The organism is Poseidonocella sp. HB161398, from assembly GCF_005870025.1.
Lineage (GTDB): Bacteria > Pseudomonadota > Alphaproteobacteria > Rhodobacterales > Rhodobacteraceae > Mangrovicoccus.
On the sequence record NZ_VATA01000047.1, the window covers coordinates 1 to 48,670 of the forward strand.

Annotated in this window: 48 protein-coding genes, 2 tRNA genes and 4 pseudogenes; 24 read left to right on the forward strand and 30 right to left on the reverse strand. The window is 70.1% G+C overall.

Annotation, left to right across the window (positions count from 1 at the left end; translation table 11 throughout):
• Positions 1-255, reverse strand: a 255-nt coding sequence (locus FGX59_RS39830; protein ID WP_370296317.1) for an acetyl-coenzyme A synthetase N-terminal domain-containing protein, incomplete at its 3' end; no start/stop codon positions are given.
• Between the two features lie 205 nt (positions 256-460).
• On the opposite strand from FGX59_RS39830, the gene FGX59_RS26490 reads away from it, so the two are divergent.
• The 5 genes from FGX59_RS26490 to FGX59_RS26510 all read left to right on the forward strand — a co-directional run bounded on the left by FGX59_RS26490 (position 461) and on the right by FGX59_RS26510 (position 6,386).
• Positions 461-1,756: a helix-turn-helix domain-containing protein gene (locus FGX59_RS26490; RefSeq protein ID WP_138470139.1), complete on the forward strand. Its 1,296-nt coding sequence runs from the start codon at positions 461-463 to the stop codon at positions 1,754-1,756.
• A 67-nt stretch (positions 1,757-1,823) separates the two neighbouring features.
• Positions 1,824-2,192, forward strand: a complete 369-nt coding sequence (locus FGX59_RS26495; RefSeq protein ID WP_138470140.1) for a response regulator transcription factor — start codon at positions 1,824-1,826, stop codon at positions 2,190-2,192.
• Positions 2,189-2,470: a hypothetical protein gene (locus FGX59_RS26500; protein ID WP_138470141.1), complete on the forward strand. Its 282-nt coding sequence runs from the start codon at positions 2,189-2,191 to the stop codon at positions 2,468-2,470. The genes FGX59_RS26495 and FGX59_RS26500 overlap by 4 nt, the downstream gene beginning before the upstream one ends.
• Positions 2,460-5,141 carry an ATP-binding protein gene (locus FGX59_RS26505; RefSeq protein ID WP_138470142.1) on the forward strand — a complete coding sequence of 894 codons (2,682 nt, stop codon included), beginning with the start codon at positions 2,460-2,462 and terminating at the stop codon, positions 5,139-5,141. Before FGX59_RS26500 ends, FGX59_RS26505 begins: the two co-directional genes overlap by 11 nt.
• Positions 5,142-5,216: 75 nt before the next feature.
• Positions 5,217-6,386, forward strand: a complete 1,170-nt coding sequence (locus FGX59_RS26510; RefSeq protein ID WP_138470143.1) for a FliM/FliN family flagellar motor switch protein — start codon at positions 5,217-5,219, stop codon at positions 6,384-6,386.
• A gap of 40 nt (positions 6,387-6,426) precedes the next feature.
• Here FGX59_RS26510 and FGX59_RS26515 read toward each other — a convergent pair whose 3' ends face one another.
• From FGX59_RS26515 to FGX59_RS26525, 3 genes are read right to left on the reverse strand one after another with little or no spacing between them, the layout of a single operon-like run.
• Entirely contained in the window at positions 6,427-6,855 is a 429-nt protein-coding gene (locus tag FGX59_RS26515) for a TIGR01244 family sulfur transferase (protein ID WP_138470144.1), read from the reverse strand.
• Positions 6,856-6,865: 10 nt separating this feature from the next.
• Positions 6,866-7,300 carry a YeeE/YedE family protein gene (locus tag FGX59_RS26520; protein WP_138470145.1) on the reverse strand — a complete coding sequence of 145 codons (435 nt, stop codon included), beginning with the start codon at positions 7,298-7,300 and terminating at the stop codon, positions 6,866-6,868.
• Positions 7,300-7,728: a YeeE/YedE family protein gene (locus FGX59_RS26525; RefSeq protein ID WP_138470146.1), complete on the reverse strand. Its 429-nt coding sequence runs from the start codon at positions 7,726-7,728 to the stop codon at positions 7,300-7,302. Before FGX59_RS26525 ends, FGX59_RS26520 begins: the two co-directional genes overlap by 1 nt.
• Positions 7,729-7,952: 224 nt before the next feature.
• Between FGX59_RS26525 and FGX59_RS26530 the strand changes: the two genes are divergently transcribed.
• The 3 genes from FGX59_RS26530 to FGX59_RS26540 all read left to right on the forward strand — a co-directional run bounded on the left by FGX59_RS26530 (position 7,953) and on the right by FGX59_RS26540 (position 9,338).
• Positions 7,953-8,171, forward strand: a complete 219-nt coding sequence (locus FGX59_RS26530) for a hypothetical protein (RefSeq protein ID WP_138470147.1) — start codon at positions 7,953-7,955, stop codon at positions 8,169-8,171.
• 97 nt (positions 8,172-8,268) lie between these two features.
• Complete coding sequence (hisF, locus tag FGX59_RS26535; protein WP_138470148.1) at positions 8,269-9,030, forward strand: imidazole glycerol phosphate synthase subunit HisF; 762 nt, start codon at positions 8,269-8,271, stop codon at positions 9,028-9,030.
• Positions 9,027-9,338, forward strand: a complete 312-nt coding sequence (locus tag FGX59_RS26540) for a phosphoribosyl-ATP diphosphatase (RefSeq protein WP_138470149.1) — start codon at positions 9,027-9,029, stop codon at positions 9,336-9,338. Before hisF ends, FGX59_RS26540 begins: the two co-directional genes overlap by 4 nt.
• 19 nt (positions 9,339-9,357) lie before the next feature.
• Here the strand turns inward: FGX59_RS26540 and FGX59_RS26545 are convergent, their stop codons facing one another.
• On the reverse strand, positions 9,358-9,789 hold the full coding sequence (locus FGX59_RS26545) for a CoA-binding protein (protein WP_138470150.1): 432 nt from the start codon (positions 9,787-9,789) through the stop codon (positions 9,358-9,360).
• A 512-nt stretch (positions 9,790-10,301) separates the two neighbouring features.
• Positions 10,302-11,081 (reverse strand): 23S rRNA (guanosine(2251)-2'-O)-methyltransferase RlmB, encoded by a 780-nt coding sequence (gene rlmB, locus FGX59_RS26550; protein WP_138470151.1) that lies wholly within the window; start codon positions 11,079-11,081, stop codon positions 10,302-10,304.
• 125 nt (positions 11,082-11,206) lie between these two features.
• Here rlmB and FGX59_RS37805 point away from each other — a divergent pair.
• The 4 genes from FGX59_RS37805 to FGX59_RS26565 all read left to right on the forward strand — a co-directional run bounded on the left by FGX59_RS37805 (position 11,207) and on the right by FGX59_RS26565 (position 14,015).
• Positions 11,207-11,290, forward strand: a tRNA-Tyr gene (locus tag FGX59_RS37805).
• A 160-nt stretch (positions 11,291-11,450) separates the two neighbouring features.
• A complete protein-coding gene (locus tag FGX59_RS26555) occupies positions 11,451-12,707 on the forward strand; it encodes a malonyl-CoA decarboxylase (RefSeq protein ID WP_138470152.1) in 1,257 nt (418 codons plus the stop codon).
• A 47-nt stretch (positions 12,708-12,754) separates the two neighbouring features.
• Positions 12,755-13,624, forward strand: coding sequence for a MipA/OmpV family protein (locus FGX59_RS26560; protein ID WP_138470153.1), 870 nt, complete (start codon positions 12,755-12,757; stop codon positions 13,622-13,624).
• 190 nt (positions 13,625-13,814) lie between these two features.
• Positions 13,815-14,015, forward strand: coding sequence for a hypothetical protein (locus tag FGX59_RS26565; RefSeq protein WP_138470154.1), 201 nt, complete (start codon positions 13,815-13,817; stop codon positions 14,013-14,015).
• Positions 14,016-14,072: 57 nt separating this feature from the next.
• Here FGX59_RS26565 and FGX59_RS26570 read toward each other — a convergent pair whose 3' ends face one another.
• From FGX59_RS26570 to gltX, 9 genes are all read right to left on the reverse strand, one after another.
• Complete coding sequence (locus FGX59_RS26570) at positions 14,073-14,642, reverse strand: membrane integrity-associated transporter subunit PqiC (RefSeq protein ID WP_138470155.1); 570 nt, start codon at positions 14,640-14,642, stop codon at positions 14,073-14,075.
• Positions 14,643-14,645: 3 nt separating this feature from the next.
• Complete coding sequence (locus FGX59_RS26575; protein ID WP_138470156.1) at positions 14,646-17,399, reverse strand: PqiB family protein; 2,754 nt, start codon at positions 17,397-17,399, stop codon at positions 14,646-14,648.
• On the reverse strand, positions 17,392-18,024 hold the full coding sequence (locus FGX59_RS26580; protein WP_240722727.1) for a paraquat-inducible protein A: 633 nt from the start codon (positions 18,022-18,024) through the stop codon (positions 17,392-17,394). The genes FGX59_RS26575 and FGX59_RS26580 overlap by 8 nt, the downstream gene beginning before the upstream one ends.
• The gene (locus tag FGX59_RS26585) at positions 18,000-18,623 is read right to left on the reverse strand and encodes a paraquat-inducible protein A (protein ID WP_138470157.1); all 624 of its coding nucleotides are present in this window, start codon (positions 18,621-18,623) and stop codon (positions 18,000-18,002) included. Before FGX59_RS26585 ends, FGX59_RS26580 begins: the two co-directional genes overlap by 25 nt.
• 181 nt (positions 18,624-18,804) lie before the next feature.
• Positions 18,805-19,365: a pseudouridine synthase gene (locus FGX59_RS26590; protein ID WP_138470158.1), complete on the reverse strand. Its 561-nt coding sequence runs from the start codon at positions 19,363-19,365 to the stop codon at positions 18,805-18,807.
• A gap of 68 nt (positions 19,366-19,433) precedes the next feature.
• On the reverse strand, positions 19,434-20,744 hold the full coding sequence (locus FGX59_RS26595) for a polysaccharide lyase family 1 protein (protein WP_138470159.1): 1,311 nt from the start codon (positions 20,742-20,744) through the stop codon (positions 19,434-19,436).
• Positions 20,745-20,847: 103 nt separating this feature from the next.
• Complete coding sequence (locus FGX59_RS26600; protein WP_138470160.1) at positions 20,848-21,270, reverse strand: DUF4174 domain-containing protein; 423 nt, start codon at positions 21,268-21,270, stop codon at positions 20,848-20,850.
• A gap of 227 nt (positions 21,271-21,497) precedes the next feature.
• Positions 21,498-22,802 carry a citrate synthase gene (gene gltA / locus FGX59_RS26605; protein ID WP_138470161.1) on the reverse strand — a complete coding sequence of 435 codons (1,305 nt, stop codon included), beginning with the start codon at positions 22,800-22,802 and terminating at the stop codon, positions 21,498-21,500.
• Between the two features lie 73 nt (positions 22,803-22,875).
• A complete protein-coding gene (gene gltX / locus FGX59_RS26610; RefSeq protein ID WP_138470162.1) occupies positions 22,876-24,291 on the reverse strand; it encodes a glutamate--tRNA ligase in 1,416 nt (471 codons plus the stop codon).
• Between the two features lie 164 nt (positions 24,292-24,455).
• Here gltX and FGX59_RS26615 point away from each other — a divergent pair, with 164 nt between their 5' ends.
• Entirely contained in the window at positions 24,456-26,531 is a 2,076-nt protein-coding gene (locus FGX59_RS26615; protein WP_240722729.1) for a ComEC/Rec2 family competence protein, read from the forward strand.
• 1,085 nt (positions 26,532-27,616) lie between these two features.
• Here FGX59_RS26615 and lexA read toward each other — a convergent pair.
• The 6 genes from lexA to FGX59_RS26645 form a co-directional block, all read right to left on the reverse strand.
• A complete protein-coding gene (gene lexA, locus FGX59_RS26620) occupies positions 27,617-28,300 on the reverse strand; it encodes a transcriptional repressor LexA (protein WP_138470164.1) in 684 nt (227 codons plus the stop codon).
• A 79-nt stretch (positions 28,301-28,379) separates the two neighbouring features.
• On the reverse strand, positions 28,380-29,555 hold the full coding sequence (gene glp / locus FGX59_RS26625; RefSeq protein WP_138470165.1) for a gephyrin-like molybdotransferase Glp: 1,176 nt from the start codon (positions 29,553-29,555) through the stop codon (positions 28,380-28,382).
• Positions 29,552-30,025, reverse strand: coding sequence for a cyclic pyranopterin monophosphate synthase MoaC (moaC, locus tag FGX59_RS26630; protein WP_138470166.1), 474 nt, complete (start codon positions 30,023-30,025; stop codon positions 29,552-29,554). Before moaC ends, glp begins: the two co-directional genes overlap by 4 nt.
• Positions 30,025-30,840 carry an indole-3-glycerol phosphate synthase TrpC gene (gene trpC, locus FGX59_RS26635; protein WP_138470167.1) on the reverse strand — a complete coding sequence of 272 codons (816 nt, stop codon included), beginning with the start codon at positions 30,838-30,840 and terminating at the stop codon, positions 30,025-30,027. The genes moaC and trpC overlap by 1 nt, the downstream gene beginning before the upstream one ends.
• A complete protein-coding gene (gene trpD, locus FGX59_RS26640) occupies positions 30,837-31,859 on the reverse strand; it encodes an anthranilate phosphoribosyltransferase (protein ID WP_138470168.1) in 1,023 nt (340 codons plus the stop codon). Before trpD ends, trpC begins: the two co-directional genes overlap by 4 nt.
• Positions 31,856-32,437, reverse strand: a complete 582-nt coding sequence (locus FGX59_RS26645; protein WP_138470169.1) for an aminodeoxychorismate/anthranilate synthase component II — start codon at positions 32,435-32,437, stop codon at positions 31,856-31,858. Before FGX59_RS26645 ends, trpD begins: the two co-directional genes overlap by 4 nt.
• A 172-nt stretch (positions 32,438-32,609) precedes the next feature.
• On the opposite strand from FGX59_RS26645, the gene FGX59_RS26650 reads away from it, so the two are divergent.
• The 4 genes and pseudogenes from FGX59_RS26650 to FGX59_RS38920 form a co-directional block, all read left to right on the forward strand.
• On the forward strand, positions 32,610-34,145 hold the full coding sequence (locus FGX59_RS26650; protein WP_138470170.1) for a hypothetical protein: 1,536 nt from the start codon (positions 32,610-32,612) through the stop codon (positions 34,143-34,145).
• 536 nt (positions 34,146-34,681) lie between these two features.
• A pseudogene (locus tag FGX59_RS38915) lies at positions 34,682-34,877 on the forward strand (hypothetical protein); the annotation flags it as partial.
• 575 nt (positions 34,878-35,452) lie between these two features.
• Entirely contained in the window at positions 35,453-35,650 is a 198-nt protein-coding gene (locus tag FGX59_RS39835) for a transposase (RefSeq protein ID WP_138470171.1), read from the forward strand.
• A 341-nt stretch (positions 35,651-35,991) separates the two neighbouring features.
• Positions 35,992-36,258: pseudogene (locus FGX59_RS38920) on the forward strand (hypothetical protein); the annotation flags it as partial.
• Positions 36,259-37,011: 753 nt separating this feature from the next.
• On the opposite strand, the gene trpE reads toward FGX59_RS38920, so the two are convergent.
• Genes trpE through fabI form a run of 6 tightly spaced genes read right to left on the reverse strand, consistent with a single transcriptional unit; the run spans position 37,012 to position 43,604 of the window.
• On the reverse strand, positions 37,012-38,520 hold the full coding sequence (gene trpE, locus FGX59_RS26660) for an anthranilate synthase component I (protein WP_138470172.1): 1,509 nt from the start codon (positions 38,518-38,520) through the stop codon (positions 37,012-37,014).
• Positions 38,521-38,529: 9 nt separating this feature from the next.
• Positions 38,530-40,410: a peptidyl-prolyl cis-trans isomerase gene (locus FGX59_RS26665; protein WP_138470173.1), complete on the reverse strand. Its 1,881-nt coding sequence runs from the start codon at positions 40,408-40,410 to the stop codon at positions 38,530-38,532.
• Positions 40,411-40,461: 51 nt separating this feature from the next.
• Positions 40,462-41,655: an aminotransferase gene (locus tag FGX59_RS26670; protein ID WP_138470174.1), complete on the reverse strand. Its 1,194-nt coding sequence runs from the start codon at positions 41,653-41,655 to the stop codon at positions 40,462-40,464.
• Between the two features lie 5 nt (positions 41,656-41,660).
• Positions 41,661-42,158, reverse strand: coding sequence for a xanthine phosphoribosyltransferase (gene gpt, locus FGX59_RS26675; RefSeq protein ID WP_138470175.1), 498 nt, complete (start codon positions 42,156-42,158; stop codon positions 41,661-41,663).
• A 31-nt stretch (positions 42,159-42,189) separates the two neighbouring features.
• Positions 42,190-42,804, reverse strand: a complete 615-nt coding sequence (locus tag FGX59_RS26680) for a LysE family translocator (RefSeq protein ID WP_240722731.1) — start codon at positions 42,802-42,804, stop codon at positions 42,190-42,192.
• Positions 42,801-43,604 carry an enoyl-ACP reductase FabI gene (gene fabI, locus FGX59_RS26685; protein WP_138470176.1) on the reverse strand — a complete coding sequence of 268 codons (804 nt, stop codon included), beginning with the start codon at positions 43,602-43,604 and terminating at the stop codon, positions 42,801-42,803. The genes FGX59_RS26680 and fabI overlap by 4 nt, the downstream gene beginning before the upstream one ends.
• 126 nt (positions 43,605-43,730) lie before the next feature.
• Between fabI and pdxH the strand changes: the two genes are divergently transcribed.
• From pdxH to FGX59_RS26705, 4 genes are all read left to right on the forward strand, one after another.
• Entirely contained in the window at positions 43,731-44,336 is a 606-nt protein-coding gene (gene pdxH / locus FGX59_RS26690) for a pyridoxamine 5'-phosphate oxidase (RefSeq protein WP_138470177.1), read from the forward strand.
• Between the two features lie 130 nt (positions 44,337-44,466).
• On the forward strand, positions 44,467-45,060 hold the full coding sequence (locus FGX59_RS26695) for a cold-shock protein (protein ID WP_138470178.1): 594 nt from the start codon (positions 44,467-44,469) through the stop codon (positions 45,058-45,060).
• Between the two features lie 86 nt (positions 45,061-45,146).
• Complete coding sequence (locus FGX59_RS26700) at positions 45,147-45,533, forward strand: DUF192 domain-containing protein (RefSeq protein ID WP_240722734.1); 387 nt, start codon at positions 45,147-45,149, stop codon at positions 45,531-45,533.
• A 52-nt stretch (positions 45,534-45,585) separates the two neighbouring features.
• Positions 45,586-45,662: transfer RNA gene (locus tag FGX59_RS26705), tRNA-Pro, on the forward strand.
• Between the two features lie 209 nt (positions 45,663-45,871).
• On the opposite strand, the gene FGX59_RS38215 is transcribed toward FGX59_RS26705, so the two are convergent.
• Together FGX59_RS38215 and FGX59_RS26715 are read right to left on the reverse strand one after the other, a co-directional pair.
• A complete protein-coding gene (locus FGX59_RS38215) occupies positions 45,872-46,030 on the reverse strand; it encodes a hypothetical protein (RefSeq protein ID WP_206078441.1) in 159 nt (52 codons plus the stop codon).
• A pseudogene (locus FGX59_RS26715) lies at positions 46,030-46,437 on the reverse strand (transposase); the annotation flags it as partial. The pseudogene FGX59_RS26715 and the gene FGX59_RS38215, both read right to left, overlap by 1 nt.
• Before the next feature lie 131 nt (positions 46,438-46,568).
• On the opposite strand from FGX59_RS26715, the gene FGX59_RS26720 reads away from it, so the two are divergent.
• Positions 46,569-47,048: a hypothetical protein gene (locus FGX59_RS26720; RefSeq protein ID WP_138470179.1), complete on the forward strand. Its 480-nt coding sequence runs from the start codon at positions 46,569-46,571 to the stop codon at positions 47,046-47,048.
• 101 nt (positions 47,049-47,149) lie between these two features.
• Positions 47,150-47,968, forward strand: a complete 819-nt coding sequence (locus FGX59_RS26725; protein WP_138470180.1) for a DDE-type integrase/transposase/recombinase — start codon at positions 47,150-47,152, stop codon at positions 47,966-47,968.
• Here the strand turns inward: FGX59_RS26725 and FGX59_RS26730 are convergent.
• Positions 47,875-48,090: pseudogene (locus tag FGX59_RS26730) on the reverse strand (transposase domain-containing protein); the annotation flags it as partial. The gene FGX59_RS26725 and the pseudogene FGX59_RS26730 overlap by 94 nt on opposite strands.
• Before the next feature lie 303 nt (positions 48,091-48,393).
• Between FGX59_RS26730 and FGX59_RS37810 the strand changes: the two are divergent.
• Positions 48,394-48,555, forward strand: a complete 162-nt coding sequence (locus FGX59_RS37810; RefSeq protein ID WP_171060844.1) for a hypothetical protein — start codon at positions 48,394-48,396, stop codon at positions 48,553-48,555.
• The last annotated feature ends 115 nt before the right edge of the window (positions 48,556-48,670 follow it).

Genomic DNA, 48,670 nt, shown 5'->3' on the forward strand with positions numbered 1-48,670 from the left:
CCAGTCGAGCCTGTCGCGCGCAGCCTCGCCCCAGAACCCGTCGGGGTCCGCGATCGAGCGGGCATACATCTCCTGGTACTGCGCCTCGTTCACAAGCGCCGAGGCCTGCACCTCCGCAAGCGGGGGATAAACCCCCTCCGTCTTCTCCAGCATATGTCTCTCCCTAGTCTCCGGATCCGCGCGGCGGACCGGGTGTCCCTCGGTGCCGGGCAGCCCGGCAATCCTCGCGCGGACGGTCGGGCGCCGATCGGGCATTTGCAATGCGTCAATTGCGAAGACCGGCGCTAACACCGCGGCTCTCTGACCAAAGTACGAGACGGATCCGGCTTTTCAACCGGGGTGCGGTCATAAATCATAACCAAAGCGCGACGCGCTTGGCCTATCCAAGCGGCGGGGCGGCCGGCTAGACTGTCCTGCGCCGCGCGGGAGGGCAGGGCGGCAGAGGGCAGGGAGAATTCACATGCCGCGCAGTGCATTGACCGGCACGCGGATCCGCGAGCGGCGGACCTTGATCGGGCTGAAGCAGGCCGAACTGGCCCGCGCGGTGGAGATATCGCCCTCCTACCTGAACCTGATCGAGCACAACCGCCGCCGGATCGCGGGCAAGCTCCTGGCCGAAATCGCCCGCGAGCTGAAGGTCGAGGTGGCGCAGCTGACCCGCGGCGCGGAGGCGGAGCTGCTGGACCAGCTCGGCCAGGCGGCGGCCGACCTGCCGCAGGCCGGGGCCGAGCTCGACCGCAGCGACGAATTCACCGGCCGCTTTCCCGGCTGGGCGGCGCTGGTGCAGGCGCAGCACCGCCGCATCCAGGAATTGCAGGACCGCATCGAGGGGCTGAGCGACCGGCTGAGCCATGACCCGCGGCTGAGCTCGGCGATGCACGAGGTGCTGTCGAAGGCGACCGCGATCCGCTCGGCCGCCTCGATCCTGGTCGAGACCGAGGATATCGACGAGGCCTGGCGCCGCCGCTTCCACCGCAACCTCCATGGCGACAGCCTGGCGCTGGCGGAAAGCGCGCAGGCGCTGACCTCGTTCCTGGACAGCGAGGACGAGGCGCGCGCCGAGGCGGGCACGCCCTGGGAGGAGCTGGAGCTGTTCCTGGAAAGCCAGCGCTTCCACTTCCCCGCGCTCGAGGAGGGCGGGGCGGCGGCAGCGGTTCTGGCCGAGGCGACGGAGCTGTCGCCCCCGGCGCGGGCGCTGGCGCGGCACTATCTGGAACGCTACCGCCGCGAGGCGGGGATGATGCCGCTGGCGCAGGTGACCGCCGCGCTCGGGGCCGGGCTGCCCGATCCGGCGCGGATCGCCTCGGAGCTGGGCCTGCCGGTGGCGACCGTGCTGCGGCGGCTGGCCTCGGCGCCGCAGCTTCCGGGGCAGGATCCGGTCGGGCTGGTCTTCTGCGACGGCACCGGCGCGATCGCGATGCGGAAGCCCACCAACGGGTTCCTCGTGCCAAGGACGGGGCATGCCTGCCCGCTCTGGCCGGTCTACGAGGCGCTGGCGAGCCCCGGCCGCCCGGTGGCGCGGCGGCTGACCCACAGCTCCACCGCGGGCATGCCGGTCGCCGCCTTCGCCGTGGCCGAGCCGCACTGGCCCTATGGCGCGGAGGGGCCCTGCCTCAGCGAGGCCTGGATGATCCTGCTGCCCCAGCCCGAGACGCCGCGGCTGCGCGCGATGCCCGTCGGCAGCGCCTGCCGGGTCTGCGTGCTGGCCGATTGCCGGGCGCGCCAGGAGCCCTCGGTGATGGCGACGGGGCTTTGACTTGGAGGGCCAAAGCAGGGATAACTTGGCCGATAACAAGAACGGACCTGCCCGCGGAGGAGCGAGGATGGGACGACACGTCTTATTGATCGAGGACGAACCCAATATCACCGAAGCGATGCGCTTCATCCTGGCGCGGGACGGCTGGACGGTGTCGAGCCATGCCGACGGCGCGACGGCGGTGAACGCGGTCTCGCGGGCCAAGCCCGACGTGGTGGTTCTGGATGTCATGCTGCCCGGACGCTCGGGCTATGACATCCTGCGCGACCTGCGCGCCAATCCCGATACCGAGGCGCTGCCGGTCATGATGCTGACGGCGCGCGGCCAGGTGCGCGACCGCGAGCGGGCGGAGAGCTTCGGGGTCAGCCATTTCATGACCAAGCCCTTCTCCAACCGCGAGGTGCTCGACACGCTCAACAGCCTTCTGGGCCCATGAGCGCGCCGCGGCCGCCCCTGTTCCTGGAGCGCGAATCCTACCGGCACCGGCGGCTGGTCGATGCCTCGCGCATCGTGCCGGTCTTCGGCATGATCCTGTTCTTCGTGCCGCTTCTGTGGCCGCAGCCCGAAGAGGCCCCGTCCGCGCTGGCCGAGCGCGGCATCTACCTTTTCGTGGCCTGGGGCGGGCTGGTGGCGGCGACGGCGGCGATCTCGGTGCGGCTGCAGTCGCGGCTGCGCGACGAGGCGGGCCCGGCGGGGGAGACGGATGTCCTTTGACCTGCTGGTCTCGGTCTCGCTGGTCTATGTCGGCCTGCTGTTCGTCATCGCCTACTGGGCGGAGCGCCGCGCGCTGAAGGGCGGCGTGCGCTGGCTGCGCTCGCCCTTGGTCTACACGCTGTCGCTGTCGATCTACTGCACCGCCTGGACCTTCTACGGCGCGGTGGGCTATGCCAGCCGCTCGGGGCTCGAATTCCTGACGATCTATATCGGCCCGACGCTGGTGCTGATCGGCTGGTGGTGGTGCCTGCGGAAACTCGTGCGGATCGGCCGGTCGCAGCGGATCACCTCGATCGCCGACCTGATCTCCTCGCGCTACGGCAAGTCGGCGCTGCTCGGCGGCATGGTCACGGTGATCGCGGTGGTGGGCACGACGCCCTATCTGGCGCTGCAGCTGCAATCGGTGACGCTGAGCTTCGGGGTCTTCGCCGAAGGCACCCCCGGCAGCTTCCCGGTCCCCGACCAGCGCGCCACGGCGGTCTGGGTGGCGGTCGGCATGGCGGTCTTCGCGATCCTCTTCGGCACCCGCAATGTCGACGCGAACGAGCGCCATCACGGCGTGGTCACCGCCATCGCGCTCGAGGCGCTGGTCAAGCTCTTCGCGCTGCTCGCGGTGGGCATCTTCATCGTCTGGGGCGTGGCGGGGGGCATCGGCGCGGTGGCGGAGCGGATCAACGCCTCGCCCCTGGCCACGATCCCGCTCGACCGCAGCCGCTGGCTGGCGCTGATCTTCGTCTCGGGCGCGGCGATCCTGGTGCTGCCGCGGATGTTCCAGGTGCTGGTCGTCGAGAACGAGGACGAGCGGCACCTGGCCACCGCCTCCTGGGCCTTCCCGCTCTATCTCGCGGCGATGAGCGTCTTCGTCATCCCGATCGCCGCCGTCGGCATGTCCGAGCTGCCCTCCTGGGCCAATCCCGACCTCTTCGTCCTCACCCTGCCGCTGGCGCATGGCCATGACCTGCTGGCGCTTCTGGCCTTTCTCGGCGGCTTCTCCTCGGCAACCTCGATGGTGATCGTCGCGGCGATCGCGCTGGCGACGATGATCTCGAACCATATCGTGCTGCCGCTCTGGCTGTCCCTGCGCGCCGAGGCGCCGGGCAACCTGCGGCTGGTGCTGCTGACCTCGCGGCGGCTCTCCATCGCGGGCGTGCTGGCCCTGGGCTATGTCTACTATGTCTGGTCGGGCGGCGGGCGCGAGCTGGCGGCGATCGGCTTCGTCAGCTTCACCGGCGTCGTCCAGGTGATGCCCGCGGTGGTCGGCGGCATCTTCTGGCGCGGCGCGACCCGGATCGGGGCGGCGATCGGGGTCAGCCTCGGCGCGCTGGTCTGGGCCTATACGCTCTTCCTGCCGAGCTTCGGGCCCGACGTGATCCTTCCCGCGCGGGTCTTCGCCGAGGGGCCCTTCGGCCTCGGCTGGCTGCGCCCGCACGCGCTCTTCGGCATCGAGGGGCTCGATCCGGTCGTGCATGCGGTGATCTGGTCGATGGCGGTCAACTGCACCGGCTTCCTCCTGGGCTCGATCGCCAGCTTCCCGACGCCGCTGGAGCGGCTGCAGGGGGCGCAGTTCGTCAATGTCTTCGACTATTCCCGCGGTCCGCGCGGCTGGAGCCAGTCCAAGGCCGAGGCCGAGGATCTGCTGATCATGGCGCAGCGCATCCTCGGCCCGCTCGAGGCGCAGGACCTTTTCGCGGAGGAGGCGCGGATCCAGGGCAAGGCGGGCTTCCTGCCCGACACGACGCCGGATTTCCTCGACCGGCTGGAGCGCGAGCTGGCGGGCTCGGTCGGCGCCGCGACGGCCCATGCGATGATCGGCCAGATCGCCATCGGCACCACCGTCTCGGTCGAGGATCTGATGGCGGTGGCCGACGAGGCGGCGCAGATCATGGAGCATTCGATCCAGCTGCAGGCGAAATCCGAGGAGCTCTCGCGCACCGCGCGGCAGCTGCGGGAGGCCAACCAGAAGCTGACCGAGCTTTCGGTGCAGAAGGATTCCTTCCTCGGCCAGATCAGCCACGAGCTGCGCACCCCGATGACCTCGATCCGCGCCTTCTCCGAGATCCTGATGGACGGGGCGGGGATGGAGGCGGAGGAGCGGCAGCGATTCGCGACGATCATCCATGATGAGGCCGAGCGGCTGACCCGGCTGCTGGACGCGCTGCTGGATCTCAGCGTGCTGGAGCATGGCCAGGCCTCGCTGAATTGCGACACGGTGCGCCTGCGCGACGTGATCGCCCGGGCGCTGGCGGCGACCGGCTCGGTGCAGCCGGGGGCGGGGATGGCGATCCGGCGCGACACGCTGGACGAGGACATCCTGATCCATACCGATACCGACCGGCTGGCGCAGGTCTTCATCAACATCATCGCCAATGCCCGCAAGTACTGCGACGCGGCAGAGCCGCAGCTGCGGATCGTCGCGACTCGCCGCGGCGGGTCGGTCGCGATCGATTTCATCGACAATGGCAGCGGCATTCCGGTGCAGAGCCAGAGCGTCATCTTCGAGAAGTTCTGCCGCCTCTCCGACCAGTCGGCCGCCGGCAGCGCCGGGCTCGGACTCGCGATCTGCCGCGAAATCATGCAGAAGCTGGGCGGATCCATCGCGTATCTGCCCGGCCAGGGCGGCGCGGCCTTCCGGGTGACGCTTCCCGTGGGGATTTCCGAGCGCGCAGCGTGAATCGGCATCCCGGACTTCAAGCTTTGGTAACGGCGTTCGGGGCAGTTTGGCCGGGTTAGCAACCATTTTGCCCGCATGAGTTCAGAAACCCACGCCGCCATTCTTCGCAGCATGACCCGCGCCGGACGACCGCCGCCCGAATTCGGCGAGGTCAGCCCGGCCAAGGCGCTGCGCCTGGCGCTGGCCAAATCCGGGCAGGAGATCCTGGAACAGGCAGTGACCGGCTCGGGGATCGAAGAGCTGAAGGTCGGCATTCCCGCCATCCAGAAGGAGCTGCCCGAGAGTGCGCTGGTGCTCGACATGACCGGTCCCGGCGGCTGCCGCGGCCTGGTCGCGCTCGACCGCTCCTGCGTGGCCGCGATCACCGAGGCACTGACCACCGGGCGGATCAGCGGGGGCGAGCTGCCAGAGCGCAAGCCCAGCCGCACCGACGCGCTGCTCTGCCGCAAGTTCCTGGTGATGGTGATGACCGTCTTCGCGGCGCGGCTGGTCGGCCATCCGGATTCGGACTGGGCGACGGGTTTCGTACCGGACGAGCCGGTCTTCGACCTGCGCCGCCTGCCGGTGATCATGGAGGACGTGCCCTACCGGCTCCTGCGGATGGAGACCGATTTCGGCCTCGGCGCGCGGATCGGCCAGGTCTGCATCGTCGTGCCCTGGGCCGGGCCCGCCGCCGTACCGCCGCCGGCGGAGGCCCTGCCGCCCCCGGAAGAAGACGCCGCCGCCTGGTGCGAGGCGCTGGAGGCCGCGATCATGCCCGCGCGGGTCGAGCTCGCCGGCGTGCTCTGCCGCCGGGAAATAACGGTCCGGGACTACGAGGCGCTGGAGGCCGGCAGCCTGATCCGCATCCCGATGTCGTCGATCGCCAATGCCACGCTGGAAACCGCGACGGGACAGAAGATCTTCCGCGGCCGCCTCGGAGAGCTCGACGGCGACCGGGCGCTGAAGGTCGAATGGACGTTCGAGGATGGCGAGGAAGGCGAGACCCTGTCGGCCGCGCAGAACGATGAGGCGGACGAGATGGGGGGCATGGACCTGGCGGATGCGATGTCGAAGGTGCCGCCGGTCGATCTGTCGCTGCCCTCGCTCGAGGACGAGCCGGAGCCCGAGCTTCCGCCGCTGGATCTGGATGCGCTGGAGGCCGGAGAGGGGCTGCCCGATCTCGGCGACGGCGGATTCCCGGCGATGGATCTGGGCGAGTTCAACATGGACGAACTGGACGACCTGCCGGAGACGATCGACTGATCCGGCAGGGGGCCGGGCGCCGCAGCGCCCGGGGTCGGGCTCAGCCGCGCTCGGCGGCGGCCTCGAGATAGGGGCGCAGCCCGCTCAGGTCGTAGCCGGCCTTGCGCGCGGCATCGAGGATCTCGGCCACCGGGATCTGGCCGGCCACGGCCAGGGCCCAGGCCACCGAAGAGCGGTTGCCGGAGCGGCAATAGGCGAAGACCGGACCGCTTGCCGCGGCGATGGCGTCGCGCTGGACCGGAACGGCCTCCTCGCCCAGCGTGCCGCCTTCGACGGGGTTGTCGATGAAGGTCATGCCGGCCGCCTCGACCGCGGGCCGGATCGATTTCGCCTGGTAGATGGGCGGAATCTCGTGATCCGGGCGGTTGCAGATGACGGTGGTGAACCCGGCCGCTTTCAGGGCGGCCACGTCCTCCACGGAAATCTGGGGCGAAACGGCGTAATCGGGCGTGAGATGGGCGATCTGCATGGCCGAATCTTTACCCTTTCGCGGGAAGAGCGTCCAGCTTCCGGCGCGTCCATGGTGTCACAGCCATGCCCGCGATCATCGAGGCCACGAAGAGCCAGACATGCGGGTTGCCGTAGCCGATCGAGGCCATGGCCGGCCCCGGGCAGAGCCCGGCAAGCCCCCAGCCGACCCCGAACATCGCCGAGCCGAGGACCAGGTTGCGGTCGATTACCGGATCGGGCTTCGCCGGGAAGCTGCCGCCGAGCGCGGGCCGGCGGCCTTCGGCATAGCGCCAGGCCAGGAACATCGGCAGAATCGCCCCGCCCAGCACGAAGGCCAGCGTCGGATCCCAGTCGCCGAGAAAGTCGAGCCATCCCTGCACCTTGGCGGGGTTGGTCATGCCCGAGACCATCAGTCCGAGCCCGAAGAGGCCGCCCGAGGCGGCAGCAAGCAGAAGGCGCTTCATCACACTGCTCCCAGCATGTGGCGGAACACGTAGAGGCTGACCGCGCCGGCGGCCAGGTAGACCGCGGTCGCGACGATGCCGCGCAGTGACAGGCGGGAGATGCCGCAGACCCCGTGGCCCGAGGTGCAGCCATTGGCCAGCCGCGTGCCGATGCCTACGAGCAGGCCCGCCGCCACCAGTGCGGCGGCATTGCCGGTCAGCTCGGTCTCGGGCGGCCCGCCGCGCAGCAGCACCGCGATCAGCGGCGCGCCCACGAGCCCGCCGAGAAAGGCGAGGCGCTCGCCCAGATTGCCGCGGCCCGATCCGTCGACCACGCCGCCGATGAGCCCGCTGGCCCCCATGATCCGGCCGTTTCCGAGCAGGAACAGCGCCGCCGCCCCGCCGATCATCAGGCCGCCGACCAGCCCGTAAACCCAGTCCATATACATCACTCGTTTCCGTATCCTGTGAGCACCGGCATCACATAAGACAACGTGAATGTATATTCAATGCGGTTTGAGTTGATCCTGAACAAAGCACGGGACTTTGGATTCGGCTAAAGCTGGGGCACACTCGGCGCGAGGCGAGCCGGAGCGGGAGACTCCGGGTGACTCGGGCGGAGACACGGGTGGCGGGATGCCGTCGCCGCGCATTCGCAAACTGGGGGATGACCATGACGATCGCACTGACGGACCTGCACCGCAGGCTGGAGCAACTGCGCGAGGCCGCGCGGACCGGATCGGAGGATCCGCGGGTGCTCTTCGACGAGGCCCAGGCGCTGATCGACGGGCTTGAGGCGCAGCTGGCGCCAGTGCCTGCGGAACTGCGCGAGCTGGGCGCCGATCTGGAAGCCGGCGTTCTGGAGGATTTCTACGACAACCTGCCGGTCTGAACCTGCCAGTCTGGACCTGCCGGTGTGACACCGCGGCCCTGGGCAGCCCGGGCGTTCCGGGCTTCCCTTCGGACGGGCAGGGCGCTAGAGCGGGGCCATGCTGAAGACCCGTGTCATTCCCTGCCTGGACGTGAAGGACGGCCGCGTCGTCAAGGGCGTCAATTTCGTCGATCTGATCGATGCCGGCGACCCCGTGGAGGCCGCGCGCGCCTATGACGCCGCGGGCGCCGACGAGCTGTGCTTCCTCGATATCAACGCCACCCACGAGAATCGCGGGACGATGTACGATCTCGCGACCCGCACCGCCGAGCAGTGCTTCATGCCGCTGACGATCGGCGGCGGGGTGCGCAGCCATGAAGATGTCCGCGCGCTGCTTCTGGCGGGCGCTGACAAGGTCAGCTTCAACTCCGCGGCCGTGGCCAATCCGGATGTCGTCGCCGAGGCGGCGATGCGGTTCGGCAGCCAGTGCATCGTCGTGGCGATCGACGCCAAGACGGTGGCGCCGGGCCGCTGGGAGATCTTCACCCATGGCGGCCGCCGCACGACCGGCATCGACGCCGTCGAGTTCGCGCATACCGTCGTCGAGAAGGGCGCGGGCGAGATCCTGCTGACGTCGATGGACCGCGACGGCACGCGCTCGGGCTTCAACCTGGAGCTGACCCGCGCGATTTCCGATGCCGTGCCGGTGCCGGTGATCGCCTCCGGCGGGGTCGGCACGCTCGACCATCTGGTCGAGGGCGTCACCAAGGGCGGGGCGAGCGCGGTTCTGGCCGCCTCGATCTTCCATTTCGGCGAATTCACCATCGGCGAGGCCAAGGCGCACATGGCCGCGGCCGGCATTCCCGTGAGGCTGACATGAGCGTTCTCGAAGACCTGGCCGCCACGATCGCGTCGCGCAAGGGCGCCGATCCGGAAAGCTCCTGGACGGCGAAGCTGTTCGCCAAGGGGCCCGACAAATGCGCCGAGAAGTTCGGCGAGGAGGCGGTGGAGGCGATCGTCGCCGCTGCGAAGGACGACCGGGGCAACCTGGTCTACGAGGCGGCGGACGTGCTTTACCACCTGATCGTCATGCTCGAGGCGCGGGACGTGAAGCTGTCCGAAGTGCTCGACGAGCTGGCGCGCCGCCAGGGCACGTCCGGCATCGCCGAGAAGGCGTCGCGGGGCTGATCGCCCCGCAGGGCGGGGGCTAGACCAGCAGCCCCAGCCGCGGAATTTCCTGCTTGGGACAGCGGTCCTGCACCACGTCGATCCCGCGCGCGGTGGCCATCTGCGCCGTCGCCTCGTCGCGCAGCCCCAGCTGCAGCCAGATGGTGCGCAGATGCGGCAGCGCGTAGAGCGCCTCGTCGACGACATCGGGGACATGTTCCAGCCTGCGGAAGACATCGACCATGTCGACGGGGATGTCGCGCGGGATGTCCGTCAGGCTGGCATAGATGGTCTGGCCCAGGAAATCCTGTCCGGCCAGTCCTGGATTCACCGGCACGACCCGTTTCCCCTGGGAGACCAGGAATTGCGACACGTAGTGGCTGGGGCGGTCCGGATTGGCGGAGAAGCCGACGCAGGCGATGATCTCTGTGCGGCGGAGGATCTCGGCAATCTGGGCATCATCTTCGATCATGCGCACAGCCTTAGTCGCTAACACTTCCGGTGGAAAGGCATGGCGCAGGGTTGCGGCAATCGGTCTGCAACAGAAAAGCGCCCGGGGCAGGACCCCGGGCGATAAGTGCGGAACGAGGGACAGTGAAGTCGCGGCAGAGTTCCGGTCTACCGCGCTTGTTTAACAGATAGGGGTTTCCGGCGCTTTGCAAAGAGGGTGCTCGCCGGAACGTGAAGAGCGGCGGTCTCCTGCTAGTCCAAGGTGTCGAACAGCGCCCCGGCTGCCTTGCGGATGAGCGTATTCCGCAATTTCCGGGCGTGTTTCCGCCGCTTGCATTCGTCCCTGGGGGGCATTCCGGCGGGCGGCGGCAGCGGCTGCATCCGGCGGGGGGCCTTCGGGCGCCGGGCGGGCCTGCCCCCGGCGTCGCGCCTTGAGGTCCGCCAGCGGCGCGCCGCAGCCGACCAGGTCGTGGAGGTCGGCGCCGGCAAGGACCAGCGCCTCTTGCCGGCTGCAGGTGGCGATGCGCGCCGCGCTTACCCGCGCCCGGCCATCGCATAGAGCCCGACCGCCGCCGCATTCGAGACGTTCAGCGACCCGAACTCGCCCGCGAAGGGCACGCGCGCCATGATCTGGCAGGTCTCGCGGGTGCGGTCGCGCAGGCCCGGCCCCTCGGCGCCGAGCACCAGCACGACGGGCTCGCCCGCGCAGGCCGAGACCGCCTCGGCGAGGGTGTGGTCGGCCTCGCCGTCCAGGCCGACCGCGCGGTAGCCCATGCCGATCAGCGTCTCGAGCGTGTCCGAAAGGTTCTTCACCCGGATATAGGGCTGGCGCTCCAGCGCGCCGCAGGCGGTCTTGGCCAGGGCGCCGGTCTCGGGTGCGGAGTGGCGCGAGGGGGCGATCACCGCACGGGCGCCGAAGACCTCGGCCGAGCGCAGGATGGCGCCGACATTATGCGGGTCGGTCACCCGGTCGAGCGCGACGACCAGCGGCGGCTGGCCGCCCAGCCGGCAGACCTCCTCGACGGAGCCCCAGTCCAGCGGCTTCACCTCGACGGCTGCGCCCTGGTGGACGGAGCCCGGATCGAGCGGCACCGGGAACTTGCGGGCATCGGCGATCTCCGGCTCGATCCCGGCGCCGGGCAGGGCGTCGGCCAGCCGGTCGGCGGCATTCCTGGTCAGCACGAGCCGCAGCTTCTCGCGCAGCGGGTTGGAGAGCGCATCGCGCACCGCATGGATGCCGAACATCCAGAAGGTCTCGGCGGCGGCGGCTCGGCGCGAGCGCTCTTTCTCGATCACCCATTGGGGTTTTTTCATGTCTGTTTTCCCGGCGTTGCGGCTTTCCGGACAGATGCGGGAGAGGGGATGCAAGGGCAAGCGAAATTCCTGAAAATTCCTGCTTGACCCCCCCCGCGGCTATATGTAGATCACCCCCCACGTCAGGGCGACGAGCTGCAAGGTGCGGCAGCGGACTGTAACTCCGCCGGGGAGACCCACGCCTGGTTCGATTCCAGGGTCGCCCACCACTTCCCCTTGGGGAAGTGGCGGGTTCCCGGAATGACATCGGTTGATCCCAATTCCTGCCCCCAGTTGCCGTGGGAATCAAGCGGTTTTCCTGCTATCGTCTCCGCCGTTGCGGCAGGCCTGCCCGTCTGCCGAAATCGCGTGCGTGACGGAGTGCTGCCGATGTCCCTGCTTGCCGATCTTTCCTCGACCCTCTTCGACCGCCGCTATCTCCGCGTCCGGCGCGAGAAGCGCAACGGCCGCTCGATCGAGGACATGTGCAACGACCTGCTGACCTCGCGCGGCGATGTCTCGGGCGTGGCGCTGGCCTCCACCGTGCTCGACGCCTATGCCGCGCTCGACCGGGCAGGGCGGCTGGACTTCTTCCGCTACCTGGCCAGCGAGCTTGATATCGACACCGCGGCGCTGGCCGAGGCGGTCGCGGCCTATGCCGACGGCCAGGATCCGGGCGACTACCGGCGGATGATGGCGCTGGCCGAGCCCCGCCGCCAGGAGCTGGCGCGGCGCATGAACCAGGTGCCGGGCGCCACCCACCAGCTGGTGCAGATGCGCTGCGACCTGATGGACGCGCTGCGCGAGGCGCCCGAGCTGGCCCGGCTCGACATGGATTTCCGCCATCTCTTCAAGTCCTGGTTCAACCGCGGCTTCCTGGTCCTGCGGCCGATCAACTGGGAGAGCCCGGCGCATATCCTGGAGAAGATCATCGCCTATGAAGCGGTCCACGCGATCCACAGCTGGGACGACCTGCGCCGCCGCCTGCAGCCCGCCGACCGGCGCTGCTTCGCCTTCTTCCACCCCGCCATGCCGGACGAGCCGCTGATCTTCGTCGAGGTGGCGCTGACCAAGGGCGTGGCCGGCTCGATCCAGGGCGTGCTGAGCGAGGGGCGCCGCCAGATCGACGCGGGCGAGGCCGACACCGCGGTGTTCTACTCGATCTCCAACTGCCAGAAGGGGCTTGCCGGGATCAGCTTCGGCAATTCGCTGATCAAGCAGGTGGCCGAGGATCTGGGCCGCGACTTGCCGGGGCTGAAGACCTTCGTGACGCTCTCGCCGATCCCGACGCTGATGAAATGGGTGTCCGCCGAGGGCCGCATGGCCGAGGCCGCCACCCCCGAGGGGCTGCGGCGGCTGGCGGCGCATTACCTGGCCGAGGCCAAGCGGCCCGACGGGCTGCCGATGGATCCGGTTGCGCGCTTCCACCTGGGCAATGGCGCGATCCTGCACGATGTCCATGCCGGGGCCGACACCTCGGAGAACGGCATGGCGCAGTCGGGCGGGGCGATGGTCAACTACCTCTACGACCTGGCGAAAGTGTCCCGCAATCACGAGGCCTTCGCCCAGGGCGGCAAGGTGGCGGCCTCGGGGCCGATCACCGCGCTGGCCAAGCAGGGCCAGCCGCCCGCGCCCAAGGCGGCCTGAGCCGGGTTTTCCTTGACTCAAGGGCAGCGCTGCGGTTTCGCGGAAACATGAGACTGCCGCGCATCTTCCGTTCGGCGCTGCTCCTGGCGCTGTCCGCCGGGGCAGCCGCCGCGCAGGTCTCCGACCCCGCCGAGCCGACCCTGCCGCTCTGGGAACTGGGGCTCGGCGCCGTGGGCCGGGTCGAAACCAGCTATCCCGGCGCCGATAGCTACCGGCTGCGCGGCTCTCCGGTGCCCTACGTGAAATACCGCGGCCGGTTCCTGGAACTCGGCGGCGACGAGGCGCTGCGGCTGATCCCCCTGCGCACCGAGCGCTTCGAGCTGGGCGTCAGCCTCGACAGCTCGGCTCGGGTGGCCAACCGCGTGACCTCGCTCGGCAATGTCGTGCCGGATGTCGACGCGCTGGCCGAATTCGGCCCCGAGCTGATCTACCGCGCGGCGGAGCCGGGCAGGCTCGCCGGAGGCCGCCTGCCGGGCCAGCTGGAGCTGCTGGTCCAGGCGCGCGGCGTCTTCTCGGTCTCGGACTGGTCGCGGATCGGCTACGAGGGCGCGCTGCTGCGCCCGGCGATCCGCTACCGCCAGTTCGGCGTGCTGCGCCCGGGCAGCCGCATCCAGGCCGGCCTCGGCCCGGTCTTCGTCAGCCAGGGCGTGCAGGCGGAATACTACGAGGTCGCGCCAGGCCCCGGACAGCCGGGCTACGAGGCCAGGGGCGGCTATCTGGGCACCGAGGCGCGCGTCGCGATCCGCTATCCGCTGACCGGGCGGCTGACGCTGTTCGGCGGACTGACCGCCAGCTATCTGGGCGGTGCGGTCAACCGCGACAGCCCGCTGATGAATTCCGACTGGGATGGCGGGGCCTATATCGGCGTCACCTATTCGATCTTCCAGAGCAAGCGGCGCACGACGCGCGACCGCTGATCCGGGGCCGCCGTGCGTCCGGGAACTTCGCGGGGCGGACCCGCGTTCTCCTTTTACCCAAGGCGTTCCAGCGCGACGCTGGCGCACCCGCCGCTGCCCGGTTCCCGCGTTCCGCGCAGCCGGCCGGGTCCCGTCCCGAGTGACCTTGTCCCCAGTTGACGCTGAAACGCTCAAAGAACGGAGACACGCCATGAAATACGGATGGAGACTTCTGCTCATTCCGCTCTGGGCGCTCTGCATTGCCGGAGCGGCCCTGACCGCCTTCCTTGCGGCGGGCTGGATCGGCTGGCCGGCCTTCGCGCTGGCCGCGGTGATCGGCCTGGCGCTCGGGATCCCGGGCGGGCTGTGGAACACCCGCAAGATCCGGCGGGACGACCCTGCCTGGCCCTGAGCCTGGTCAGGGCGGCAACTGCGATGCGCCCCTGCCGCAACAGGGGCGCAGGCGCGGCTAGCCCGCGAGACGGCGGGCGATGTCCTCGGCAAGCTGCTGGATGGCCTGGCCATGGGCGCGGGCGCGCTCGGCGGTGCCGGCATTCTCGGGCAGCGGCACGACGATGTCGAACCGCCCGCCGCGGTCGCGCAGGCTGCTGACCACCGGCGAGATCGCATAGGCGCCGGCGAGTTCCAGCCGGCCGGTCTCCGAGGCCAGGAACCGCTCCACCGTGACATTGACCGAGACGGCCGGCAGGTCGGAGAAGGGCCAGGGATCGGCCGCGACCCGCGCGCCGGTGATGGCGGCGAGGTTGCGCACCAGCGCCAGCGTCGCGCCGCGCTCGGGCGTGTCGGCCCAGACCTCCTTGGGATCGGTCGTGACCGAGCCGTCGGCCTGCAGCAGCGCGATCCCGTCGGCAGCCGAGGCGTATTGCGGCAGCGAGATGCTGCGCACCTCGATCGAGCTGACCCGCGGCGCGAGCCGCATCTGCGAGGTGGGCGCGTCCAGCAGGAACTGCGTCGGCGGCGTGGTGCAGGCGGCCGCTCCGAGGAGCAGCAGCAGCGGCAGGATGGTGGTTGTCTTCATGGATCAGCGCCCCCGTATCAGCGCGGCAGGATTGCGTTCGATGGTGCGGGCCAGCGATGTGACGGCCCGCGCGGCCTCGCGCATGTCGTTGATGGCGGCCAGCGTCTGGACGTTGAACCGCGAGCGGTCGCCATAGGTGGCCAGAAGCGACTCGCCGGTCGTGACCAGGCCGTTCAGCCTTGCGCTGAGCTCCGGCAGGGTCGCGGCCGCGGCCGAGAGCGCATCGGCGGCATCGGCGGCCGATTGCAGCGTCGCGTTGACGTTCTCGACGGTGCCGCCCTCGCGCAGCTCGGTCAGGCTGGCCGTCAGCTCGCCGAGCGCGGCGTTGAGCGATCCGGGCAGCGCGCGGGTCTCCGGCTGGTTCAGGAGCGAGTCGGTGGAGTTCAGCAGCTGGTCGGCCGAGCTCGCCAGGTCCTCGAGCGGCAGCGAATCCGCCTTTGCCACCAGATCGGAGATCTGGCCGCGCAGCTCGGGCAGCCCGTCGACCGTCTGCTCCACCGAGGCGGTGATCGCGTCGAGCCGCTCGAGCGCGGCCATCAGCGATCCCACCCCGTCGGAGCTGTTCACCTGGTCGATCACCTCGCGCAGGCTCGAGACCGCGGCGGAGAGCTCGCCCGGCAGCTGCTGGACGCCCTCGGAGGCGATCAGCCCGCGGGCATCGCCGAGCGCGCCGTTGATCGTGCCGGGCAGCGCCTGGGTTTCGGGCGAGGCGGCGAGCGCGGCCAGCGACTCCGCCGTGCTGGTGGCCGAGTCGACCAGCGGCTGCAGGTCGAGCGCCTGCACCTTGCCCATCACGTCCGAAAGCTGCGCGCGCAGCGCGGGCAGGCCGTCGGCGGTCTCCTGGATCGAAGCGGCGATGCCGTCGAGCCGCTCGAGCGCGGCCAGCGCCTCGCCGAGCCCCTCGGAGTCGCGCACCTTGTCGAGGATGTCGGTCGCCGCGGCAACGGCGGCATCGGCGCGGGCGGGCAGGGACTGCATCCCGTCCGAGGCCAGCAGTGTCTGCGCCTCCTGCAGCACCGCGCGCAGATCGCCGGGCAGGGCCCGGGTCTCGGGCGAATTGGCCACCTGCGCGACCGCGTCGAGCGTTTCCTGCGCGCTGTCGACCAGCCCCTGCAGCTGCAGGTCGGCGACGCTCTGGGTGGCGCTCTGCGCCGATTCCATCAGCGGCGCGAGCTGCTTCGCCGCCGCGTCGAGCTCGGCCAGCATCGAGTCGACCCGCTCGAGATTCTCGCCGCTGCCGACCTGCGAGATCACCTGGCGCAGATCGGCCACCGCGGCCGAGACATCGGCCATCAGCGGCTCCACATCGAAGGCGTCGACCTTGCTCTTCGCGCTGTCGAGCATGCCGACCACCGCCTGCGGCACTTCCTGGATGCCGGGCGAGCTGATCAGCGTGTTGGCATTGTCGATCAGCCGGGTGATGCTGGAGACCAGATCCTCCACTGGCAGTGCGGCGATGCGGTCGGCGATCCCCTGGGCCGAGGCGTTGAGGCTGCTGACATCGACCGGGGCGGCGGGAATGACCGGATAGCCGTCCTCGGTCTCCTCCATCGCGTCCGGTCCGCGCCCGGAATGCTCTGCCAGCACGATCTTCAGCCCGCCGGAGAACAGGCTCTGCACCGTCAGCTCGGCGCGCAGCCCGCCGGAGACCTGCTCGGCGATATAGCTGCGGACGTCGTCGTCGGAGGCATCGTCCGCCAGGCCCAGCGGCTGGGCACGCAGGCCGATATCGACCCGCAGCCGCGGCTGGCCGTCATGGGTGTCATCGGCGACGTTGCTCATGGCCAGCACCTGGCCGACCTGGACGCCGGACATCTCGATCGGCGCACCGGGCTCCAGCCCGCCGAGCGCCCCTTCGAAGATGGTGGAGAAGATCACCTCGTCGGCGCGCTCCTCGGGGGCGATGCTGCTCATCGCGGTCTCTTCGTCGGTATAGACGGTGAAGGTCGCGTCCTCGCCCACGGCATTGCCGGGCAGGCCCATCGTGCCGAAGGTCACGCCGCCCTCGATCAGCGAGGCGATGTTGCCGACATCCAGCCGCAGCCCGCCCGGGCCGACATTGACCGAGAAGCCGCTGATCGACCAGAAGCGCGAATTGGTGGTGACCAGGGCGTCATAGGGCGCGCGGATGAAAGCATGGGCGGTGACGCCCGAGCCGTCCGGGGCCAGCTGCGGCTCCTCGAGCTCGCCCACCGTGACGCCGCGGAAGACGACCGGCGCGCCGGCCTGGATGCGCCCGCCCTGCAGCGCCTTGAGCGTGACGACCGTGCCTTCCTCGCCCGAGCGCACCAGGGGCGGGGTGTCGCTGCCGGTGAAGCGGCGCTGCGGTTCGCCGCGCGTGCTGTCCCAGCTGCCCTCGATGAAGATCCCCGACAGCACCGTGTCGAGCCCGCTGACCCCGCGCGCTGTCACCTGCGGCTGGACGATCCAGAATTTCGCGTCGGCATCGACGAAGTCGGCCACCGACTTGTCGAGCCGGATATGGGCGATCACCGCCGTGAGGTCGTCATTGAAGCTCAGCCTCTCGACCGTGCCCACCGTCAGCGAGCGGTATTTCAGCTGGGTCTGCCCCGCCACCAGCCCGCTGGCCTGGGTGAAGGAGACCTCGATCAGCGGCCCGCGCGAGGCGTAGGTCTGCCAGGCGATGAACAGCGCGATGGCCACCGCCGCCAGGGGCACCACCCAGACGACCGAGAAGCGGAAGCCGCCCCTGCCGCCAGCGTCGCGGATCTCCATGCCGGGAAAATCGTCATTCATGTCTGGGCTGCTCGCTCGCGTCGTAGATGAGGCGCGGATCCAGGGCCTGGGCAGAGAGCATCGTGAACCCGACCGAGGCGGCGAAGGAGACCGCCGCGATGCCGGGATGGATGCTGACCACGACCGAGAACTGGACCAGGGCCGAAAGGATGGCGACCACGAAGACGTCGATCATCGACCAGCGGCCGATGAATTCGACGACGTCATGGACGCGGTGAAGCTGGTGGGCGGAGACCGACCCGCGCGGCCGCCGGATCGCCACGGCAATCCAGGCAATCGCCATGAACTTGGCAAGCGGAATGCAGATCGAGGCGAAGAAGACGACGAAGGCGACGAAATAGGCGTGGTGCTGCACCAGCTCGACCACCCCGCCCAGGATCGTCGAGGCCATTTCGCTGCCCAGCATGTCGGTCTTCATCATCGGGAAGAGATTGGCCGGGATATAGGCGATGATGCCCGCGCACCACCAGGCCCAGACCCGCTGCAGGCTGTCATGGCTGCGGCTCGACAGCGCGCTGCCGCAGACGCCGCAGGTCCTCGTGCCCGCGGGCCAGACATGGGTGCAGTGGCGGCAGGCCACCAGCCCGGCGGCGCGGGCGGTCAGGAGGCTCTGAGAATGTGCCACAGGGTTCTCTCGCAGGTGACGGCGTCCTTGGCGGCCAGCAGCAGCGCGACCGCGGCGAAGGCCCAGAAGGCGGGGCCGAAGCTGATCGTGGCCAGGTCGGCGACCTTGACCATGGCGACGGCGACCCCGACCATGAAGATCTCGGCCATCGACCAGGGGCGCAGCTGGACATTCAGCCGGAAGGCGGTGCGCGCGCCGGGCCAGGCGCGGCCGCCGAAGACCAGCGGCAGGGTGACATAGACCAGCAGCAGCAGCCGCAGCGTCGGCAGGAGCAGGATCAGCACCGCGATGGCGAGGCTGAGCGGCGCCATGTCGTCGACCGCGTAGCTCGAGACCGCGTCGATCACCGAGGCCTGGGCGGTCAGCCCGTTCGCGTTCATGGTCAGGAAGGGATAGTCGAGCGCGATGGTCATCAGCGCCAGCGCGGCCAGCGCCAGCGCCAGCACCGTGCGGATCGCTCCCGGCCGCGGCGCGAACAGCACCGTTCCGCAGCGCGCGCAGCTTGCGGTCTGCCGCGGACCCGGCGGCGCGAAGCGGTAGAGCGCATCGCAGGTCGGGCAGGCGACCAGCTCTGCGGGGTCGGGATGTCTGCTGCTCATGCCTCAACCATCGGGAAGCCGGAGGGGGCTGTCAAAGCCATATAGGCATTTCGGCGTCCCGGGGCGCGGCGCGCGCCTGCGGAGTGACATTCGGCCGCGATCCGGGGCGGGATGGCGCCGCCCGCGCGGAGAGCCGCGCAGCGGGCTTGCAACCGGCGCGAGCGCGGCGCGGGCCACCGGCTCAGCGCCCCGCCGGCGCATCCCGCCAGCGTCCCGGATCCAGCCCGTCGAGGGACCAGCGGCCGATCTGCGCCCGGATCAGCCGCAGGGTGGGATGCCCGATCGCCGCGGTCATCCGCCGGACCTGGCGGTTGCGGCCCTCGGTGATGGTCAGTTCCAGCCAGCTGTCGGGCACCGATTTGCGCACCCGGATCGGCGGATCGCGCTGCCAGAGCCCCCCGGGCGCCGGGATGGCGCGGGCCCTGGCCGGGCGGGTCGGCCCGTCCTTCAGCGTCACGCCACTGGCCAGCGCGGCGATCGCGTCTTCGCCGGGAACGCCCTCGACCTGGACCCAGTAGGTCTTCGGCGTCTTGTGCCGCGGATCGGCCAGCCGTGCCTGCAGCCGCCCGTCATCGGTCAGCACCATCAGCCCTTCGCTGTCCTTGTCGAGCCGTCCGGCCGGATAGACGCCGGGCAGATCGATGAAGGCCGAGAGCGTCGGCGAGGGTGAGGACGCGGTCGAGCTGTCGGTGAATTGCGACAGCACGCCGAAAGGCTTGTTGAAGAGGATCGTGCGGGCCATGGGGCGCGGCTAGCAGGTTGGCCGGGCCGGCTCAAGCGTGCTCAAGTCCGCCGGCCGCGCCCCCGCGCTCAGTCGTCGCCCAGAAGCGTCGGTCCCGCTTCGCCAGGCAGGCGGCCGGCCAGCTCCGCCGGGTCGGGCAGCTCGTAGGCATAGGGCGGGTCCCAGTCGACCGTGGCGCGCAGCGGCTTTTCGGGGTTGGCGGCATTGTAGAGCGCCACCAGATCGGCCGGGGCGCCATTCACCAGCGAGCCGCGGTCCTCGATCATCTCGCCCTTGTAGGATTTCACGATCTGCGCCGGATCGATCCCCTCGGGCAGGACGAAGGCATTGGCCTCGGACAGCAGCCGCGACTGCTTGCCCGCGCCGAGCGCGTAGTCGAAGGCATAGGGCCCCTCGGCCGAGGGGGTGAAGAGATTGCCGAAGACATGCACCTCGCCGAAGCGGACGCGGGGCAGGCGCTGGCGGACATTGTCGTACCAGTTGCCCGCGAGCGTGACCTTGAGCCGTCCCAGATCCTCGGTGCGGCTGTCGGAGGAGCCGATGATATGGGTCTTGTCGTGGTCGAAGAAATGGCTCGCGGTGATGGTGACGTAGCTGGCGCCGTTCTTGATGTCGATCAGCCCGTCGTGATGCTGGTGGACGCGGCCGAAGACCGGCGGGATCGCGTCATCCGGGCGCGCCCCGTCCGAGAAGGCGGCATGGTCGATCCAGACATGGGTGGTCCCGTCCTCGATCGCGATCAGGTCGTATTCGGCATTCCAGTTGCCCTGGCTGCCATCGGTGGCGTCCCATTGCGGGAAGAAGTCCCAGCTGTCCTCGAAGGCGATGTTGCGGATGATGACGTTCTCGACGCCCTTGAGCAGCAGCGTGCCGCCCGCAAGCGTCGCGCCGGGCAGGCCGATCAGCGTCTTGTTGGAGCCGACGCGGATCATGCCATGGGCCTTCTGCGCCTGTTCGGAGCGCTCGCGCGCCTCTTCCAGCGGGCCTTCGGGCTCGCGGTCGCGGCCATAGCTTTCGGGATCGTAGGTGGCGATATAGGCGGCTTCGTCGTAATCCGTATCGGCGAAATCCGCGGCGCCCTGCGGGCGGCCCGCGTCGTCGGCGGTCAGGTCGATCCGGCCCGCGATGACGATCACCGCCGGATCGGCATTGGCGGCATTCTCCAGGTTCTGGCCGCCGAGCGCCGCCACCAGTTCGGCGCGGCTCGTGACCACCACGGGCGCGGCGGTGCCGCCGCCGGTGGTGCCGCCCTCTTCGGTGGCCCAGCCGAGTGGCGCGGGCATGGCCGCAAGTGCCTTCAGCGCATCGGAAACGGGCGCCTCCGCCGCGGCCGGAAGCGCGGCCGCCGTGGCCAGAAGGGCAATCAGAGTTCGTGACATTCGGTCCTCCCCGAGTTCGGTGTCTCCTCGGGTGTCACGCTAGTATGCCAGATTCACCGGTCCAATGGCGGAAAGCGGATGGACGAAACCGCAGGTCGGGAGGCTATTCGGCGGCCTCGCGGCGGCGCATCGGCATGCCGTCGACCAGGTCGATGATCTCCTGCGCGGAGACCGGCGCGGCAGCGCGCAGCTTGACCCCGCCATCCTTGCCCACCAGCAGCAGCGCGGCATCCTCGGCGCCGATCCCCCGGCGCAGCTCGCTGCCCGCGGCGGGATCGGTATCGGCGAGCACCACCATGTCGCGCTCGGCCAGTTCCTCTGCGGCGGCCTCCAGCGCCTCGATCTGCGCCTGGTAGCGCGGATCCGCGGCATCCGGGGCGAAGACCAGGATGGGGCGGCTGTCCCCGCGGTAGCGCTCGAGCGCGGCTTCGCTGGCAGGGGCGGCCCCTTCGGGGATTTCGGCCTGGGCCAGGGCGGGCAGGGCGAGCGAGCCCAGAAGGGCGGTCAGTCGGAGCGGGTGCAGCATGGGTCGGAGCCTCCTTTGCCGCATAGCTAGCGCGCCACGGCAGGGCGCCAGCGGCGGCGCGGACACGAAACCGTGTGCGCGAGGCGAGCGCGGAGGCCCCGGCGCGGGGGCCGGGGCGGGACGGCGCGGGGTGCCGGACGACGGCGCCGTGCTGCCGCGGGGCAAGAAGAAACCCCCGGCCGCGCGGGCCGGGGGCGTGTCTGTTCGCTCAGGTCGGGAGGCCGCGCTCAGCGGTTCTCGACATCCGTGTAGTCGCGCTGCGCGGCGCCGACATAGAGCTGGCGCGGACGGCCGATCTTCTGTGCCGGATCGCCCAGCATTTCCTTCCACTGCGAGATCCAGCCGACGGTGCGCGACAGCGCGAAGATCGGCGTGAACATCGAGGTCGGGAAGCCCATGGCCTCCAGGATGATGCCGGAATAGAAGTCGACATTCGGGAAGAGCTTCTTGTCGATGAAGTAAGGGTCTTCCAGAGCGGTCTTTTCGAGTTCCTTGGCGACCTGCAGGATCGGGTTGTTGTGGACGCCGAGCAGCTCCAGCACCTCGTCCGCCGATTCCTTCATCACGGTCGCGCGCGGATCGCGGTTCTTGTAGACCCGGTGGCCGAAGCCCATCAGGCGGAAGGGATCGTTCTTGTCCTTCGCGCGGGCGATGAATTCCGGGATCCGGTCGACGGAGCCGATTTCCTTCAGCATCTCGAGGCAGGCCTGGTTGGCGCCGCCATGGGCGGGGCCCCAGAGGCAGGCGATGCCGGCCGCGATGCAGGCGAAGGGGTTCGCGCCCGAGGAGGAGGCCAGGCGCACCGTCGAGGTGGAGGCGTTCTGCTCGTGATCCGCATGCAGCGTGAAGATGCGGTCCATGGCGCGGCTGAGGATCGGGTTGACCTCGTATTCCTCGGCGGGAACCGCGAAGCACATCCGCAGGAAGTTCGACGCGTAGTCCAGGTCGTTGCGCGGATACACGAAGGGCTGGCCGACATGGTACTTGTAGGCCCAGGCCGCGATGGTCGGCATCTTCGCGATCAGGCGGATCGAGGCGACCTCGCGCTGCCAGGGATCGGAGATGTCGGTCGAGTCATGGTAGAAGGCCGACATCGCGCCGACGATCCCCACCATGATCGCCATCGGATGCGCGTCCCGGCGGAAGCCGGAGAAGAAGTTGCGCATCTGCTCGTGCAGCATGGTGTGGTTGGTCACGCGGCTCTCGAAATCCTCGAGCTGCGCTCCGGTGGGCAGTTCGCCGTAGAGCAGCAGGTAGCAGACTTCGAGGAAGTGCGACTTGCTGGCCAGCTGGTCGATCGGATAGCCGCGGTGCAGCAGCACGCCCTCTTCGCCATCGATGAAGGTGATGGTCGACTCGCAGGACGCGGTGGAGGTGAATCCCGGATCGTAGGTGAACACGTCGCCCTGGGCGTAGAGCTTGCGGATGTCGATCACATCCGGGCCCAGCGTGGGCGACATCATCGGCAGTTCCACGGTCTTGTCCCCGAAGGTCAGGGTCGCGGTCTTCGCCGGTTGCGCAGTATCAGGCATTGGCATCCCTCCTTTGCCGACCTGTCCCCCGGAGCGGGCGGACAGGCGATGGGTATGTCTTGCGCCGGCCGGGTCAGTCCCGGCCAGTGGATAATACGTCTCCGAGGCGGGCGAGAGTCTCCTCACGGCCCAGTACGAGCATCATATCGTAGACGCTCGGGGTCACAGTGCGACCTGCCAGCGCGGCCCTGAGCGGTCCGGCCAGCTTGCCAAATTTCAGTTCCCGAGGGTCCATGAAGTCGGCGATCGCCGCCTCCAGATCATTGCGGGTCCAGCTAGCACTTTGCAGCTGCGGCGTCAATTCGGCCAGTATACCAATGGATACTGCATCCAGCGCCTTCGCTGCCTTGTCGTCTGCCGCGAGCGGGCGGGATGCGAGGGCAAAATGCGCCTTTTCCAGCAGATCGGTCAGGGTTTTTGCCCGGTCTTTGAGGCAATACATCGCAGAAGAGAGCAGGTTCCGTTGCGTCTGCGACAGTTCGGGCTGTGCAGTTGCAGAAAGAAATGCCTCGATCTCCTCCAGAAGTGCCGCATCTTCCATCATCGCGATATGCTGGCCCGACACATTTTCGAGCTTCTTGAAATCGAACCGGGCAGGCGCCTTGTTCATGCCGTCGAAGCCGAACCAGTCCAGCGCCTGGGCAGTGGTGAAGACCTCGTCGTCGCCATGGCTCCAGCCGAGCCGCGTGAGGTAGTTGCGTAGCCCCTCCACCGGGTAGCCCATGGCGCGGTATTCCTCGACGCCGAGCGCGCCGTGGCGCTTCGACAGCTTCTTGCCGTCGGGGCCGTGGATCAGCGGGATATGCGCCCAGACCGGCAGGTCCCAGCCCATCGCGGCATAGATCTGGCCCTGGCGCGCGGCATTGGCGAGGTGGTCGTCGCCGCGGATCACATGGGTGACGCCCATGTCATGGTCGTCGACCACCACCGCCAGCATGTAGGTCGGCGTGCCGTCCGAGCGCAGCAGGACCATGTCGTCGAGCTGGTCGTTGCGGAAGGTGACCGTGCCCTGGACCTCGTCCTCGATCACGGTCTGGCCCTCGCGCGGCGCCTTCAGCCGCACCACATAGGGCGCGTCGGGCCAGGTCGCGGGATCGGCATCGCGCCAGGGCGACTGGAACAGCGTCGAGCGCCCCTCGGCGCGCGCGGCGTCGCGGAAGGCCTGGATCTCCTCCTGGGTGGAATAGCAACGATAGGCATGGCCGTTCGCCAGCATCTCCAGCGCGACCTCGGCATGGCGCGGCGCGCGCTCGAACTGGCTGATGATCTCGCCGTCATGGTCGAGCTTCAGCCATCTCATGCCTTCGATGATCGCGGCGGTCGCCTCGGGGGTGGAGCGTGCGCGGTCGGTATCCTCGATCCGGAGCAGGAACTTGCCGCCGCGGCCGCGGGCATAGAGCCAGTTGAACAGCGCAGTGCGCGCGCCGCCGATATGCAGGAAACCGGTGGGCGAGGGGGCGAACCTCGTCACGACGGGGGCGTCAGCCATGATCGGACCTCGTGTCTTGCTCGATTGAGCGCCGGTTTAATCCCTGTGCCCGACCGGGTAAAGCGACGCCGGGCCCGTCCTGATCGCATGGCCGCCCTTAACTGCGTGTAAACCACGTTCGGGCGATGCCGGAGGGGTTAACCTTCTGGCAAGGAGCTGGGCCGGTGCTGACCGACGCCCTGATCGCCCCGCAGCGCGGGCATCTCTTCCCCTGGGTGCCGGTGATGCTGGCGCTCGGCATCGGCGGCTATTTCGCGCTTCCCGCTGAGCCGGGGCCGGCCGGGCTCGCTGCGGCCGCGGCGCTGGCCGTGCTGGGCGCGGCGGCGAGCCTGCGGGCGCCCGAAGGCATCGCGCCGCTCGTCCTCGGCCTGGCGCTGGTCGCCGCGGGCGGCGCGCTGGCCGCCTGGCGGACCCAGTCGGTGGCCGCGCCGGTCCTGTCCTTCCGCTATTACGGCCCGGTGGAGGGGCGGATCCTCGAGATCGACCGCTCGCTCAGCGACCGGCTGCGGCTGACGCTCGACCGGGTGGTGCTGACCGGCGTGGCGCCCGAACGCGTGCCGCTGCGGGTGCGGGTCTCGCTGCCCGACGACATGCCCCATGCGCCGCTCGAGCCCGGGCTGACGGTGATCCTGACCGGGCATCTCTCGCCGCCGATGGGTCCGGCAGAGCCCGGAGGCTTCGATTTCCGCCGCCATGCCTGGTTCGAGGGGCTCGGCGCGGTCGGCTATACCCGCCTGCCGGTGCTGGCGCTGGAGCCGCCCGCCCGCAGCCGCCCGGCGCTGGTCGTCGCGGGGATCCGCAGCCATCTCTCGGCCGCGATCCGCGCGCGCATCCCGGGCCAGCCCGGCGCCTTCGCCGCGGCGGTGGTGACCGGCGACCGCTCGGGGCTGGAGCGCGGTACGCTCGACGCGATGCGGGCCAGCAACCTGGCGCATCTGCTGGCGATCTCGGGGCTGCATATGGGGCTTTTGACCGGCTTCGTCTTCCTGGTGCTGCGCCGCGCCATCGCGCTCATCCCCTGGCTGGCGCTGCGGATCGACGGGCGCAAGGCGGCGGCGGTCGTGGCGCTGGCCGCCGCGGCGGGATACCTGGCGCTGTCGGGGGGCAGTGTCGCGACCCAGCGCGCCTTCGTCATGGCGGCGGTGATGCTGGGCGCGGTGCTGCTCGACCGCCGGGCGCTGACGCTGCGGGCGGTGGCTCTGGCCGCGGTTCTGATCCTCGCCGCCCGGCCCGAGGCGCTGCTCGGCGCCGGGTTCCAGATGTCCTTCGCCGCGACGGCCGCGCTGGTCTGGGTGTTCCAGATGATGCGCGCGGCGCCCTTCTGGCCGGGGCCGAAGCTCCTGCGGCCGGTGCTGGCGCTGGTCCTCTCCTCGGCGGTGGCCGGGGCCGCGACGGCGCCGGTCGGGGCGGCGCAGTTCAACCAGATCGCGCAATGGGGGCTCCTGGCCAATCTGGTCTCGGTGCCGGTCATGGGCTCGCTGGTGATGCCCGCGGCGGTGCTGGCGGCCTGCCTTGCGCCTTTCGGCCTGGCGCAGCCGGCGCTCTGGGCGATGGGGCTCGGCTGCCGCTGGATCCTCGGCGTGGCGGGGCAGGTCTCGGCGCTCGAAGGGGCGGTGGTGCCGGTCGTGTCGCCCGGGCCTGCCGTCCTGCCGCTGATCGCGCTCGGCGGGCTCTGGGTCTTCCTCTGGCAGGGGCGGCTGCGCTGGTCGGGGCTCGCGGTGCTGGCGCTGGGGTTCTGGCTCTGGTCGCAGAGTAGCCGCCCGGCGCTGCTGATCGCCGAATCGGGCGGGCTCGTCGGCGTGCTCGAACCGGGCGGGCGGGTGCTGAACAAGTCCAGTGGAGACGGCTATGCCGCGCGCGCCTGGCTGGAGAATGACGGCGACCGGCGCCTGCCCGAGGTCGCGGCGCGGCCCGGGGCGGCGGGGTTCGAGGCGGCGCTGCCGGGGCTGCGGCTGCGCCAGCTTTCGGCGGCGCAGCTCAAGGCGCTGGCCGATCCCTGCGCCGGGGCCGATCTGGTGGTGACGGTCAAGCCGGTGGCGGCAGCGGACTGCCTGGTGCTCGACCCGCCCCGCCTGGCGGCGAGCGGCGCGGTGGCCGTCTGGACGGGTCCGGAGGGGCCGCGCGCCGTGACGGCAATGGAGCGCGCCGGCCGCCGCCCCTGGGTCCCCGAACCCGATGACGGCCGCTTCGCCGTCATCCTGCCCGCGCCGGTGCGGATCGCCGCCGGAGAGGGGCGCTAATCCCGGGCCGTACGGAAAAGTCCAAGCGCCGGCGCGGACCGGTCCGGGATGGACCGCGCCTCTGCCCCTGGCGGGGCGGGCCCTTGGGCGGCCGCTTCGCCACATCCTTGCCCGGTGCCGCCTTGGGTCGCCACTGGGAAGGGCCGATCCCGGGTGCGGGCAACGGGCGACCGGGTGCAGCAGCGCTTCGCTCGGAGAAAGAGCACGCCGGGCGCCATCTCCGGGATTCGCGTCTGCCGGTGGTCGCGTGCGAACCATTCGGGGACCGGCTCGGATCGCTGCCGGAGAGGCGCACCGATCCTCGAGCCCGGATGGCAGGAGCCCGGCGCCGCTGCACCCGGCTCTGCGAAGCAGCGCGCCGGTCGCCGTCCCTCGTTACCCGCTACGCCGTCACCTTGCCCGGGCTGCCTCGGGTCGCTGCCGGAGCAGCGGGCCGAACCTTGCGGCCGGATCGCAGGAGGTCCGGCGCCGCTACGGCCCGGTCCGGGTGGCAGCGTTCTGCCGCTGCTTCCGGCAGCACGTCCCAATTGCAGCCAGCTCGCCCGTGCTGTCTCGGGTCGCTACCGGAGCAGCGGGCCGAACCCTGGGAGCGGATCGCAGGACGTCCGGCGCCGCTGCAGCCCGGTCCAGGGGGGAGCGTTCCGCAGCTGCCTCCGGTAGCACGTCCCAATTGCTGCCTGCTCGCCCGCGCTGCCTCGGGTCGCCGCCGGAGCAGCGGGCAGAAGCCAGGGACCAGATCGCGGGACATCCGGCGCCGCTGCGGTCCGGTCCAGGTGGGAGCGCCCCGACGACGCTGCTTCCGGCAGCTCGTCGCAATTGCCGTCAGTTCGCCCGGGCTGCCTTGGGTTGCTGCCGGAGCAGCGGGCCGAACCTTGCGGCCGGATCGCAGGAGGTCCGGTGCCGCCAACGCCCGATCCGCGAGGAAGTGCGCCGTCGCTGCTTCTGCCAGGCCGCCCCTTTCGCCGTTGCCCCGCTCGCGCTGCTTCGGATCGCTGCCGGGCAAGGGCGCTGATCCGGGAGGCCGGACAGCAGAAGACCGGGCGCGCGGCTGCGGCCCGGTCCGGAATGCCTGTCGGGGCAGGGGATCAGTAGGTGCGGATCAGCCCGACCAGCTTGCCTTGAATCTGGACGCGGTCCTCGGGATAGGTCTGCACGACATAGGCCGCGTTCGCCGGTTCCAGCGCGATGGTGCGGCCGCGGCGGCGGTAGCGCTTCAGCGTCACGTCCTGGTCGTCGATCTTGGCAACGACGATCTCGCCATTGTCTGCCGTCTCGGTCTCGCGGATCACGACGATGTCGCCGTCATTGATCCCGGCATCGATCATCGAGTCGCCCTGGACCTCCAGCGCGTAGTGGTTGCCGCCGCGGCTGAGCATGCTGCCCGGCACGGTGACGGCCTCTTCCTGGCGCACCGCCTCGATCGGGCCGCCGGCCGCGATCCGGCCCTGCAGCGGGATGTCGAAGGCGCCGCCGCGCTCCACCTGCATCGCGCCCGCGGGCGCCTCGCGTGCCGATCCCTCGATCACGCGGGGGGTGAAGCCGGGGCTCGCCAGATTGTCGGGCAGGCGCAGGATCTCGATGGCGCGGGCCTTGTGCGGCAGGCGGCGCAGGTAGCCGCGTTCCTCCATCGAGGTGATCAGGCGGTGGATGCCGGATTTCGACCGGAGCCCGAGATGGTCCTTCATTTCATCGAAGGAAGGCGGAACGCCGTCATGGCTCTGCCTCTCATGGATGAATTCGAGGAGCTCGAGCATCTTCTTGGTCAACATTCGCCTGCGCCATTTCTAGGTTCTGGTTTGGTTTGGCAAATGTTCTACGCGCGTTCCCCCTTTGTGTCAACATCGCTTCCTAAAGGGCAATGTATTCCACACTGGCGCCGGTGTCGCGGGCAGGGTCGGAAGGCGGCCGGACCAGCAGCGCATCCGCCTGCGCGAGGATGCCCAGCAGGCTGGAATCCTGGCTCGGCAGCAGGGCGATCCCCTCCGGGCCGAGCGTGGCGCGCATGTAGTGCTCGCGCGGGCCGTTCGCAGGGATTGGCGCGGCCAGCCGGATGGTGGCGCGGGCGGCAGGGCGGGCCGTCCGGCCGGTCATCGCCTCGAGCATCGGCACCACGAAGATGCGGCCGCAGACCATGGCGCTGACCGGGTTGCCGGGCAGGCCGACCATCGGCACGCCGCCCATGCGCCCCGCCATCAGCGGCTTGCCCGGGCGCATCGCGACCTTGTGGAACTCGAGCGCCATGCCGCGGGCGCGTGCGACATCGGCGACGATGTCATGCTCGCCCACCGAGGCGCCGCCGCAGGTCACGACCAGATCGGCCTCTGCCGCCAGGTCGAGGCACTGCTCCAGGCTCTCGGCGGTGTCCCGCGCGATCGGCAGGATCCGGGCGGAGGCGCCGGCCGCCTCGAACATCGCGGCCAGGCCGAAGGCGTTGGAGGTGACGATCTGCGACGGCCCGGGCGTCTCGCCGGGCATGACCAGCTCGTCGCCGGTGCAGATCAGCGCCACGTCGGGACGGCGGTAGACCGCGACCTGGGGGATGTTCATCGCAGCGAGAAGCGCGATCTCCGCCGGGCCGAGACGGCGGCCGGGGGCCAGCATCTCGTCGCCTTCGGAGAAATCGCCGCCCGCGGGGCGGATATTGGCGCCGTCGCCCAGCCCCTCGGCCAGCGTGATGCGGCTGCCCTCGCGGCGCGTGTCCTCCTGGATCACCACGTGATCGGCGCCCGCGGGGACCGGCGCGCCGGTGAAGATGCGCACCGCTTCGCCCGGGGCGAGCGTGCCGGGATAGGATCCTCCGGCCGCGCTCTCGCCGACGACCTCGAAGCCCGCGCCGATGGCGAGCTCGGCGCCGCGGATCGCGTAGCCGTCCATGGCGGAGGCGGCGAAGGGCGGCTGGGTGCGCCGCGCCACGGCAGGTTCCGCCAGCACGCGCCCCGCGGCCTGGCGCAGGCCGACGGTTTCACGGCCCACAGGAGCCGCCAGCGCGAAGATCCGGTCCAGCGCCTCGGCGACGGAGATCATGAACCCGCCTCGTAGCGGCCGGACTTGCCGCCCTCCTTCAGCACCACGCGGATGCCGAGGATCTCCATGTCCTTCTGCGCGGCCTTCAGCATGTCGTAGACCGTCAGCGCGGCCGTCGACACGGCGGTCAGCGCCTCCATCTCGACGCCGGTCTGGCCGGTGGTCTTCACCGTCGCCTCGATCCGTATGCCGGGCAGGGCCTCGTCCGCGGTCAGCTCGACTGCGACCTTGGTGACGGGCAGCGGATGGCAGAGCGGGATCAGCTCGGCGGTCTTCTTCGCCCCCATGATCCCCGCCAGCCGCGCCACGCCGAGGACATCGCCCTTCTTGGCGGTGCCCTCGGTCACCAGCCGCAGCGTTTCGGGCGACATGCGCACCGCGCCCTCCGCCACGGCGACCCGCGCGGTCACGGCCTTGTCCGAGACATCGACCATATGCGCGTCGCCCTTGGCGTCGAAATGCGTGAGCATCACATGCCCCCGCCCGAGACCAGCGGCTGCGAGAGCAGGTCGCGCGTCGCGGCGGCGACGTCCTGCTGGCGCATCAGGCTTTCGCCGATCAGGAAGCAGCGCACGCCATAGCGCGCCATGTCCGCCAGATCCTCGCGGGTGAAGAGCCCGCTCTCGCCCACCAGCCGGCGGTCGAGCGGCGCGCGCTTGGCCAGGCTGCGGGTGGTGTCGAGCGAGGTCTCGAAGGTCTTGAGGTTGCGGTTGTTGATGCCGAGGAGCTTGGAGGAGAGCAGGCTGGCGCGCTCCAGCTCCTCCTCGTCATGCACCTCGATCAGCGCATCCATGCCCCAATGCGCGGCGGCCGCCTCCAGCTCCTGCGCCTGGGCGTCCGAGACGCTGGCCATGATGATCAGGATGCAGTCGGCGCCAAGCGCGCGGGCCTCGGCCACCTGGTAGGTATCATAGAGGAAGTCCTTGCGCAGCACCGGCAGGCTGACCGCCTCGCGCGCGGCAACCAGGTACTCGTCCGCGCCCTGGAAGCTCGGCCCGTCGGTCAGCACCGACAGGCAGGTCGCGCCGCCCTCCTCATAGGCCCGTGCGATGGCGGGGGGATCGAAATCCGCGCGGATCAGCCCCTTGGAGGGGCTCGCCTTCTTCACTTCGGCGATCAGCCCGTAGCCCTTCTGGCTGGCATCGTGCAGCGCGCGGGCGAAGGGGCGCACCGGCGAGGCGGCGCGGGCGCGGGCCTCGATCTCCGAGAGCGGCACGGCGGCCTTGCAGGCCTCGATATGCTCGAGCTTGTAGGCCTTGATCCGGTCGAGAACCGTCTCGCTCATGCCGTCACCTCCGACGTGATGCGCGCCAGCGCCGCGACCTTGCAATAGGCGCCGCCGCTATCGATGCTTTCCGCGGCCAGGGCCGCGCCTTCCTTCAGGTCCGCCGCCTTGCCGGCGATGACCAGCGCGGCCGCCGAGTTCAGCAGGACCGCGTCGCGATAGGCCGATTTCTCGCCGTTTAGCAGCGCGCGGAAGGCAATGCCGTTCTCCTCGGGCGTGCCGCCGACGATCTCCTCGAAGGGATGGACGGGCAGGCCCGCATCCTCGGGATGGACCTGGAATTCCGAGACCTTGCCGTCCCTCAGCTCGGCCACGGCGGAGGGGCCGGAAATCGCCAGCTCGTCGGTGCCGTCAGAGCCGTGGACCAGCCAGGCGCGGGTGGTGCCGAGCGTGCCCAGAACCTCGGCCATCGGCCGGATCAGCGCCGCGGTGAAGGCGCCGGTCAGCTGGAACTTGACGTCGGCGGGGTTCGACAGCGGCCCGAGCACGTTGAAGATCGTCCGCGTGCCGAGTTCCACCCGCGAGGGGCCGACATGCTTCATCGCCGGATGGTGCATCGGCGCCATCATGAAGGCGATCCCGGTCTCGTCCAGCGCCCTCTGCACGACGGCGGGGCCGACCATGACCTCGACGCCCATCTGCGCCAGCGCATCGGCCGAGCCCGATTTCGACGACAGGTTGCGGTTGCCGTGCTTGGCCACCGGAACGCCCGCGCCCGCGACCACGAAGGCGGCGGCGGTGGAGATGTTCAGCGTGCCCTTGCCGTCGCCGCCGGTACCGACGATGTCGATCGCGCCCTCGGGCGCGGTGACCTTGGTGGCCTTGGCGCGCATCACCCGCGCGGCGGCGGCGATCTCGTCCACGGTCTCGCCGCGGGTCCGCAGCGCCATCAGGAAGCCGCCGATCTGCGCCGGCGTCGCGCGGCCCTCGAAGAGCGCGAGGAACGCCGCCTCGGCCTCGGCGCGGCTCAGCGGACCGTCCGCGGCCTTGCCGATCAGGGGTTTGATATCGTCGCTCATGCCGGTTCCTTCAGCCCGTCGAGGAAAGTCTTGAGCATCGCGTGGCCATGCTCGCTGCGGATGCTCTCGGGGTGAAACTGCACCCCCTCGATGGGCAGCTCGCGATGGCGCAGCCCCATGATCGTGCCGTCCTCGAGCCAGGCGGTGACCTCGAGGCAATCCGGCAGGCTCTCGCGCTCGACGATCAGCGAATGGTAGCGCGTGCCCTTGAGCGGCGAGGGCAGCCCGGCGAAGACGCCCGCGCCCTCGTGCAGGATCGAGCCCATCTTGCCATGGACGATCTCGCCTGCGCGGACGACCTTGCCGCCGAAGGCCTCGCCGATCGTCTGGTGCCCGAGGCAGACCCCGAAAAGCGGGATGCGCTCGGCCGCCGCGGCGCGCGTCAGCTCCAGGCAGATGCCGGCCTGGGCCGGGTCGCAGGGACCGGGAGAGAGCACGATGCCCGAAGGTCGCCACGACAGCGCCTCGGCGACACTCAGCGCGTCGTTGCGATGCACCTCCACCTCGGCGCCGAGTTCGCCGAAATAATGGACGAGGTTGTAAGTGAAGCTGTCGTAGTTATCGATGAGCAGAAGCATGGCGGGTCCTTCGGTCTGGGACGCAGTTGCACCCTTCGCGCCATCGTGGTCAAGGGGCGGGGGGCCATGGCGGCCGCGGATGGCGTCCGGAAGGGACGATCTGCTATTGTCCGCGGCAGGCAGGGCTGACAGGCTTGGAAGAACGGATCGGGACGAACAGGACGTGGGACGCGTGACGCGGGGATTGCTGGCTGGCCTGGTCTTCGGGCTCTTCGTTGCGGCTCTGGTGCTTGGCATCGCCGCGCTGCAGCTCGAACGGGCGAAATGGCCGGAGCCGCCGGTGATGATTCCGCCCGTGGTCGCGGAGCGCTTCGCGCTGCCTGAGGGCCCTCTGCCGCCCGAGCCGCGCGCCGTGCCGCCGGTGGCGCCGCGGCCGGAGGCCGGCCTGCCCGCGCGCGCCGTCTTGATCAGCCTGCCGCAGCCCGGCACGCCCGCCGCACCGGTGCTGCCCGCACCGCCGCCCGATCCGGCCCGGGCGCGGCTCTATCTTGCGCCGCCCGCCTCCGGCATTGCCGGTCCCGACCTGCGCGGGGCGCCCGGGACGGAGCCGCCCGCCGCGCCCTCCGTGGCCGCGCCGCAGGCGCTGGCGCCGCTCGCCATCCCCGCGGATCTCGCTGAACCGTCCGAGACCGCGCAGCCCGGCCTCGCCGCGCCCGCACCGGCCCCCGCGCTGCCCGACACGGTCGACACGCTCGTCCCCGGGCCCGGCGTGCTGGCCGCAGGGCAGCCCCTGCCGCGGATCGAGACCGTGCCGCCGGCGCCTGCCGGAGGCGGCGCGACCCTTGTGCCGGCCGCGCCGCCGGTGCCCGGGGACAGCGCGCTCCTCGCACCCTCGGGGCTCCCGGCCGCGCCACCGGCGCCGCCCGAAAGCGCTGCGCCGCCCGCGCCGCCCTCCGTCGCGGCGCTGACCGCGGGCGCGCCCGCGACCGTGCCCGCCGCCACGTCGCCCGCCATGCCCGCCGCAGCGCCCCGGCCGCCCGCCAATGCCGCCCCGGCGGCGGAACCGGCCGCGCCGGGTGCCCTGCCGGCGCCGGACCCCTCCGGGCTGGATGCCGTGCAGGCGGCCCCCGTCGCGCCGGACTTGCAACTTGCCGCACCGGAGGTTTCGCCCGCATCGGAACCGGCGCAGCAGGGCACTCTGCCGACGTCCGAGGCGCCGCCTGCCGCCCCGGGAACCGCAGGCGAGGACGGGCCGCCGCTCCTGGCAGTCGTGCTCGTCGATCCCCGCGCGGCACCGCTGCCCGAATGGGCCCGTTCGGTGGCGCTGGCGCCCGCGGAGGCGGAGACGGCGCCTGCGGGGCGCGAAGTGCTCCTCCATCTCGACCCCGGCACGGATGAGGCGGCCCTGGCCGCGGCGGGGCAGGCGCTGGCCGGTCTGGCCGCGCCCGGGCCGCTCCTGATCACGGCCGGACCCGGCGAGGGCCTGCCGGGCGCGTTTGCAGCCCTTGCGGCCTCCTCGGGGCAGGGGGCGGTGATCGAGGGCGGCGCGGCGCCGGCAAGGGGCCAGGCAGCCGCCTATCCCGCGGCGCCGCTATCGGCGCAGCTTGCGCGCGCGGCGGTCCATGCCCGACGCGACGGCGCGGTGATCCTGGTCCTGCCCGACAGCGCCGCGGCCCGCCGGGCGGTCGGAGACTTCCTCGATGGACCGGGCAGCGACCTCATCCCGGCCACCGCGGGCGAAGCTCTGAGGCTCCTGGCGCAGCCCTGACAGCGCGTCCGTGCCCGCCCCGCGGCCCAGCCCGTCTGCGAGGCGGCAGAACGGAGCCGGGCGGACGCAGCGCCTTTTGACAGAGCGCGTCTGTCGGGCAATCTCGCCGCGGCGGAGATCATCCTGAGCGACGAGGAGGTCTCCCGGATCGATGCGCTGGCGCGCCCGGACGGACGCATCGTCTCGCCCGACGGGCTGGCGCCCGGCTGGGACTAGCGCGCTCCGGCAGGACGGCCCGCTCCGGCGATTGCCGGTGCGGGCGGCTGCGGCCTCCCGTCCGCCCGGCGCCGCCCGAAGCGTCCGCTCCGGCGGCAGTTCCGGCCCCTGCGCGGCAGCGTGCCTCCCCTGGCGGAACCCCGGAATTGCGGCCTCCACAGACGAGCGATGCCCAGCCTCCTCCGGCACCCGGAGCGCGGCCAGGCGGATGGGCGGCCTGCGAGAAGGCGGTCCCGGACCATTGCGCACCCTGGGCGTTGCTGCAGACCTCACCGGCTCCCGGGAGTCACGGCGGGAATGCGGTGGTTGAAGAACCGGCCATGACGAAGCCCGACCCTGCCCGCCGCCGCACTGCGAGGGGGAAGTCTCATCGCGAGCCATTGATGCGCCACTGGTCCGAGCACAATGGCGGACACGCAGACGCGGCGCGGGTCGCTGCCCGTCTGGCTGGACCGGGACAGGGCCCGGCTCGCGCCGAGGGCAGGCAAGCCGGGGCGTCCGCCGCACGTCTCCGAATAATGAGGATCAGCCGACGGTCCGGAGGAGTCCGGACCGGTCCGCGCCAGCGGCACCTCCTCCGGGGGCGGCTTCGGCGCCCTGACAGACGAACGCCTTCCAGAGCCTGACCGGTGGGAGCCCCCCAGCCGACGGCGTTGCGCAGGGCGGGCGCCGGGCCCGGGGTCCGGAGCCCGCCGGTCCGGAAGGGCCTCCATCCGCGCAACTCCATGCCAGCCGGCGGCAGGACGAGGCCAAGCGGGCCCTGCGCATGTCTGCAGCCGGCCACTGCCCGGCGGGACACGGCCATCACTCGCGGCACGCACATGCCTCATGGCGCAGGTGCTCCCCGGCCCGGCTGCCATTGCCGCGCCATCGGCCCGGGTGGCAAGCGTGTCGCGCCATGCGGCCGGAATGGTCTCCGGCATCCTCGAGATGGCAGGGCTGACTGGCCGGCACCCGACGTCTCCACGCTCAGCCGGGGCCGGAGCGAGTCGGGGCCGCGGAAGCCCATCGACTGATCCACATCCAGGTGCCGTCCCGCGGGGCTCCCGGCCGTCTGAACCTGGCGCCCCCCTCTCGGGTATTGCAGCGCAATGCCCTGCCGGGCCGGCAGGGCTGCGCGGCGCATTCGGCACCTGCGCAGCGGCACCTGTTTTCCCGCGTTTCCCGAGGCGCGGGGCTCGGTCAAGAAGGCCCTCGCAGCGGCGATCCAGGACGCAGATGTCCATGGCGTCTCGACACGCACCATGGACGATCCGGTCCAGGCGATGGGCGCGGGCGGCTTCTCCTGAGGCCAGATCAGCCGCCTCTGCGCGGAGACCGGCGAGCGTGCGGACACCTTCCTGAGGCGGCCGGCCGGGGGCGGATGGCCCTTCGTCGGGGAAAGGCTCCCCCTCAGCCTTTCCTGCTCCGCCCTGGCTCGTGGAACGATGCGACCTGCCTCGAACTGCGCCAGGGCGGCCGGAAAGCAGCGGACGCGGTCGCGCTCGCGGCTTGCATCGGCACCGCCTGCCGGCAGCATCCTCCGAATGCGCCTGCCGGGCATGGCGCCCGGCGACCGGCGCCGCCGGGCCCTTCCGGAGCGGCTGCGGGACTTTCGCGGCGCGACCGGCGCCAAGGGTCCGGCCCACCCTGGAAACGATGCTCCGGCCACCATGTCCGGAGCGGCATCGAGGCCGGGAGGAGACCCCTCAAATCCTCCGCCGAGCGGATCGCCGCGAAAGACCCCGACCGCCAGGCCGCCGAGATCCGCATCCGCGCCAGTCGCGGCTGCGCCCGGACCGACTTCGCCTGCCGCGCCTCCAAGCACCGCTTCAACGCCCCCGGCGCCGCCGAGATCCGACCCGTGCCCCGACCTCGGCTCCGGAAAGGCGCATCACGTCCGGATACGGACCTTTGAAACACTGCCCAGAAGCGCGCAGAGCTCCGCCGGGATGCGTCCCACTGTCGGACAGGACGGGACGCGGCCGCCGCTGGCGCGGGTCGCATCCATGCGCCAGCTATCTGAGGGAAGATGTCGGCTTGCGGCAGAGGAGCGACGTCGCGGCAGTTTGGAAGTCAGGCAAGCTGGGATCGGGGGCCGGGATAGCGGATTGGACCCCGTTTCGGTCGAGGTTGCTCGGAGATCGAGGCTCCGGCGGCGGTTCCGGCCGGGCGGAGTTGCGCGAGGCGCGGGCTACCGTTTGGCGGCGGGGCTGTCTTCGGGACGACCCTCGCGGCACTGGCGGAACGGGTGCTCCGGAGGATGCGGCAGAGGAGAGTGCAGGGCGGCAGTCGGCGTTCTGGCGGCGGGACTGCCCTTGGGGCGGCCCTCGGGGTACTGACGGAACGTGTGCTCGGCGGGTGAGCGTGCACGGCGGCAGCCGGCGTTCTGGCGGCGGGGCTGGCCTTGGGGCGGCCCTCGGGGTACTGACGGAACGTGTGCTCGGCAGCTGAGCCTGCACGGCGGCGGTGGGTGTTTGGCGGAGGAGTGCCCGGGGGAGACGCCCGCGGAATGTCTGGAACGCCCGGTTGCAGGCTGCCGGCGGCGCGGGGGGCATTCGCCAGTGCAGCGGTCCCGGGGGAACGTCTCGAACCGGCAGTCCGCGAGGCGCGCCTGCAGGGACCTGCGCCGCGGTATGGCGCGCGCGGCCCGTGGGGGCCGCGCTAGCGGTCAGGAATTGCCGGTGGAGAAGCGGCCGGCCTCGGCCGCGGCCTTGCGGATGGCGGCCGACTTGTTGACCGTCTCCTGCCATTCCGCCTCGGGGTCGCTGTCATAGACGACGCCGCCGCCGGCCTGGATGTAGAGCTTGCGGTCCTTCAGCACCGCCGTGCGCAGCGCGATGCACATGTCCATGTCGCCATTGGCGGCGAAATAGCCGACGCCGCCCGCATAGACGCCGCGCTTCTCCGGCTCGAGCTCGTCGATGATCTCCATCGCGCGGACCTTGGGCGCGCCCGAGACCGTGCCCGCGGGCATGCCCGCCAAGAGCGCCGAGAGCGCGTCCTGGTCCTCGGCCAGCTCGCCCACCACGTTCGAGACGATGTGCATGACGTGGCTGTAGCGCTCGACGGTGAATTCCTCGGTGGGCCGCACCGTGCCGATCTTCGAGACCCGCCCGGTATCGTTGCGGCCGAGATCGAGCAGCATCAGGTGCTCGGCCAGCTCCTTCTGGTCCGACAGCAGGTCCTGCTCCAGCGCCTTGTCCTCCTCGGGCGTGGCGCCGCGCGGACGGGTGCCGGCGATCGGGCGGATCGTCACCTGGCGGCCGAAGACCCGCACGAGGATCTCGGGCGAGGCACCGACCACCTGGAAGCCGCCGAAATTGAAGAAGAACATGAAGGGCGAGGGGTTCGTCCGCCGCAGGCTGCGGTAGAGCGAGAAGGGCGGAAGCTCGAATTCCTGGGTCCAGCGCTGCGAGGGCACGACCTGGAAGATGTCGCCGGCGGTGATGTAGTCCTTCGCCTTGCGGACGGCCTCCATGTAGCCGTCCTTGGTGAAGTTCGACACCGGGTCCGCCTGGGGCAGGGCCTCGCCGAGGCCGCGGGTCTCGGTCACCGCCTGGCGGTCGAGATCGCGCAGCGCGTCGGAGACGCGTTCGGCGGCCTGGGCATAGGCGGCGCGCGCCGAGAGGCCGGATCCGGCCCAGGCGGGGGCGACGAGGATCACCTCGCCCTTCACGCCGTCGAGCACCGCGACCACCGAGGGCCGCATCAGACGCGCATCCGGCAGGCCGAGCGGGTCCGGGTTGGCGTCCGGCAGGCGCTCCACCAGGCGGATCATGTCATAGCCGAGATAGCCGAAGAGCCCGGCGGAGGCCGCGGGCAGATCCTCGGGCATGTCGACCCGGGTCTCGGCGATCAGCGCGCGCAGCGACTCCAGCGCCGGGCGGCCGTCCTCGACCCAGGCGGTGTCGTCGAAGCGCGCCTCGCGGTTGATACGCGCCTGCTGGCCGCGGCATTCCCAGATCAGATCCGGCTTCATCCCGATCATGGAATAGCGTCCGCGGATCTCTCCGCCGGTCACGGATTCCAGCATGAAGCTGTCGCGCCCCGCCTGGGAGAGCTTCAGCATCAGCGAGACGGGCGTGTCGAGATCGGCGGCCAGCCGGGCATAGACCAGCTGAGAGCGCCCGGCCTCGTAGCCCGCGCGGAAGGTTTCGAAATCGGGAGTGATCTGCATCTGTCGGCCTTACTGCAGGGCGCTATGCACCGCGTTCAGCGCGGTCTGGTTGAGGTCGAGCCCGGCCTCCTGGGTGACGGTCTGGCTCAGCTCGCCGAGGATGTCGTCGGCCAGGGCCAGCCCCGTGTCGCGGTTCAGCCGTGCCAGCGCGGCGCGGGCCTGGTCGCTGTCCATGTCGAACGGCGTGACGCTGTCGACGCGCACCAGCCAGGCGCCGTCCTCGCCCGCGACAACGGCGCTTTCGCCCGCGCCGAGATCGTAGAGCTTGTCCAGCACCGGGCGCGGCAGCTCGTAGGAGGGGGACTGGCGGATCAGGCCGGTCTTGACCTGCGGCGCCAGGCCGAGCTGGGCGAAGTCCTCGCCCGCATCGGCGCGGTCCTTCAGGCCGGTGCCGAGCGCTTCCAGCGCCTCGACGCGCTTGGCTTCGGCGGCGCCGGCGGTTGCGTCGTCGCGCACCGCGTCGAGCGGCTGCAGCTCGGAGGGCTTCGAGGCGTCGAGGCGCAGCGCGAAGAGCAGGCCGCTATCGGTCAGGGCGATCTCGGGGAAGTCGCCATCCGCGACCGCAGCCGCGGCATTGAGGAATTCCGGCTGCGCGGCGGGATCGGCCTCGGGCAGGGAGGCGCCGTCCCAGGTGATGGTGCCGATCTGCATCGGGCTGTCCGCGGCCAGCTCCTCGAGCGTGGCGCCGGCGGCGAGCTGGTCGTCGAGCGGCTCCATCTCCTGCTGGACCAGCGACTTGGCCTTCTCCAGCGCCAGTTCGCGGCGCAGCGTCGGCAGCGCGTCCTCGTAGCTGGTGGTCTGGGCCGAGAGGATGGCGTTGACGCGGAAGAGCGCCGGGCCGACGGCCGAGGCGACCGGGCCCGCGATGCCGGTATCCTCGATCCCGAAGACGGCATCGGCGGCATCGGCGGTCAGCGCCGAGCGGGCGATCGTGCCCAGATCGACATCGGCCTCGGCCAGGCCGCGCTCGTCGAGCAGCGCGTCGAACGTGGTCTCGCCCGCCTCGATCGCGTCCTTGGCGGCCTGGGCCGCTTCCATGTCGGCAAAGCCCAGCCGGTCGACCATGCGGCGCTCGGGGCGCTGGAACTCGGCGGCGCGGGCCTCGTAGCCGGCGCGCAGCTCGTCCTCGGACAGGTCGACCTGGTCGAGCATCATGTCGGGCGAGAGCCAGGCATAGGTGATGTCCTTGCGCTCGGGCAGGGTGAAGCGGTCGGGATGGGCGTCGTACCAGGCCTGCACCTCTTCGTCGCTCGGCGCTTCGGGCGCGGCGGTCAGCAGGCTGTCGGGGATCGGCGCCCAGGTCACGGCGCGCGCCTCGCCGAGGAAGTTCAGCAGCGTGGTGCCATAGGCCTGCGGCGGGGTCAGCCCGTTCAGCAGCGCGCGCTGCAGCAGGTCGGCCGAGGCCTCCTGGCGGACGCTGTCCTCGAAGCCCGCGATGGTGCGGCCCGAGCGCTTGAGGATGTCGCGATAGGCCTCGGGGTCGAAATTGCCGTCCATGCCCTGGAAGGCGGGCACGGCGGAGATGCGGCGCGCGACCTCGTCATCGCCGACCGACAGCCCGGCCCGGCGCGCGGCCTCCTGCAGCGCGGCGGTGGCGACGGCCTGCTGCAGCACGATCGTGGCAAGGCCCGACTGCTGCGCCTGGTCGAAGGTCATGGTCTGGCCGGTCTGCTGCGAGACCTGGTCCATCCGCTGGCGCAGGAGCCCGTGATACGTCGCGGCGTCGATCTGCGTCTCGCCGACGCTGCCGACCGAGCGGACCTGGGTGTTGAAGCCGGTGACGCCGTAGCCGCCGAGGCCGAGAAGCAGCACGCCAAGGAGCGCGATGACCAGGAAGTTCGACAGGTGCTTCTTGCCCTTGGGTTTCTCGGACGTCTCGTGCTTGGCCATGCTAGGCTCCCCGGGGATGGACCATCAGTGGCCGAGGGTCTAGCCGGATGCCTAGGTGGTCGCAAGCGGGAAGGGCAGACCCGCCAGGCGCCGCGCGAGCTCGCCGATCCCGTCCCTGTCGATATTGGCGAAGGCAATGCGCAGCTCGCGGTCGCCGCGGGCGCGGCCTGCCGGGCCGAAGAAGGTTCCGGGCAGCGCCAGCACCCCCGCCTCGGGGACCATCGCGCGGCACAGATCGGCCGCGCCCATGTCGAAGGGATGCTCGATATAGGCGAAATAGGCGCCGGTCCCGCGCAGCCGCCAGCCGGGCAGCCCGGCCATCGCCGCCTCGAGCGCGGCGCGGCGGGCGAGGATCTCCTGCCGCTCGCCGGCAAGCCAGGCATCGAGGTTCTCCAGCCCCCAGAGCGCGCCGATCTGCCCCGGCTGCGACACGCAGATCACCATCGTGTCGAGGAACTTCTCGATCTCGGAGATGTGACCGGGCGCGGCCGTGATGGCGCCGACGCGGTGGCCGGTCAGCCGGTAGGCCTTGGAGAAGGAATAGAGCTGGATGACCGTGTCGTCCCAGTCGGGATCGGCCAGCAGCTCGTGCGGGCGGCCGTCGCCGGCCATGAAATCGCGGTAGGTCTCGTCGACGATCAGCGCCAGGCCGCGGGCGCGGCAGAGGTCGCGGAAGGCGGCGATCAGCGCGGGCGGGTACTCGACCCCGCCGGGATTGTTCGGGCTGACCAGCACGATGGCGCGGGTGCGCGGTCCGATCAGCGCGGCGGCGGCCTCAGGGTCCGGCAGCAGGTCGTCGCCGGTCTCCAGCGGACGGGTGACGATCCCGGCCATGTCGAGCCACATCGCGTGGTTGAAGTACCAGGGGCAGGGCAGGATCACCTCGTCGCCGGGCGAGGCGAGCGAGGCGATGGTGGCGCAGAAGGCCATGTTGCAGCCCGCGGTGATGGCGATGTTCGCCGCCCCCACCTCGGCCCCGTAGATCCGCGAGACCCGTGCGGCCAGCGCCTCGCGCAGCGCGTCATTGCCGAGAACCGGCCCGTAGAGATGCGCCTCGGTCCGCGTGAGGATCGCCTCGGCCATCGCCTGGCGCAGCCCCTCGGGCGGGGCGGCGACCGGGGCGGCCTGGCTGACATTGATGAGCGGGCGGTCGGCGGGGAAGGTCAGGCCCTTCACCCAGGCGCGGGACTCGACGATCGGCGAGGCGGTGCAGTTGTGCAGCGCCGGAGCGAGGGGCAGGGGCATTGGGGCTACTTCCGGTAGGGCTCGACGTATTGCAGCGCCATGTCCCAGGGGAAGAAGATCCAGGTGTCCTGGCTGACCTCGGTGATGTAGGTATCGACCTGCGGCTTGCCCTTGGGCTTGGCATAGACGGTGGCGAAATGCGCCTTGGGGTACATGCCCCGAATCAGCTCCAGCGTCTTGCCGGAATCGACCAGGTCGTCGACGATCAGGATGCCGGTTCCGTCGCCCATCAGCTCTGCATCGGGCGCCTTCAGCACCACCGCATCGGCCTGGCTCTGGTTGTCGTAGGACTTCACCGAGATCGTGTCGACGGTGCGGATGTCGAGCTCGCGCGAGACGATCATCGCGGGCGCCATGCCGCCGCGGGTCACCGCGACCACGGCCTTCCAGGCGCCGCCATCGGGACCCTGCCCGTCGAGCCGCCAGGCCAGGGCGCGGCTGTCGCGGTGGATCTGGTCCCAGCTGATGTGGAACCCCTTCTCATGGGGCAGGCGGTCGGTCATGGCGGTCCCTTTCCTGGTGTCTTCCTGGAGGTCAGCTCAGCGCGAGTTTCAGGCCGAACCCGGCGAGAAGCGTGCCGAAGACGCGCTCCACCCGGGTCTTGAGCCGGATGTAGATGGCTCTTGCGCGCGGCAGGGAGAAGATCCGCGCGACGAGCAGGTTGCTCGCCAGTTCGTTCATGCCCACGATGGCAAGGATCAGCGCCAGGCCGGACAGCGGCGTCTCCGGCGGCACCAGCGTCACGAAGACGGCGCCGAAGAAGATCGCGGGCTTGGGATTGGTCAGCTGCAGCACCAGGCCGAAGCGGATGGCGCGCGGCACCGACATGCCCGCGGCGGTGCCGCCGGTGGCCAGCGGCGCCGAGGCATGGCGGAAGGTCATGAAGCCGACATAGACGAGGAAGGCCGCGCCGATCAGCTTCATCGCGACGAAGAGGCCGGGCAGCACCTGGAAGAGCACCGACAGGCCCAGCAGCGCCGCGGCCGCCCAGATGACCGCGCCGATCATGACGCCCGCGGCATAGGCGGCGGCCGTGCGCATGCCCTGCGACGCCGCCAGGCGCACGGTCATCAGCACCGCCGGCCCCGGAGAGATCGCGGCGGCCAGATGGGTCAGGAAGACCGGCAGGAGCACGGCCGCGGGGATCACTTGGCGATGTCCGGCGCGTCGACGGCCTTCATGCCGACGACATGGTAGCCCGCATCGACATGGTGGATCTCGCCGGTCACGGCGCGGCCCATGTCGGACAGCAGGTAGAGCGCGGACTGGCCGACCTCCTCCTGGGTGACGGTGCGGCGCAGCGGGGCGTTGTACTCGTTCCACTTCAGGATGTAGCGGAAATCGCCGATGCCCGAGGCCGCGAGCGTCTTGATCGTGCCCGCCGAGATGGCGTTGACGCGGATGCCGCTCTTGCCCAGATCCTCGGCGAGGTAGCGCACCGAGGCCTCCAGCGCCGCCTTGGCGATGCCCATCACGTTGTAGTGCGGCATGACCTTCTCGGCACCGTAATAGGTCAGCGTCAGGCAGGAGCCGCCCTCGGTCATCAGCTTGTCGGCGCGCCGGCAGACCGAGGTGAAGGAATAGACCGAGATGTCCATCGAGGTGCGGAAGTTGTCGCGGCTGGTGTCGACATAGCGGCCGCGCAGCTCGTTCTTGTCGGAAAACCCGATCGCGTGGACGAGGAAGTCGAGCTTGCCCCAGCGCTCCTCGAGTGCGGCGAAGAGCGCGTCGATCGAGTCCTCGTCGGCGACATCGCATTCATAGACCGCGTCCGAGCCGATGCTCTGGGCCAGGGGGATGACCCGCTTCTTCAGCGCTTCCCCTTGGTACGAAAAGGCAATTTCCGCCCCGGCATCGGCGCATGCCTTGGCAATGCCCCATGCGATCGACTTGTCGTTGGCGACCCCCATGATGAGGCCACGCTTGCCGGCCATGAGCTGTGTTGACATTCTGGTTCTCCGACAGTCCTTGATTTGAGGTCCATTAGGCGATTGTGTAAACGGCATCAAGCGCAGAGCCCGGCAGCTCCGGAGAGCTGTGCGCGGTGACAACACGAGTTCGGGCAGGTTGGGCGCATGAGTGACAGAGACGGCATATTCGCGGGCGGGGACCCTTACGCGCTGCTCAGGCGCTGGCTCGCCGAGGCCGCGGAGACCGAGCCGAACGATCCCGAGGCGATGTCGCTGGCGACTGTCGACGAGACCGGACTTCCCAATGTGCGCGTCGTCCTGCTGAAGGACATCGACGATGACGGGCTGGTCTTCTTCACCAATTACGAGAGCGCCAAGGGGCAGGAGCTGATCACGGCGGGCAAGGCCGCGATCGTGCTGCACTGGAAGAGCCTGCGCCGCCAGGTGCGCGCCCGCGGCACGGTGGCCAAGGTCCCGGCCGAGCGCTCGGACGCCTACTACCGCAGCCGCGCGCTGCAGAGCCGCCTCGGCGCCTGGGCCTCGCAGCAGTCCCGGCCGCTGCCCTCGCGCGGTTCGCTGATGGCCGATGTGGCGAAGCTGACCGTCTCGAAGGGGCCAAATCCGCCCCGTCCGGACTACTGGGGCGGCTTCAAGATTGACGTAACGGAATTCGAGTTCTGGGCGGACGGGGCCTTCCGGCTTCATGACCGTTTTCGTTGGACAAGGGAGATCGCTCAGGAAAACTGGTCAGTTACACGGCTCTACCCTTGAGGGGGCGGTCGAATTCGGTCTAAGTAAACGGAATATTAGATTTTTCTCCTTGCAACCTATGAATGCGGTCTCCTAACGTGGAACCGGGGAGAGGTTTGGAGGAAGGTCATTGCAAATGTACGTGAACCGCATGGATACAGAGCAAGACGGTCAGATCGTGCAGGGCCATGTCAAATGGTTCGATCCCGGCAAGGGGTTCGGATTTGTCGTGTCCCAGGCCGGTGGTGGCGACATCCTCCTGCATGCCAATGTGCTGAGGAATTTCGGGCAGAGCTCGGTAACCGATGGCGCAGCGATCGAGGTGGTGGTGCTGGAAACGGCACGCGGCCGCCAGGCGATCGAGGTCCTGCGGATCGAGCCGCCCGAAAGCGGCGAGGAGGAGGACGGATCGTCCTTCCTTCCGGGGGGATACAAGTCCGAAGATGTGGGGCCGCTGGAGCCGGCTAGGGTCAAATGGTTCGACAAGACAAAGGGGTTCGGCTTCGCCAATGCCTTCGGCAAGCCCGACGACATCTTCGTTCACATCGAGGTGCTGCGCCGGTCGGGCCTGGCGGATCTTCAGCCGGGCGAGGCGATCTGCGTCCGCGTGGTGGAAGGCCGCCGCGGGCTGATGGCGACCTCGGTCACCTCCTGGGAGAATGCGCTGCACGAGGCCGGGACGCAGGAGCCTGCACCGCAGGAGAGCGCCAGGGACACGGACGAGGAAGAGGAAGAGGAGGTCTGACCGGCCGCCTCGCCGGGCTCGCGCTCGGGTGTCTTCTTTCGGCGGGCGCCGCGCTCGCCGATGGCTGCGCGGCGGACCGCGCCGATCTGCGCGGCGACTGGGGGCAGGCGCGCTTCTCGGTCGAGCTTGCCGTTACGCCGGCGGAGCGCAACCGCGGGCTGATGAACCGCGATCACCTGGCCTCGACAGCGGGGATGCTCTTCATTTTCGATCCGCCCCGCAGCGTCAGCTTCTGGATGCGCAACACTCTGATCCCGCTCGACATGATCTTCCTCGACCGCGACGGCGTGGTGCAGCGCATCCACGAGAACGCGGTGCCGCTCGACGAGACGCCGATCCCCGGGGGCGACGGCATCTTCGCCGTGCTCGAGATCAATGGCGGCCTGTCGCGCGCTCTCGGCATCGCGCCGGGCAGCCAGCTGCGCCATCCGGCCTTCGGCAGCGGCGCGGCCTGGACCTGCGCCGGGACATGACGGCGGATTGGGGCTTCCGTTCCGCGGGGAGCTGGGATAGGACCACGCAAATCGGGGCGTAGCGCAGCCTGGTAGCGCGACGGTTTTGGGTACCGTAGGTCGCAAGTTCGAATCTTGCCGTCCCGACCACCACTTGGAACAATTTCAAGACGTACCTTTTACACCAGCGTTGTAAGGCTACGCCGAAGGCCGTCTTGATTTAGGCCTTTCCTCATCGGCCATGACGCGTTCGATGACATCGGGCTCGCAATTCCGTCGCGCAGGAACTCGGGGGTTCCGCCTTCCCAGGTACGGATGTCGGCACGGAACTCCTGCACGCTTTCGATGCCCCGGGCCGTTCAGGTCGTGATCCCGCTCTCGGTGCCGTCGTCGACCAAGATCATCTCGGCGTAGTCGATGTTGTCGGAATTGGCCCTGATGACCTCGATGAGCTCGAGGGTTTCGGCGATCCGCCTGGCGACCTCGCCGATGGAAAGGACCTGCGTGACGCGGGCCATCAGGCGGCCGCCACGGAGCGGCCTTCCGGCCGAATCCAGTTCCAGGGAAGCAGTTCGGGCAGCCACGAGACCGGCAGGTCGGAGATGCGCGCGATGGCATCGGCAAGCCAGGCCTGGGGGGCGATGCTGTGCAGCTTGGCCGTTCGGATCAGCGTGTACATGGCGGCGGCGCGGTGGCCGCCGCGCTCGGAGCCGGCGAAGTTCCGGGATTTCCGGCCGAAGGCGACGCCGCGCAACGAGCGCTCGGCGCAATTGTTGCCGAGGCAGACCCGGCCATCCTGGAGGAAGCGGGTGAAGCCGGGCCATTGGGCAGACGACAGAAGGTGGTCGATCGCCTTGGCGACCTTGGCATGCCCGGAAAGCTGGGCCCGCTCGGCGCGCAGCCAGGCTTCCATTTTGCCGACCAGCGCTCCAGATGTCGGTGATGATGTAGAGGTAGAAGAACTTGCCCGCGACCGGACCCCCCCCTTGTGCAGGGTTGTTGTCACCGTCCTTCGATCTGAAACTATGCAGCGAGGCGGGCAGGACAGGATGACGAGTGGCGTACTCACCGGAACGAAAGGCGGCGGTTCTCGCGAAGATGCTGCCGCCGAACAGCACCCCCTTGAACCGGCTGGCGGTTGAAGAGGGGATCTCGCGGGCGACGCTCGCGAAATGGCGCGCTGAGGCTCGGGCGAAGGGCAAGCTGCTGCCCGAGGCCGACGCGAATGTCGAAGGCTGGACGTCGAGCGACAAGCTTGCGGCGGTCATCGAGGCAGCGGCGTTGAACGAGGCGGAACTGGGCGACTATTGCCGCCGCCGCGGGACCTATCCCGAGCAGATCGCGATCTGGCGGGAAGCCTGCGAGATGGCGAATGACTGGGACCGGACGGCCTCGGCGCGAATTGTCCGCGAAACGAAGGACGACAGGAAGCGCATCAAGGACCTGGAACGGGAGCTGGCGCGCAAGGAGAAGGCGCTTGCGGAGGCCGCGGCGCTCCTGGTCCTGAGAAAAAAGGCGGCGGCGATCTGGGGGTGACACGCGGTCCGGCAGAGCCGGATCGGGCCGTCCTGTGGACGGACCGAAGCACGGAACGCCCGGAGCCATGCGAAGCGCCGGCGGGCGGACGGCGAGGACGAATGACCTCTGCTCCCGATCGCCGGAAGATTGCCGGGCTCATCGACGACGCGATGGCCGCAGGGGCGCGCCGCGCAGCGGCCTCCGCGGAGCTCGGCCTGCATCCGCACACGCTGGCCCGTTGGCATGATCCGCAGGGCGGCATCGGGGAGGACCAGCGTCCGATGGCGCCCCGGCCGGTACCCGCCAACAAGCACAGCGACGAAGAACGCGCCCGCATCATCGCCACCTGCGCCCGGCCGGAATTCGCCAGCCTGCCGCCCGGCCAAATCGTCCCAATGCTGGCCGACAGCGGCACCTATATCGCGTCGGAATCTAGTTTTTACAGGGTCTTGCGCGAGCACGGCCAGAACCATCGCCGGGGCCGTGCCCGGGCGCCGGTCCGCCGCAAGGCGCCGACAAGCTTCGGCGCCAAAGGGCCGTGCCAGGTGTGGACGTGGGATATCACCTGGCTGCCAGGGCCGGTCGCGGGGCGGTTCTTCTACCTCTATATCATCACCGACATCTGGAGCCGGAAAATCACCGGCTGGGAAGTCCATGAACGCGAGACGTCGGAGAACGCGGCGGCGCTGCTGCAACGCGCGGCCTGGGCCGAGAAATGCGTGGCTAACCCGCTGGTTTTTCATACGGATAACGGCAGCCCCCTCTCGGGCATTGCCGGGCATTGCCGGGCAATGCCCTGCCGGGCAGCGTATGAAAGTAAGCGGTGCTCCCGGCTCACGGGATCTCAGGTTGACGGCTTGAAATTCCATGGAAGAAGTTCGTCGATCCGCTTCTTTGGATGTCCGGCGGCAATCGCCTCGAGCGTGGCCTTGAGATAGGCGGAGGGTTCGACGCCGTTGATCTTCGCCGTCTCGATCAGCGACGCAATGCGGCCCCAGGACCGGCCGCCCTCGTCATGGCCCGCGAATAGGGCATTCTTGCGGTTGAGGGCCATCTCCCGTTCATTCTGCCCATGTCGGGCAGGTTCGACGCGTCCATTACCGGTGGCACGCCTATTTCGGTTCTGACGTCAGGGTGTTCCGGACGTTCAACCGTTGCGACGGCCGGATTGTCGGCATCGAACGCGATGCAGGCGTTGCCGTGCTTGCTCCCGCCTGGGTTCTCGACGCGGCGGCCTGCCAGGCGTTCGACCTGGGTCCGCCGATGGCCTCTCTCGATGCGCTGTTGGAACTGCATTCAGTTCTCGAGGCTCTCGGTTTCCGGCGAGGCTTCCCTCGCGACGATTCACCGAGGGAGGCTTCGCATGACACTGCCCAATTCCACGAGCCCGGCCCAGCTGCCGCTTCCGTTCCAGTCACGAATGACGGCGTCGCTGACCCCGCCGGACCGCCAGTCGGCCGTGACGGCGCTCGCGCAGCTGCTCCTGGCCGCGGCGGCAGCTCCGGGAGGACAGGACGATGAATGACATGGGGTCGGCCGGCTTTCCGCCGGAGCTGCTGAAGCGGCAGGCGGTGATCTATGTGCGGCAGTCGACGCAGAGCCAGGTGATGACGAACCTGGAGAGCCAGCGGCGCCAGTAC

Excerpts from the sequence above, each read along its gene's own strand:
- FGX59_RS26490 (WP_138470139.1), top strand. The coding sequence starts at position 461 with ATGCCGCGCAGTGCATTGACCGGCACGCGGATCCGCGAGCGGCGGACC.
- FGX59_RS26495 (WP_138470140.1), top strand. The coding sequence starts at position 1,824 with ATGGGACGACACGTCTTATTGATCGAGGACGAACCCAATATCACCGAA.
- FGX59_RS26500 (WP_138470141.1), top strand. The coding sequence starts at position 2,189 with ATGAGCGCGCCGCGGCCGCCCCTGTTCCTGGAGCGCGAATCCTACCGG.
- FGX59_RS26505 (WP_138470142.1), top strand. The coding sequence starts at position 2,460 with ATGTCCTTTGACCTGCTGGTCTCGGTCTCGCTGGTCTATGTCGGCCTG.
- FGX59_RS26510 (WP_138470143.1), top strand. The coding sequence starts at position 5,217 with ATGAGTTCAGAAACCCACGCCGCCATTCTTCGCAGCATGACCCGCGCC.
- FGX59_RS26515 (WP_138470144.1), bottom strand. The coding sequence starts at position 6,855 with ATGCAGATCGCCCATCTCACGCCCGATTACGCCGTTTCGCCCCAGATT.
- FGX59_RS26520 (WP_138470145.1), bottom strand. The coding sequence starts at position 7,300 with ATGAAGCGCCTTCTGCTTGCTGCCGCCTCGGGCGGCCTCTTCGGGCTC.
- FGX59_RS26525 (WP_138470146.1), bottom strand. The coding sequence starts at position 7,728 with ATGTATATGGACTGGGTTTACGGGCTGGTCGGCGGCCTGATGATCGGC.
- FGX59_RS26530 (WP_138470147.1), top strand. The coding sequence starts at position 7,953 with ATGACGATCGCACTGACGGACCTGCACCGCAGGCTGGAGCAACTGCGC.
- hisF (WP_138470148.1), top strand. The coding sequence starts at position 8,269 with ATGCTGAAGACCCGTGTCATTCCCTGCCTGGACGTGAAGGACGGCCGC.
- FGX59_RS26540 (WP_138470149.1), top strand. The coding sequence starts at position 9,027 with ATGAGCGTTCTCGAAGACCTGGCCGCCACGATCGCGTCGCGCAAGGGC.
- FGX59_RS26545 (WP_138470150.1), bottom strand. The coding sequence starts at position 9,789 with ATGATCGAAGATGATGCCCAGATTGCCGAGATCCTCCGCCGCACAGAG.
- rlmB (WP_138470151.1), bottom strand. The coding sequence starts at position 11,081 with ATGAAAAAACCCCAATGGGTGATCGAGAAAGAGCGCTCGCGCCGAGCC.
- FGX59_RS26555 (WP_138470152.1), top strand. The coding sequence starts at position 11,451 with ATGTCCCTGCTTGCCGATCTTTCCTCGACCCTCTTCGACCGCCGCTAT.
- FGX59_RS26560 (WP_138470153.1), top strand. The coding sequence starts at position 12,755 with ATGAGACTGCCGCGCATCTTCCGTTCGGCGCTGCTCCTGGCGCTGTCC.
- FGX59_RS26565 (WP_138470154.1), top strand. The coding sequence starts at position 13,815 with ATGAAATACGGATGGAGACTTCTGCTCATTCCGCTCTGGGCGCTCTGC.
- FGX59_RS26570 (WP_138470155.1), bottom strand. The coding sequence starts at position 14,642 with ATGAAGACAACCACCATCCTGCCGCTGCTGCTGCTCCTCGGAGCGGCC.
- FGX59_RS26575 (WP_138470156.1), bottom strand. The coding sequence starts at position 17,399 with ATGAATGACGATTTTCCCGGCATGGAGATCCGCGACGCTGGCGGCAGG.
- FGX59_RS26585 (WP_138470157.1), bottom strand. The coding sequence starts at position 18,623 with ATGAGCAGCAGACATCCCGACCCCGCAGAGCTGGTCGCCTGCCCGACC.
- FGX59_RS26590 (WP_138470158.1), bottom strand. The coding sequence starts at position 19,365 with ATGGCCCGCACGATCCTCTTCAACAAGCCTTTCGGCGTGCTGTCGCAA.
- FGX59_RS26595 (WP_138470159.1), bottom strand. The coding sequence starts at position 20,744 with ATGTCACGAACTCTGATTGCCCTTCTGGCCACGGCGGCCGCGCTTCCG.
- FGX59_RS26600 (WP_138470160.1), bottom strand. The coding sequence starts at position 21,270 with ATGCTGCACCCGCTCCGACTGACCGCCCTTCTGGGCTCGCTCGCCCTG.
- gltA (WP_138470161.1), bottom strand. The coding sequence starts at position 22,802 with ATGCCTGATACTGCGCAACCGGCGAAGACCGCGACCCTGACCTTCGGG.
- gltX (WP_138470162.1), bottom strand. The coding sequence starts at position 24,291 with ATGGCTGACGCCCCCGTCGTGACGAGGTTCGCCCCCTCGCCCACCGGT.
- lexA (WP_138470164.1), bottom strand. The coding sequence starts at position 28,300 with ATGTTGACCAAGAAGATGCTCGAGCTCCTCGAATTCATCCATGAGAGG.
- glp (WP_138470165.1), bottom strand. The coding sequence starts at position 29,555 with ATGATCTCCGTCGCCGAGGCGCTGGACCGGATCTTCGCGCTGGCGGCT.
- moaC (WP_138470166.1), bottom strand. The coding sequence starts at position 30,025 with ATGCTCACGCATTTCGACGCCAAGGGCGACGCGCATATGGTCGATGTC.
- trpC (WP_138470167.1), bottom strand. The coding sequence starts at position 30,840 with ATGAGCGAGACGGTTCTCGACCGGATCAAGGCCTACAAGCTCGAGCAT.
- trpD (WP_138470168.1), bottom strand. The coding sequence starts at position 31,859 with ATGAGCGACGATATCAAACCCCTGATCGGCAAGGCCGCGGACGGTCCG.
- FGX59_RS26645 (WP_138470169.1), bottom strand. The coding sequence starts at position 32,437 with ATGCTTCTGCTCATCGATAACTACGACAGCTTCACTTACAACCTCGTC.
- FGX59_RS39835 (WP_138470171.1), top strand. The coding sequence starts at position 35,453 with ATGCCCTGCCGGGCCGGCAGGGCTGCGCGGCGCATTCGGCACCTGCGC.
- trpE (WP_138470172.1), bottom strand. The coding sequence starts at position 38,520 with ATGCAGATCACTCCCGATTTCGAAACCTTCCGCGCGGGCTACGAGGCC.
- FGX59_RS26665 (WP_138470173.1), bottom strand. The coding sequence starts at position 40,410 with ATGGCCAAGCACGAGACGTCCGAGAAACCCAAGGGCAAGAAGCACCTG.
- FGX59_RS26670 (WP_138470174.1), bottom strand. The coding sequence starts at position 41,655 with ATGCCCCTGCCCCTCGCTCCGGCGCTGCACAACTGCACCGCCTCGCCG.
- gpt (WP_138470175.1), bottom strand. The coding sequence starts at position 42,158 with ATGACCGACCGCCTGCCCCATGAGAAGGGGTTCCACATCAGCTGGGAC.
- fabI (WP_138470176.1), bottom strand. The coding sequence starts at position 43,604 with ATGTCAACACAGCTCATGGCCGGCAAGCGTGGCCTCATCATGGGGGTC.
- pdxH (WP_138470177.1), top strand. The coding sequence starts at position 43,731 with ATGAGTGACAGAGACGGCATATTCGCGGGCGGGGACCCTTACGCGCTG.
- FGX59_RS26695 (WP_138470178.1), top strand. The coding sequence starts at position 44,467 with ATGGATACAGAGCAAGACGGTCAGATCGTGCAGGGCCATGTCAAATGG.
- FGX59_RS38215 (WP_206078441.1), bottom strand. The coding sequence starts at position 46,030 with ATGGCCCGCGTCACGCAGGTCCTTTCCATCGGCGAGGTCGCCAGGCGG.
- FGX59_RS26725 (WP_138470180.1), top strand. The coding sequence starts at position 47,150 with ATGACCTCTGCTCCCGATCGCCGGAAGATTGCCGGGCTCATCGACGAC.
- FGX59_RS37810 (WP_171060844.1), top strand. The coding sequence starts at position 48,394 with ATGACACTGCCCAATTCCACGAGCCCGGCCCAGCTGCCGCTTCCGTTC.